Source organism: Ochrobactrum sp. A-1 (assembly GCF_022488005.1).
Taxonomy (GTDB): Bacteria; Pseudomonadota; Alphaproteobacteria; order Rhizobiales; family Rhizobiaceae; genus Brucella.
In genome coordinates this window covers 747,902-803,693 of record NZ_JAKVQC010000007.1, presented here as the reverse complement: position 1 = coordinate 803,693, position 55,792 = coordinate 747,902, and the positions used below count along the sequence as shown (strand labels likewise).

Here is a 55,792-nt window from a genome sequence, read left to right as displayed (position 1 = left end):
GGTCTCGTCACCGAGATCGCTCCGGCCAAGAAGCTGGTCGAAACTGCAAAGAAGCTCATCAAGGGCGGCCTCAAGCCGGTTCAGCCTTGGGATGAAAAGGGCTTCAAGCTGCCGGGCGGCGCGATCTATTCGGCTGCTGGTGCGAACCTTTGGCCTGCTGCAACGGCAATCCTGCGTCGCGAAACGTCCGGCAATTATCCGGCGGCACTCGCTATCCTGAAGTCGGTTTATGAAGGCCTTCTGGTTCCTTTCGATACCGGCCTCAAGATTGAGCAGCGCTACTTTACCGAAATTCTCCAGACGACCGAAGCGGGCATGATGATCCGCTCGCTGTTCGTGTCGTTGCAGGAATTGAACAAGGGCGCGCGTCGTCCGGTCGATGAAAAGCCGACCAAGCTCAAGAAGATCGGCGTTATCGGCGCGGGCTTCATGGGTGCAGGCATTGCTTATGTGACGGCGAAGGCTGGCATTCCGGTGGTGCTGATCGACCGCGATCAGGAATCTGCCGACAAGGGTAAGGCACACGCCGCTGACCTTATCGCCAAGGAAATGCAGAAGGGCCGCGCCACGGAAGCGGACAAGGAAAAGCTCCTGTCGCTTATCACGGCAACGCCGGATTACGCGCTTCTCGAAGGTGCCGATCTGGTGATCGAGGCCGTGTTCGAGGACCGCGAAGTCAAGCGCGTGGCGACTGAAAAGGCCGAGGAAGTGCTGAAGACTTCTGCGGTTTTCGCGTCGAACACCTCGACCCTGCCGATTACCGGTCTTGCGAAAGTCTCCAAGCGTCCGAAAAACTTCATCGGCATTCACTTCTTCTCGCCGGTCGACAAGATGATGCTGGTGGAAGTGATCCTCGGCAAGAAGACCTCGGACAAGGCATTGGCCGTAGCCCTCGATTACGTGCGTGCAATCAAGAAGACGCCGATTGTCGTCAACGACACGCGTGGCTTCTACGTCAATCGCTGCGTGCTGCGCTATATGTCGGAAGCCTACAACATGCTTGTTGAAGGTGTCCCGGCTGCGATGATCGAGAATGCCGCCCGCATGGCCGGCATGCCGGTTGGACCGCTTGCGCTCAATGATGAAACGGCTATCGATCTTTCACAGAAAATCCTCAAGGCAACGCTTGTGGACCTCGGTGAAAAAGCCGTTGATCCGCGCCATGTGGAACTGGTGGATCGTCTTGTCAACGAGTTTGACCGCAAGGGCCGCAAGAACGGCAAGGGCTTCTACGATTATCCGGCAAAGCCCGCCAAGAAGCATTTGTGGCCGGGCCTCAAGGATCTCTATCCGCAGCAGAATCCTGACAAGATCGATGTGAAGGAGCTGAAGGAACGCTTCCTCGTCACCATCGCTCTGGAAGCTGCCCGCGTGATGGAAGAAGGCATCGTCACCGATCCGCGTGAAGCGGATGTCGGCTCCATCCTTGCCTTCGGTTTTGCGCCTTATACAGGGGGTACGCTGTCCTATATCGATGGCATGGGCGCGAAGAAATTCGTCAAGCTCGCCAAGGACTTGCAGAAGAAATACGGCCAGCAGTTCAAGGCGCCGAAGCTACTTCTCGAAATGGCCGAGAACGGCGAAAGCTTCTATCAGCGCTTCAACCCGTACAAGACGGAAATGAAGAAGGCAGCGTAAGCTCCCTCCTTCGCAAAATCATCAGGCGCGGCATGTTTCATGCCGCGCTTTTTGTTTGCGTGATCCGCTTTTGCTGAAATGACATAGCCTGAAAATAAGAAAATTTTCCCTGTTAATTCAGCCGTCTTGCGTAATTATAGCTTTTTCGGTAGGTTGAAGCCGAAGATGGGACGGAAATTAGGTTTAAAATCCTTTGAAGCATATCTTTCCTGATGGGGACTGTTCAGGAAGATATGTTGGAACCTACGTGGCGGATCATGACTATGTTTTCTCACGAGAGCGTGTGGGCGGCCATCGATGCCCTGGCTGAACGTCATTCCCTGAGTGCGTCCGGGCTGGCGCGTCGGGCAGGGCTGGACCCAACGACCTTTAACAAATCCAAGCGCTATGCTTCCGACGGGCGCGCGCGCTGGCCTTCGACGGAATCGCTCGCCAAGGTGATGGAGGCAACCGGCTCGACCTTCGATGAGTTCACGCGGCTCATTCAGGGCGAAAACCGCACGCCGCAATTCGGCGAATATACGCAGGACATGCAGTCCATTCCATTGCTCGGCATGGCCGAAGCCGGTGCGGGCGGCTATTTCGACGATGCCGGTTTCCCGGCGGGGCAAGGCTGGGACATTGTGGAATTTCCCGCCGGATCGGGGGAAGGTGTGTATGCGCTGGAGGTTTCGGGTGACTCGATGTTGCCCCTTTATCGTGATGGCGATACGCTGATCGTTGCACCCAATAACGCCATTCGCCGGGGCGATCGCGTGGTGGTGCGAACGAAAGACGGAGAAGTGATGGCCAAGATCCTGCATCGCCAGACGCCGCGAACCATTGAGCTTCACTCGCTCAATCCCGAACATCCGAACCGCATCTTCGAGTCGAAGGATATCGAATGGGTCGCCCGCATTTTGTGGGCGAGCCAGTAATGGCGCAATCGCAGGACAGAAGCCATGCGCGCGCCGTTTTCGGCGGTCTGGCTGGCATAACAGGCGCAGTTCTGGTCGCAGCCTTCGTGGCGCCGTTCTATGGCGCGCTGGATCGACCTGTCGTCGTCATCCATTCCGGTGACACGCAGACCGGCTCCGGTACGGGCAACGGCATCGTTGTCGAACAGTTTGACTATAATGAACCGGGAACACCGCCTGAAACGGGCAATGTACCGGAGGGGACCTCACCGCAGCCGGGCGAGGGCGCACCCGCTGAAGGGCAGTCGCCTGCATCGCCGGAAAACGGCACGGCTAACGATCAATCCAATGAAAGTGACATGCAACGCGAGGCACCGCGTCCCCCGCTGAGCGATCTTGGTCTTGCATCCACGCCCAAGCCGCCGGAGCCGCCTGCACCGGCCACACCTGTCGATGCGGGCGAACAGATGCAGCTTTTGCAGCGTCCTGTCGCGGTGGCCGCCGGACGGCTGGAAAGTCAAGGCCGCATGATCGAACTGCAGGGCATCGAAATCGTGCCGGTGGAACAGACATGCCAGACAGCTTCCGGCGAAAGCTGGCCATGCGGCATGCAAGCGCGCACTGCCTTCCGGCAATGGCTGCGCTCCCGTGCCGTCATGTGCCGCCTGCCTGAAAACGACAGCGGTGCGGCAGTCGCAACCGAATGTACGCTGGGCAATGAAGATGCAGCCGCATGGCTCGTCGCCAATGGCTGGGCGAAGGCTGTTCCGGGCGGTGCCTATGACGAAGCGGGCCGCAAGGCCGTGGAGGCTCGCCTCGGTATCTTCGGCGACAAGCCTGATACGTCGCTGCCCAATCCGGAGCCGGATAGCGGCAATATGATGGATAATCCTTCGCCGCTGGCCCCTGAAACGGAGCCGCAGCCGTCTTCGCCGTCCCCACAGACGCAGGGTGAGTTTCCGCCTGCGCCGCCCGCACAATAGAGCGGCCGAATTGAGAGCATTTCCAGCAAAAGTGCGTAGCGCCTACGCGGGGAAATCAATCCACTGGACTGATTTCTGATCCCGCTTCGATGCGTCGGACAATGCGTCGAAACAAATAGTTAGAGCGGTTCCGGCAACTCCGTTTGAACTGGGACTGCTCTAAATCAAACCATCATCCCGTTCTGGGCGGCAACCAAGCCTTATCCTGAGCCGGTGCGAAGCAGCGTGTCAAAGGGTCGGGCCGAAGGGTCGGGCTTGTGCTTTCTGAACTCTCGTCCTTCGACAGGCTCAGGATGAGGGTGTCGGTACAAAACAATAAGGGCGGCTCGAAGCCGCCCTTATTGTTTGAATTCATTGGTCTGGGTTAGAGCAGGTCTTGATGTCTACGCCAGTTCGCCAGCCAGAGCCTTTTTGATCAGCGCGCGGGTTTCGTCGACGCCGTAAAGTGCGACGAAAGAGCCGAAGCGCGGTCCGCGTTCCTGGCCGATCAGCACTTCATAGAGCATCTGGAAGAAGGAAACCGAAACACCGGGACCGCCTTCCGGGCTCTTCTTGGTGTGGTCCTGATAACGCTCGATGGCGCGGGCAACATCGAGAATGGCATTCTGGATGTCGTTGCCATCGCTGCCGGCAGGCAGCGTTACAAGCTTGGCATCCAGCGCTTCGAGCGCTGCGCGCTCTACATCGTCAGGCGCGCGGAACTGCTTGGTCGGCTTCACGAAATCGTTGAAGTAACGGATCGCATAGCCGACGAGCGCGTCGAGTTCCGGGTTGTTTTCCGGCGTGACGCCCGGCACATGGCGTGAGATGAAGCCCCACAGCACAGCCGGATTTTCGGCATTCGATGCACTGACCAGATTGAGCATCAGCGCGAAGGTGACCGGCAGGTTCACCTTCGGCGGATTGCCGTAATGAATGTGCCAGACCGGATTGTTCAGCCGGTCCTTCCATTCCTGACGCTCATAGGCCGAGAGATAGGTGAAATATTCGTCCACCGCCTTCGGAATGACATCGAAATAGAGACGCTTGGCGGTCTTCGGCTTCTGGAAGTTGTAGAGCGCAAGGCTTTCGGTCGGCGCATAGGCCAGCCATTCATCGATGGAAATGCCGTTGCCCTTGGATTTGGAAATCTTCTGGCCAAGCTGGTCGAGGAACAGTTCGTAGACGAAATGTTCCGGCGCGCGACCGCCGAGGATTTCGCAAATGCGGTCATAAACGCCCGCATTGGTCTGGTGGTCCTTGCCGAACATTTCGAAATCGACGCCGAGCGCTGCCCAGCGCATGCCGAAATCCGGCTTCCACTGCAGCTTCACCTTGCCGCCTGTGACGGACAGGGTGGTTTCAACGCCGTCTTCATCGTCGAACGTGATGGTGCCAGCCTTGGCATCCACGCTCTTCATCGGCACGTAAAGCACGCGGCCGGACTTCGGCGAGATCGGCAGGAACGGGCTGTAGGTAGCCTGACGCTCTTCGCCGAGTGTCGGCAGCATGACCTTCATGATGTCATCATAGCGCTCGACGGCCTTGAGAAGCACGGCGTCGAACTTGCCGGACTTGTAATACTCGGTCGCGCTGGCGAATTCGTAATCGAAGCCGAAAGTGTCGAGGAAGCGGCACAGCATGGCGTTGTTGTGATCCGCAAAGCTCTTGTAGTCGCCGCCGAACGGGTTCGGAACGGTCGACAGCGGCATTTGCAGATAGGGCTCAAGAGCTGCCTTGTCCGGCACATTGTCCGGAATCTTGCGCATGCCGTCGAGATCGTCCGAAAAGCAGATCAGGCGCGTCTTGACCTTGTCTTCGGTCAGGATGCGGAAGGCATGGCGCACCATCGAGGTGCGCGCCACTTCGCCGAACGTGCCGATATGCGGCAGGCCGGAAGGACCATAGCCGGTCTCGAAGATCACTGTCTCCGGCAGGCCGGTCTTTGCATAGCGCTTGAGGATTTTCTTCGCTTCTTCAAAAGGCCATGCTTTCGCTTCCGCAGCCGCCACGGTCAGTTCCGGGGTCAGCGTGATTTCGGGAAGGCGGTGCGAGGTCATGGTTCAATCCTGTGAAGGGGGCTACTCGTTAAAACTTACGCGCAAGTGAGGCGCATACTGCTCTATGGCGCGGCAACCACTGTCCGTCAACGGTTGCGACCGAATTTCCTTGCGCAACGGGATGCGGCTTCCTAACTTTCAAACCAATTTGGGCCGTTGGAGTTGATTCCGGCCATTGTTGTGCAGGAGTACGCGATGAAAAAGATCACCCCGCAGGATGCACTCGTCTATATCATGATTACGACGTCTGCAGCCGATACCACCATGACAGATGCCGAACTGGAATCCATCGGAAATGTGGTGACGCGCCTGCCGGTTTTCCGTGGTTTCGATACCGGGCGTCTGCCGCAGCTTGCCAATGATTGCTATGCGCTGCTGGCCTATGAAGATGGTCTGGAGAAGATTCTCGACCTCGCTCACGAAGCCTTGCCGGAACGCCTCTACGATACGGCCTATGCGCTGGCTGTCGAGGTGGCCGCCGCCGATCTGCATGTGGAGCAGGAGGAGCTGGAGTTCCTCCAGATGTTGCGTGACCGCTGGACGCTCGATGAGCTGACCGTTGCCGCCATCGAACGCAGCGCCCGCGTGCGGTTCCGCAAGCTTGATCCTGTCGTTTAGAGCGCGTTTCGATCTGATTGGATCAGCTCGGCGCTCTAACTTCTTCTATTTCAAGCATAATCTTATCGATCCTCGTTTCATTCCGGTCGGATTATGCTCTAGGGTCAAAACCCAATCAGACTGTTGATCATATTGGTTCTCCGTGGTTCACTGCCTTCTACAGCAGGAGTTTTGGACCATGGCAGGAGAATTCTGGCTTGATGAGCAGCAGTGGGCAGTGATTGCGCCACTGCTTCCGACCAACCAGCCTGGTGCTCATCGCACCGACGATCGCCGGGTCATCAGTGGAATCATCCACGTCCTGCGATCGGGTTGCCGATGGCAGGATTGTCCAGCCTGCTACGGACCTCCAACCACCGTCTACAATCGCTTCCATCGCTGGTCAGCCAAAGGAATATGGCGGCGGCTGTTTGAAGCTTTGGTGCAATCGACTGATCGGGACATCCATATGATCGACAGCACCACCGCAAAAGCACACCGCTCTGCCGCTGGCGGAAAAGGGGGGCCGATGCCGAAGCAATCGGTCGCTCGCGAGGCGGCAGATTGACAAAAATCCATGCTGTTGTCGATGGTTGTGGCCGTCCAGTCGCGTTGCGAATAACGCCAGGGCAACGCGGCGACGCCCCTGTTGCCATTCCACTGCTCGAGCCTTTGCCTTGGACACGCCTCTGTGCAGCAGACACTGCTTACGACAGCGACGCTTTGCGAGACTTCCTTGCAATGCGAGGCACGCAACCGGTCATTCCCAACAATCCAACCCGAAAGCGGATCAGGCCGTTCGGCCCCATCGCCTATCGACGGCGAAATATCATCGAACGCACCTTCTGCCGCCTCAAGGATTGGAGGCGCGTCGCGACACGATATGACAAGCTCATGATTAACTTCGCCGCGACCTGCTACATCGCCGCCATCGTCACATGGTGGATCAATTGAGTCTGGAGCCTAGCTGTCTGGTTGTGAGACCTCATTGGCATAATAAAGCACATCATCTACTTTGGCCATGAGTTCGTCGTCAATTGCGGGTTTGTAAACAGGGTTGGCGAGGCGAGCGTTCTTCTCAATATGTTGCTTTACTTTGTCGACGGGCGACATTCCCGAAAGAACCCGCTGTCTTCGTCGATTGTAGGCATGGTTGAAGCCGATGAGCAGTGTTTCGAGATCTGCATGGCCGGCGACATTGATACCGAGAACTTCGCTCGCGACACGACCGTTAAAGCGTTCCACCATGCCGTTAGTCTGGGGCGTATATGGCTTTGTCGTACGGCGGATGACTTTGAGTTTTGCGCAGGCTTCTTCGAAGGCATCGGCGGTGAAGCATGATCCGCGATCAGTGAGCACATGCGTGATGCGGAAGGGAAACGCCTTTCGTGTCTGGCTCAGGAAGGCAACTGCATTGGCTGCATTTTCAGCATCGTAAACGGCCAGATGTACGAAGCGCGAACAGCGATCGATTGCAACATAAAGATAACGCTTGCGTATCTCTCCATCTGCGGTCCGCAGCTTCGGTAAATGTTTGACGTCAATATGGACGTAGCCCAGATCATATTCGCGAAAGCGGCCCTGTCCTTTGGTCGGAAGGGTTGATGGTTTTGCGGGACGCCTGTTCAGACCTTCAGCCTTCAGGACACGATAGATGTTGTCGCGGTTGAGATGCGGCAGAAAGTGGCGAAGGACGAAAGTCAGATCATCCAGTGGAAAGCCCGTTGCGCGTCGCACCGCGCAGATGATGGCACGCTCTTCCTCCGTGACGCGCCATGGCAAACGCTTTGGACGGCTCGAGCGATCCTGGACAGCATGCTCTCCCCGTTTGCGCCATTTGCGCACTGTTTCATCGCTGATGCCATAGCGTCTGGCGATGACACTTGTCGGCTCCGTTGATCGGGCGATCTCTGCTCGTACTGCAGGGGTCGTTCGCGCTTGAGGATGGATTTGCATCATCACAGGGCCTCATTAATCATGGTTTCGAAACGCCAGGCATTTTCAGCAATAGCCCATCCTACCTCATCCCAATGATGTTCCGCAACCAAACAGCTAGAGCGCGTTGTTTCAGAGCGAGAAATGCAAAACGGGCGGAAAATCCGCCCGTTTCCTTTATGGGGTTCAGGAAAATCAGCACACGACCGGGAGCCGTCGCGCCTTGCGCCGTTCCAGAGCGGCACGCATGATGCGGGCAGCTTCTGCAAATGTCGGCGTTTCCTTCCAGTGTTCGGCATGAATGATGCCGGTCGGGACGATATCCTTCAGCGCTTCCAGCGTGTGGCGCGGCACCATATCGGTGCAGTTCCACAGGCGACGAAAGACGACGCTGATCCGTGTAACCTTGCCGTTGACCTGAACGGACGGTTCGGTCGTTTCCAGAGCCCAATCTTCATAGGCATCGACCGCATCCTGGAATGCATGATGCAGATAGATCGGTGCGTGACCGTCATGAAGCGGGGGCAGCAAACTAGACATTTCTGTTTCCTCTCTTCCAATGTGGTTTAGCCTTAGAGCGCATCCCGAAAAGTGTGAAACGGTTCTCGGAACAAGATGCGCGAGTAACTAGGGGGCATTTGTTGCCTGGGAAATGAATTGGGGCGAACAAATGCATTTAAACAAGAGCCATGAATTGCTCTTCAGTGGTCTATGTGTGCCGTGTCGAAATGGAAGCTCACGGAATACGACAACACATAATTAACCATGATCTACGGAAGAAGGCCTGTTTGGCAAGAGGCGATTTTCTTTAAATAAGCTTTTATCGGAAAAATAATTCAAACGCATAGGTTGAAATACTGCAATAATAAGCTAGCAAATCATTGAAATATTATTTTTACTTGACGGTTAAAGATCCCGAAAAACGATGTTTTTTTCGATATTTATTGTTCGGGTGACAGGTTTTGATCCTGTCAAATTCGGATGACTGGTATAAAAAAGTCAGAGAATGAAAATGTGATTGCGGGGCAATGGATATGGCTCAACTGGTTCTGTCGCGTAGGGCTTTTCTGGCGGGATCGACCGCTTTGGCCGCTATCGCCATCTGGCCGCAACGGTCGAATGCGGCTGGTGAGGCGCAGAAAGGCGGGCGGCTGGTCGTGGCCGCAGATTCAGAACCACGCAATCTGAACCCGGCCATCGTTGCGTCCAACGGTGTTTTCTTCGTCGCGAGCAAGGTGGTCGAGCCTCTGGCGGAAGCGTCTTTCGAAGGCGAAAATGGTCTCACGCCACGGCTTGCCACGAGCTGGGAAGGTTCGACCGACGGGCTGACGGCAACGTTCCACCTGCGCGAAGGCGTCAAATGGCATGACGGCAAGCCGTTTACATCGGCGGATGTGGCATTTTCGGCCATGGAAGTCTGGAAGCCGCTGCAAAACCTGGGACGTGTTGTGTTCAAGGCGCTGGAGAAGGTTGAAACGCCGGACGATCTTACCGCCATCTTCCATTTCTCCGAGCCGACGCCCTTCCAGCTTATCCGTAATGCCTTACCGGCATTGACCGCAGTGCTGCCGAAGCACGTCTTTGCGGGCAGTGATATCATGGCCAATCCTGCCAATGAGAAGCTCGTCGGAACCGGTCCGTTCAAATATGCCGAGCACAAGACCGGAGAATATTACCGGCTGACACGGAACGATGATTATTGGGGCGAGGGTGAGCCTTATCTGGATGAGATCGTCTATCGCGTGTTACCGGACCGTGCCGCAGCGGCAGGCGCGCTGGAGGCCGAAGAAATCGATCTTGCCGCTTTTTCCGCCGTGCCGCTCGCCGATCTGGACCGGATTTCGAAGGTTCCGGGCCTGACGGTGATTTCGAAAGGCTATGAAGCGCTGACCTATCAGCTTGTGGTGGAGATCAACCACCGCCGCAAGGAGCTGGCGGACCTGAAGGTTCGGCAGGCGATCGCTCATGCCATCGACCGCGATTTTGTGGTGAAGACGATTTTCCTCGGTTATGCCAAAACCTCGACCGGTCCTGTGCCGCGTTATGACAGCCAGTTTTATACCGATGACGTGCCGTCCTATCCGTTCGACGTCGCGAAGGCGAATGCGCTTCTGGACGAGGCTGGCTACAAGCGGGGCAAGGACGGCACGCGCTTCGCGCTCAAGCTTCTTCCTGCGCCCTATTTCAATGAAACGAAACAGTTCGGCGATTATCTGCGTCAGGCGCTTGCTGCTGTCGGCATCGATGCGCGCATCGTCAATAATGATTCCGCCGCGCACCAGAAGGCAGTTTACACCGATCATGACTTCGATCTGGCGATTGCACCGACGGTTTATCGCGGCGATCCGGCCATATCCACGACAATTCTGGTCGAAAGCGGTATTCCGGCAGGCGTGCCGTTTTCCAATCAGGGCGGCTATGCCAATGCTGAACTGGACGCGCTGATCGCCAAAGCCGCACGCGAAATCGATGAGAAAAAGCGCACGGCGCTCTATCATCGGTTCCAGCAGATGGTGGAGGCAGATTTGCCACTGATTAACGTGGCGGAATGGGGTTTCATCACCGTTGCCCGTGACCGCGTGAAGAATGTTTCCAACAATCCTCGCTGGGCTGTTTCCAACTGGGCGGATACGTGGCTGGAACAGTGACGAACCTTTCCGATTGATTGTATCCTGTCATCGTGAAACAGATTCTGGCCCTTCTCCGCAAACGACTGCTCGGCAGCTTCATCGTGCTGCTGATTGTCATTGTCGGCTGCTTTTTCCTGGTAGAAAGCGCGCCGGGGGATGCCGTTGACGCCTATGCCGTGACATTCGGCGGCGATGCGGCAACGATTGCCGAAATGCGCGCGCGCTGGGGGTTGGATCAATCGGTCTGGCATCGGCTCGGGGCCTATCTGGCAGCGCTTGCGCAGGGTAATCTCGGCTGGTCCGTCAGTTTCAACCGGCCCATTCTCGACGTCATTCTGGAACGCTTGCCCAACACGCTGCTTCTGATGGGGGCGGCGACTGCCTTGTCTTTTGCCGTGGGCTCGCTCCTCGGGATTGTGGCAGGTGCAAAGCCCAGAAGCTTTCGCGACCGGTTTCTCTCCGTTGCATCCCTGGTCCTTTATGCGATCCCCGGTTTCTGGCTGGCGCTTGTGCTGGTCATCCTGTTTTCGATCAGGCTGCGCTGGTTGCCGTCGAGCGGCATTGAAACAATCGCTTCCGGCAAGCATGGGCTGGCGCGGGCTGGCGACATTGCAGTTCATCTGGTGCTGCCGGTTGTTTCGCTGGCGGTGATCTATCTGGCACTTTACTTGCGGGTCATGCGCGCCGCCATGGCCGAGACATGGCGTATGGATTTCGTGCGCGCCTTGCGGGCAAGGGGCATTTCGCATTCGCGCATTGTCCTGCGCCACGTGGCGCGCAACGCCTTGCTGCCGCTCGTCACCGTGCTGGGCCTGCAGGCCGCATCCATGCTCGGCGGCAGCGTGGTGATCGAAAGCGTTTTCGCCGTGCCGGGTCTGGGGCGACTGGCGCAGGAGGCTGTCGCAAGCCGTGACACGCCGCTTCTGCTCGGCGTCATTCTGGTCAGCGCCATCATGGTGATCGTGGTCAATTTCCTTATTGACCTGATCTATCTCTGGCTTGATCCACGTATCGCGACGGGGGGCGGCAGGGCATGAGCCGCTCTAAACGTTATTTCAGAACGGGTGAAGGTATAACAGGTACAATCCTGCTGGCGCTGCTCGTGCTGGCAGCAGTTTCAGCGCCTCTTCTCTTTCCCGCCGATCCTTTAAGCATTGTCTCAACGCCCTTGCTGCAACCCTTTGACAATACAGATTTTATCTTCGGGACCGACCGGCTTGGACGCAATGTTCTGGCTGAACTTTTCTACGGCGCGCGCACATCGCTTGGCGTTGGGCTGGCCGCTGCCTTGGCCTCAATTATCCTCGGCAGTATCATCGGGACGCTGGCCGGTTTTGCGGGCGGTATCGTCGATGAAGTCCTGATGCGGATCACGGAAGCCTTCCAGACCGTGCCGGGCTTTCTGCTGGCGTTAGCGCTGGTCAGCATTGCCGGACCGACACTGCCGGTGCTGATTGCCGCGATTGCGCTTTCGAGCTGGACGCAGGCTGCGCGCCTCACGCGCGGGCAGGTGCTCACAATCCGCGAAAGCGACTATGTGGCTTCCGCCCGTGTCATCGGCATGCATCCAATGGAAATCGCTTTCCGCCAGATACTGCCCAACGCTCTGCCGCCGGTTCTGGCGCTGGTGCCGGTGGTCGTCGCTTCCGCCATATTGATCGAAGCGGCTCTGTCCTTTCTGGGGCTGGGCGATCCGAACCGCGTCACCTGGGGCGGTATGATCGCCGAGGGGCGTACGGTCCTGCGTTCCGCACCCTGGCTTTCGATCCTGCCGGGACTGGCCCTGGCATTGACTGTTGTGGGCGTCTATCTGGCGGGCGAGGGACTGACGAACGCCTTGTCCCGGCGCGAGGTGCAGTCATGACGGTGATCGTCCGGCTGGAACAGCTTTCCGTGCGCTATGGCCGTGAAATTGCGCTGGAGACTATCGACCTCGATGTCCTTCGCGGTGAAACACTGGCGATCATTGGCGAAAGCGGCTCGGGCAAAAGCACGCTGGCGCTGGCGCTGGCCTCGCTCCTGCCGGGCAATGCTCGCATTTCGGGCAATATGGAATGGGCAGACGGTAAGCCGCTACCGGGACGCGACATTGGCTTCGTGTTTCAGGACCCGGCATCGAGCTTCGACCCACTGATGATGGTGGGCGCGCAACTTGTCGAGACCATTCGCGCCCACGCAAAAATTGACCGAGCGGCAGCGAAAGCCAAAGCAGTAAGTCTTTTACAGCGCGTTCACATTCCGCAACCCGAAGCAAGTTTTTCGCGCTATCCGCACCAGTTTTCGGGCGGGCAGAAACAGCGCATCGCGATTGCGCTCGCTATTGCCGCCGGTCCCCGCCTGCTGATTGCCGACGAGCCGACAAGCGCGCTCGACACCATCGTGCAGAAGGAGATTGTCTCACTCTTGCGCGAACTGGTGCATGCAGACGGGATGACGCTGATTTTCATCACTCATGACATCGCACTGGCATCGGGACTGGCTGACCGCATCGCGGTTTTCCGGCGGGGTGTGCTGGTGGAACTTGGCCCCGCTAGAACGATCATTTCTGACCCACAAACAGATTATACGAAGGCGCTGATCGCTGCCGTGCCGGTGCTGGAGGCAGCCCATGAGACGTCCCATGGCTGATCCGCTTCTGAAAGCCGACAATCTCAGCTTGCGCTATGGCGACGCCCTTGCGCTCGATGGTGTCAGCCTCACGATCCGGCAGGGCGAGACATTGGCGCTGGTTGGCCCGTCCGGCAGCGGCAAGTCCACGCTGGCGCGCGCTCTGCTGCGGCTTCATCCGCTTGAAAGCGGCACAATCCGCTTCGAAGGTAAGGACTGGCTGGCGCTCACAGGTGCCAATCTCCGCAAAGAGCGGGCGCGTATGCAGATGGTGTTTCAGGACCCGCTCTCGGCTTTCAATCCGCGTGCGAGCGTCTACGATCTCTTACGCGAGCCGCTGCGCATCCACGGGCTCAAGCGCGATGTTGCGAGCCTTCTGCAAACGGTTGGGCTTGATCCGGCGCTGGTGCGGCGCGGCGTCCACGAGATTTCCGGCGGGCAGCGCCAGCGTGTCGCGATTGCGCGGGCGCTTGCAACTGCTCCGTCGCTGATCGTGCTGGACGAGGCGGTCTCGGCGCTCGATGTCACCGTGCGCGGCGCCATTCTCAACCTGTTGCGGGATATACAGAAAGCCGATCAGACGGCTTATCTTTTCGTCACCCATGATCTAGCGGTCGCGGCACAGATGGCGGACCGTATCGCCGTGATGGAGCGCGGGCAGATTGTTGAATGCCGCCCGACGCGTGAACTGATAACGGCACCGCAAGCGCCCGTCACTAGAGCGCTTATCGAAGCGGTGCCACGTCTCTCAGTTTAGAGCGGTTCCGGTTTAAATGGAATCGTCGGAACCGCTCTATCTATTTGTTTTCACGCATTATCCGACGCAAAACCGCTTCGCACTTTTGCTGGAAATGCTCTAGCTTTTGCCCAGTTCCACCGAACGCTTGCGGGCAGCTTCCACGGCTTCTGCCACAAGCGTCTTGAGGCGGTCACCGCCCATAAGAACTTCGAGCGCGGCAGCGGTGGTGCCGTTCGGGCTTGTCACTTGTTCGCGCAGCTTTGACGGCGTGTCCGTGCTGGCATCGGCCAGAGCGCCTGCACCCATCACGGTCTGCATGGCCAGAAGTGCGGCTGTTTCCTGCGGCAGACCGGCGGTCACACCGGCTTCGGTCAGGGATTCGATGAAGTGAAATACATAAGCCGGACCCGAACCCGAAACGGCGGTTACGACGTCCATAAGCGCTTCATCTTCCACACTGGCGACTTTGCCGGATGTCTCAAGCAGGCGCGCGACGAAGGCTTCGTTTTCATCGGTGACATTGGCGTTCTTGAACGTGACCAGCATGCCCTTGCCGATGGCTGCAGGCGTGTTCGGCATGCAGCGAAGAATGGCTGCATCGTGGCCAAGCTTGCTTTCAAAAAGGGCGACCGGAATACCGGCTGCAACGCTGACGAAAGTGGCAGCGGGTGCGAAGCGCTTATAAGCTGGCAGAACCTGTGCCATGACCTGCGGCTTTACAGCCACGAGAACCATGCGCGGCTTCAGATCGCCGGGGAGGGCTTCGGCATCGGCAAAGGCATGGACGCCAGCACCGGCGGCGCGATCACGAAGCGCTTCGGTCGGTTCCACGACATAAACGTCTTTCGCCTTGAGGATACCGCTATCGAGCCAACCTTTCAGCATGGCGAAGCCCATATTGCCGCAACCGACCAGAATTACCGTGTCATGCATATTGATTGTTCCACCTGTTTGATTCCCGGCGCACAGCGTCATGTACGCCTTTTCTCATTCCCTTGGGATATAGACCCGCGCGATTGCGACCTGCAAGACGGTATGGCGAAAAGCACGATATTTGCCTGCGAAGTACTGCCTGGTTATTGCAGTACGGTTTACCGATTGCTCATAAGGTATCGACCATTATGCTTGCCATCTGAAATTCTGGACAGAGCAACGAAGCAGTTCCTGTTTGCGTTGCTGGAATGGGGAGACAATGGATCCGGCATTGACGACAGGCGTTCCGCCATCAGAAGCTTTCGGACACGTCCGTATTATTATCGGCATGATCCTGGGCCTGTGCGTTTCACGCCTTTTGACAGGATTGGCGCGTTTCATCCAGCATCCCGGCAAGCAGAAAATCTATCCGGTCCATCTGGCATGGGTGGGCTTCATTCTGCTTTCCGTCATCCACTTCTGGTGGTTTGAATTCAGCTTGCGAACCATTCCGCTCTGGACCTTCGAGAAGTATCTGTTCGTTATCTTCTATGCTGGGCTTTATTTCCTGCTCAGCACGCTGCTTTTCCCCGACAGTATGGAAGAATATACCGGCTATCGCGATTATTTCATTTCACGGCGCAAGTGGTTCTTCGGCATTCTGGCGCTGGTCTATGTGGTCGATTTCATTGATACACTGCTGAAAGGAGCCGATCACTACCGGCTCTACGGCATCGAATATCCCATTCAGGTCGCTTGCTTCATCCTGTTCAGTCTGATTGCGGTGTTCTGGGGCAACCGGCGCTATCATGCGGTTTTCGCTGCCGTTGCGCTGATTTACCAGATCACCTTCACACTGCGCCACTTCGCGACGCTGAGCTAACGTTTTTCTGCATTGCGCCGGGTTTCCGCATCCACGATTTCGCGGAACTGGCGCAGTAGCGGGTGGCGTGCCGTCTGCCTGACGCCGTAATCGAGATTGAACGCATAATCGAAATCCGGCGGATTGAGCCCGATATTATGCTGCATCATGGTTTCGAGCTTGTCGAAGCCCTTGGCAAAAATAGCTTCCGTCGATTTGCCTTCGCTGTAATCCGCCCACAGCTCCATGATTTCTGCGCTGAGATCGTCCGGCAGCGGTGCGCATAGCGTCATGAGGTCGGCTTCTTCGCGCTCGGCTCGCCCATCATCGGCGGATTGATGGATGGCAGGCACATCGCCGGAAATCGCCTCGCCCAGATCGTGGATGATGCACATCTTGATGAGTTTCAGCCGGTCGCAATCGCCCAGCTCCCGGTCAAACAGCATCACCAGCAGGCATAGCCGCCAGCTATGTTCGGCTGTGCTTTCCGGTCGGCCCTGTGAGGTATGGCCGGAACGCAAAGTGCTTTTCAGCCGTTCTGCATGTTGGATAAACTGGATTATACCGCCAAGTCGGGCTGGATCGATCGGGTATTCCGTTTCCGCGCTCATGGCTGTCTCCTGATTTATCTGTATGAATCAATACATATAATTGCAATTTTAACGGTTTATTTGCCATGATGAATATTAATCTGGATCAATAGCCACGGGTGAAAAGCGGGACGGAGCGATGGTGGAACGGGACGGAGAGAGGAGACGTGCGGCTGTGCGCCCACTTCTGGCCTATGCGCCGGAATTCCTTGAGCCTGTGCCATCCGTCCGTACGACCGGAAACAATGACGAAGACCGCGAACATCAAAGGCGCCGCGAGGAATTGCTCCGCCGCAAACAGGATTTGCAAGACGCCGAAGAGAGCGAGCGGGTCGATCCGAAGGCGGATATGCAGGGCCGGATGAATGCCGTGCGGGAGGCGTTGCAAGCCAATCTTGACGGTGCCCCGATCAAGGAACCATCCGCGTCGGAATCACCTGCATCAGCCACCGTCCCGGAACCTGAACAGCCGGTACAATTGCCGCGCCGCAGGCGTCGCTGGGGACTTCTGGCCGGTTTCACCATGCTGGGCGGAATTATCGGAACCACATATGCTGTTCTGGAACCGCCCCAATATGGCGCGACGGCATCGTTGCAGGTTTTCCCGTCGGAACGGCGCAGCGAAATTGCCTCGAATGTTGTTCTTGAGCGCGCTGCACAGATGGCGCGCATTGAACGTGCAGCCGATCTGGGCGCGCCTTCATTTCTGGAGGAATTGCGCTTTCGCCTGACCCGATTGCTGCCCGAAGACCAGCAGTCTCCAGCAACGGCTGGACATAAAAAGATGTCGGGGGTGCAATTGCTGCGCCAGCGCCTTGACTTCACACAGGCGCTTGACAGTGGCACGGTCAATGTCGAGGCCACGGCTGACAGGCCGGAAACGGCAGCGCTTTTGGCCAATGCCGTTGCGCAGGCGTTTCGCGATCATCTGCAGGGCAGCAGAGAGTTGAACGGGGTTGAGGGTGATCTTTCGGCGCGTCTGCAAAGTCTGGAGGCCGATGCAGAAGCGGCGCAGCAAGCGGCAGCGGCTTTTCGCGTCAGCCGGGATTTTGGCAATGACGACAACAAGGCCGCACTTCAACGCGAGTTCTCCGACAGCAAGGCCGAGACAGCGCGTATTGCAGCGGAGGCCAACAGCCTGACCGGGGCGACCGCCGAGAGCCTCGCAGGTAAGGGCGTGCCCGAATCCATGCGTTCTGGAGCACTGGGCGCACTGGTTGAGCGGTATCGCGCCGCAGGGCAGGGGGCTGAAGCGAGCCAGATCGAAGCGGAAATCGACAAGGAGATTTCCAGCCAGCGTAGCGTGTTACAGGCCGATCTTAAGAATGCGGTCGAACGCGAGCAAAAGGCAGCGGCTGCCATTGCCGGTTTCGGCTCGACGCCCGCAACAGATGAAGACAAAGCCCGGCTGCAGATGCTGGAACGAGATGCGGCGGCAAAGCAGGCACTCTTTGAAGATATGCAGATGCGTGCGGCAAGGGGCGAGCCTGCCTCGGCTGGGTCTGCTGCGACAGTGCGGATTGTTACGCCAGCCATGGCAGAACCGAACCCGCGCACTCTCTCCCCGCAAGGGGTTGTCGCCCTTGGGTTGCTGGCCGGGTTTTTGCTTGGTCTTCTTTCGATGATGCTGGCCGGTCGCAAGCCCCGGTCGTCGGTCAGGAATGAAGCTGAGCCGGACGAGGTTCTGGAACCCTACGGCGAAACCCGGCTTGCTGCCGTTATCCGCGAAGCCAATGCGCGCTGGGAAGCCGAGAATGAAGGCGCCAACCGCACCACGGAGAATGCCGCCCTCGGTCGTGCCATCGATGACGTGCGTTCATCCCGTATCACGAGACCCTGACTGGTTCTCGCAGGACTTTGCGTTCTGAAACCTCATAAAATCCTGCATTGTCGCGCATTCGCCAATTGTCATCGGGCGTCATGACGCTTATGGGCATGTGTACGAAAAAGATGTCGTGTATCTCCCAGACACTTAAGCCCGATATCACAAAAGAACGGAGCGCTCGCTATGGCTCAATTGATTGATGGCAAGAAGCTCGCCGAGGATGTGGTTTCCACGGTGAAGACCGAAACCGAAAAGCTCGTGGCCGCGACCGGCATTGTGCCCGGCATCGCGGTGGTTATTGTCGGCGAAGACCCGGCAAGTCAGGTTTATGTCGCGTCCAAGAGCAAGAAGGCCAAGGAATGCGGTTTCCACTCGGTGCAGCACGATCTGCCGGAAACGGCGTCGGAGCAGGAGCTTCTCGACCTGATCGAGAGCCTGAACAACGATCCCGCCATTCACGGCATTCTGGTGCAATTGCCGTTGCCGAGGCACATTGACTCAGGCCGGGTGATCCAGACGATTTCGCCCGACAAGGATGTTGACGGCTTTCACTTCATCAATGTCGGCAAGCTTGGCACTGGCGAGGTGGAAACCGCCTTCGTTCCCTGCACGCCAGCGGGCGCGATGATTATGATCGAGCGCGTCCATGGCCGTGATCTTTCGGGCCTTAATGCGGTGGTGATCGGGCGTTCCAACATTGTTGGCAAGCCGATGTTCAATCTTCTGCTCGCCGCCAACGCCACCGTTACGGTTGCGCATAGCCGCACGAAAGACCTGCCTGCGATTGCCCGCACGGCGGATATTCTGGTGGCGGCGGTCGGTCGTCCGCAAATGGTCAAGGGCGATTGGGTCAAGCCCGGCGCAACGGTGATCGATGTCGGTATCAATCGCATTCCGGCTCCCGAACGGGGTGAAGGCAAGACACGATTGGTCGGCGATGTCGATTTTGCGGAAGCCGAAAAGGTCGCCGGAGCGATTACGCCGGTTCCGGGTGGCGTCGGTCCGATGACCATCGCCATGCTGATGGCAAATACGCTGACCGCCGCCTGCCGCACTGCTGGCGTGAAAAAGCCAGTTTTTTGACACAATTCAACTGTGCTTTTTGCGTAAGTTTATTCCGGTTTTGATGGTTTGAGAGGCAAAACAGCTTAAATCGCTGTTTTGCCTCAATTTCATTCCGGCTGTTTTCAGAACACCGAAGCGCCTTCGTCAGCCCGGCCGGCGATCTGGCGGAAGGCGCGGAACAATTCGCGTCCCATGCCATGTTCGTTGCCGGAAAGATCAGGGCGATCTTCACCGCGATCATTCAGCAGCATGAGATTGACGAGAACTTCGAGAGTGCCGTTCACGGCATCCAGACGAATGACATCGCCGTCGCGGATTTTTCCGATGACGCCACCATCAAGTGCTTCCGGCGTGACATGGATGGCGGAGGGAACCTTGCCTGATGCACCGGACAGGCGACCGTCGGTGACAAGGGCCACACGCTGGCCGCGATCCTGCAGAATGCCCAGAACCGTCATCAGCTTGTGCAACTCGGGCATGCCATTGGCTTTCGGACCCTGATAGCGGACCACGGCGATGAAATCGCCGGTCAGCTCGCCAGCCTTGAACGCGGCCTGCATTTCTGCCTGATCGTTGAACACCTTGGCGGGCGCTTCAATGACCTGACGCTCCGGCTTCACGGCGGAAACCTTGATGATCGCATTGCCGATATTGCCGGTCAGAACCTTGAGGCCGCCGGTCGGCTGGAATGGCGCATGGATCTTCGCCAGCACCTTTTCGTCGCCGCTTTTTTCCGGCACCGGCTCACGCACGACCGTGCCATCGGGGCCAAGCTTCGGCTCGATGGCGTAAGGACGCAGACCTTCGCCGAAGACAGTTCGGACATCCTCATGCAGGATGCCGCCATCGAGCAATTCGCGGATCAGGAAACCCATGCCGCCAGCGGCATGGAAATGGTTCACATCGGCAAGGCCGTTCGGATAGACGCGTGCCAGAAGCGGCACCACATCCGAAATCTCGGAAATATCGTGCCATGTCAGCTTGATACCGGCAGCCGCCGCCATGGCGATCAGGTGGATGGTATGGTTGGTCGAGCCGCCGGTCGCATTGAGACCAATGACGCCATTGACGAAGGAACGTTCGTCCAGCATTTCGCCGACCGGCGTATATTCATTGCCGCAGGCGGTGATCGCCAATGCTCGCTTGGCGGCTTCGCGGGTCAAGGCATCACGCAGCGGCGTGCCCGGATTGATAAAGGATGCACCTGGCAGATGCAGGCCCATGATTTCCATCAGCATCTGGTTGGAATTGGCCGTGCCGTAGAAGGTGCAGGTGCCGGGACCATGATAGGACTTCGATTCCGATTCCAGAAGCTCGGCACGTCCGACCTTGCCTTCGGCATAGAGCTGACGGGTCTTGGCTTTTTCGTCGTTCGGCAGGCCGCTGGTCATCGGCCCGGCAGGCACGAACACTGCGGGCAGGTGGCCGAAGGTCAGCGCACCAATGATAAGACCGGGAACGATCTTGTCGCAGACGCCGAGATAGACGGCTGCATCGAACATGTCGTGCGACAGGCCGACGGCGGTTGCCATCGCGATCACCTCGCGGGAGAACAGCGACAGTTCCATGCCCGCGAACCCTTGAGTGACGCCGTCGCACATGGCAGGCACACCGCCTGCAACCTGCGCCACGCCACCCGCTTCGCGCGCAGCCTGCTTGATAAGTTGCGGGAAGGTTTCGAATGGCTGATGCGCCGACAGCATGTCGTTATAGGCGGTGATAATGCCGAGGTTTGGAATCTCGTCGCCGATCAACGCCGCCTTGTCATACGGGCCGCAGGCGGCGAAACCATGCGCGAGATTGGCACAGCCCAGAACGGCGCGCTTTGGCTTGCTGGATGAAGCCTCGCGCACACGGCCAAGATAGGCTTCGCGTGTCGGCTTGGACCGTTCGCGAATGCGCGCGGTGATTTCCTGAATGCGTTTATGGGCCGTCTCGGTGGGCATGGGTATCACCTGTGCCAATCTGGCTTGAATCGAGTTTAACTTGTCCAGTAGAGCTGGATCGGTGTGCGTGCATGGTGGAAGACAGCCCGCACGGGCATTTCATTCTCGTCATCGCCGGAAAGCGCCTTTTCCAGCGTTGCCTGCTTGGCAGCGCCTTCGATATGCAGAACCACCATGTCGGCTTCGGCAATAATGGGAAGGGTCAGGGTCAGGCGTTTTTCGCCAGCGCCCTCGGCATGGATAGGCAGCACAAGCGCCCTTGTTTCCGAGTTGATCGCCTGATCCAGCCGGTCGGCACCAGGAAAGAAGGAGGCAGTATGACCGTCATTGCCCATGCCAAGCACCACCACGTCGAAAGGACGACGCAACGCATCGATGCGGCTGGCGGCAGCAAGCGCCGCCGTTTCGACCGTCGCCGCCGGATTGTAGAGGCCAACGAACTTGGCCACGCCCGCATGATCGCGCAAAAGATGCTCGCGCACCAGCTTTTCGTTGGAACGGTCGCTTTCGACGGGTACGAAACGCTCGTCAACGAGGGTGATCGTGACGAGGTTCCAGTCGATCATCTTGCGTGATAGCACCTCGAACAGTCTCAACGGCGTGGTGCCGCCGGAGACGGCCAGTGTGGCCTGCCCCCGCTCAGCGATTGCGGCTGCCAGCTTGATTGCAATTGCCTCAGAAAGCGATTGCGCCAGTTCCGTTCCGCTGGTGAAGTCGTGACGTTCGATGTTCATTCCATTCCTTTCCAAAGCAGAAACTAGAGCGGTTCCAATCGGATAAAATCGTGAAGCCGCTCTATCTCTTTGTTTTTCGCATTATCCTACGCAAAACCGCTGCGCACTTTTGCTGGAAATGCTTTTAGAGGCTTTCGTGCCATGTGCGCCCGTCACGCTCGATGAGCGCGATGGAGGACGATGGGCCCCATGTTCCTGCTGTGTAGCCCTGCACAGGCTGGCTGTTCAATTCCCATCCCTGAAGGATCGGATCGACCCAGCGCCATGCCGCTTCGACTTCGTCGCGGCGCATGAAGAGGGTCTGGTTGCCGCGAACGACATCCATGATGAGACGTTCATAGGCATCCGGATTGCGTTCGCTGAAAGACTGGGCAAAGCTCATATCCAGCGGCACGTGGCGCAGGCGCATACCGCCAGGACCCGGATCCTTGATCATCAGCCACTGCTTCACGCCTTCATCCGGCTGGAGACGAATGACGAGCTGGTTGGCCATCACCTTGCCAGCGCTTTCACCGAAGATGGAATGCGGGATCGGCTTGAAGGTAACGACGATTTCCGAAACGCGCGTGGCAAGCCGCTTGCCGGTGCGCAGATAGAAAGGAACGCCAGCCCAGCGCCAGTTGGCAATTTCAGCCTTCAGCGCCACAAAGGTTTCGGTATTGCTGGTCTCGCTTTCCAGATCTTCCAGATAGCCGCGCACCGGACCGCCTGCCGAAGCACCGGCGCGATACTGTCCGCGTACCGTCATATCTTCGACGTTAAGGTTGGTAATCGGCTTTAACGAGCGCAGAACCTTGACCTTTTCATCATGGACGGCATCGGCTTCAATCGATGAAGGGGGCTCCATCGCAACGAGGCAGAGAAGCTGGAGGATGTGGTTCTGCACCATGTCGCGTAACGCGCCTGCCTTGTCGTAGTAGCCAGCGCGGCCTTCCAGGCCAACGGCTTCGGCAACGGTGATCTGCACATGGTCGATATGGGCGGAGTTCCACAGCGGCTCATAGAGCGCATTGGCAAAGCGCAGCGCCATCAGGTTCTGCACGGTTTCCTTGCCGAGATAGTGGTCGATGCGGAAGATCTGGTCTTCGCGGAAAACGCTGCCCAGCGTATCGTTGAGCGCCATAGCGGATTCCAGATCGCGACCGATCGGCTTTTCCACGATGATGCGCGTATCACGGGTAATCAGGCTGTGCGCCTTCAGGCGCGTGGCGATATCGCCGAAGAGCGTCGGGCTGACGGCGAGATAGAAGGCGCGAATCTTTTCCGGCTTCTTGCCAATCAAGGTCTTGAGCGCATCCCAGCCCTCTTCCGACTTGGCATCGACAGCCACATAGCTGAGGCGGGCGAGAAATTTTTCGACTTCCTTCTCGTCGACTTCTTCGGCCTTCACATGCTCATGGATGGCATTGCGGGCGAACTGCCGATATTCGTCATCGGTCATGGCGCTGCGCGATGCGCCGATGATGCGCGTCGGGTCGGTGAGCTGGCCCGCGCGCTGGCGCTGATACAGTGCCGGGATGAGCTTGCGTTCGGCAAGATCGCCGGAACCACCGAACACGATGCAGTCGAAAGGCTCTACCGGAATTGTCTGGCTGGTCATCTATCGCTCTCTTCTCTTCTAGTGGTCTGATTCCGACAATTGCATTCCTCTGATACAGGCGCCGAGCAAATGTCGGAATTGCAAAGACCACTAGTGACTTTATGTATCTAGTGGATTTTTCGAATTTGACGTTTGAAACAGCATCTCATTCAGGCGGAGTGCAAACGTCAAATTCAATCCACTTGCGCAAATCAGTCTGCCTACGGGCAGCATGCGATTTTCAAGCTGCCCTTGTCTATTATCTAATCGATTTAAATTCAACAGTCGCAATGCCGCAATCGCACGAAATTGAAGGCGCCCTGCCATAATTGACGGATTAACGGGTTGTGCATACATGACATGTTCATTTTGGTTCAGGTTCTTTACGCCATATTGAAACAAATAATCTGGATACAAGTGATTGCACTTTACGGGAAATGCTCAAAAGGAGAATGACATGAAGAGGCTGCAGGATAAGGTCGCAATCATTACCGGTGCCGGTTCGGGCTTCGGTTCAGGCATGGCGCACCGATTTGCAGCCGAAGGTGCAAAGGTCATTCTCGCTGATGTGAACGTAAAACGTGTCGAGGATGAACTTGCCGATATTGGCAAGAACGCCCTTTCCGTGCAGGCGGATGTTTCTCGCAAGGATGATATGGAGCGCGTGGCGCGCACGGCCTTCGAAGCGTTCGGTCGCATTGACATCATGGTCAACAATGCCGGTTTCACGCATCGCAACATGCCGCTGACGGAAGTGACGGAGGACAGTTTCGACCTGATCTCGTCCGTGAATATGAAAGCGCTTTATTATTCGACGCAGATCGTTGTGCCGATCATGGAGCATCAGGGCGGCGGCGTCATCATCAATACGGCTTCGGCAACCGCGCTGCGTCCGCGCAAGGGCCTCGTCTGGTACAGCGCGTCCAAGGGCTGGATCATCAGCGCGACCAAGGCGATGGCGCTGGAACTGGCAGACAAGAATATCCGCGTGAACTGCATCTGCCCGGCTGAAAGCGACGGTGAGGCATTGAAGCTGTTTCTGGAGGAAGACACCCCGGAGGCGCGTGCAGCGCTGAAACGCACCATTCCTCTCGACCGGTTTTCGACGCCGGAGGATGTGGCAGAGGCTGCGCTTTGGCTAGCCTCGGATGCCGCCTCCATGGTGACGGGGACGGCATTGAATATCGACGGTGGCTATTCAATCTAGCTGTCGGATTCGGCAAGGAAGTCGTCAAGAATGGCTTCCAGCCGACTGTGTCGTTCAGTGGCCATCAGCTTTCCGGTTTCCGTCTTGAAACCGGAGGCGAGGCCAAACAGTTTCGTGCGGAAATGATCGAGCGCAAAGCGCTTGTCATCTAGCGGGCGGTTTTCGGCGTGCGGGTCGCGCCAGTCGTAAAGCGCGCTGCCCATGCGGCCTGCAATGTAGAAACACCGGGCAGCACCAATGACGCCGATGGCATCTAGCCGGTCGGCATCCTGCAGAATCTTCGCTTCTGTCGTGACGGGCTCGATATTGGCCGAAAAACTGTGTGCCTCGATGGCATGGGCGACGAGGCCGATGCGAGCGTCATTCCAGCCGAGGTTCTGCAGCAAGGTTATTGCCTTTTCCGCCGCCAGTCGCGAAGCGCGGTTTCTGTCAGGCGAATTCTTCTCCACGCTCACGCAGTCATGCAGCAGGGCCGCGGCGCAGAGAACTTCGGCATCGCCGCCTTCCTGGCGCTGGATCGCAGCAGCATTTTTCCAGACGCGGGCAAGGTGGGACAGGTCGTGCGACCCATCCTCGCCATGTTCGAGCGCATGGGGCAGAAGGCTTTCGGCAAGCGTTGCGAAAGGCGCGAAGATATGTGCTGTCATCCTGGTTCTGCCGTGGGTTTTGGGATTCGGGGGATAACGGAAACTACGGGTTCTTGCGCAGGACGGTCCAGTTATAAAATGCGCCGAGAGCCATGATCAGGCATGTGCCGAGGAATACGGACCGCATGCCGAAGTGACCGCCGACGAAACCGCCAGCGACGGGACCTGCAACTTGGCCCACATATTGGGCCGAGACGGAATAGCCGAGAATGCCGCCCGCCACGCGGTCGGGCACGTTGTGCCGGATGACGCTGGTGATGCAGGGCAGCAATCCGCCCAGCGCCAGCCCCATCAGAAAACGCAGGCCGATCAACTGCCAGGCTTCCGTCACGAAAGCCTGCGGGATCAGAAGCAGCGCGGAAACCGAAAGTGCCCCGATGATGACGCGTGTATGGCCGATGCGGTCGGCGAGACGGCCCAGCCGTGAGGACGACATGATGCTGCCGAGCGCGGCAGCAGCCATCACCACACCGGAGATGAGTGTCACTTTCGTCTGGTCGTCCATGAGCTGGATCACATAGACGGTGATGATCGGCTCGATCGACATATTGGCGAAAAGCAGCAGCATGCCCGTCACCAGCATGGCGATGACCGGTTTCCTGTCAGGGATCGCTGCCCAGATGGATTCCGCCTTCTGCTCCTTGGTCGGCTTCGGTGGCTTGCGCTCTTCGCGGATCAGGAATGTGGTGGCCAGAAAGGTGAGGAAAATCACGCCGCCCGCCAGCCAGAAGGTTGCGCGAATGCCGATCAGTGGCGGCAGTGCGCCGCCGAGCAAGGGGCCAGCCAGATTGCCTGCCATGATGCCAGCCGAGAGCGCGCCCAGCGCCCAGCCGGTCTTTTCCTTTGGCGTCTGAGTGGCGACGAGGATCATCGAGCCGGACGAATAGCCGCCCGCAATGCCCACGAACAGGCGCAGTGCCACCAGTTGCCAGACGCTCGTCACCATGCCGATCAGCGACATGGCGATGGCCATGCCGAGGCTCGCGCGGATCAGCATCAGCTTGCGCCCGTATCGGTCGCCAAGCCTGCCCCACAGCGGTGCGACGAAGGCTGCGGCCAGAAAGGTCGCGCCGTAGGCGACGCCCGACCATTGCACGATTGCCGCATGATCGGTGACGCCGAGCTGTTCTACATAAAGCGGCAGGAAGGGGAGAAGAAGCGACATGGCAATGAGCGTGGTGAACGAACCGATGAGGCAGATCAGCAGGTTCTGCTTCCAGTATCGTTCGTGGTTTTCCTCAGTGGCCACATTTTCCTGGCGGGCTGTGGCGACGGTTTCGTCGCTTGCAGCGGCTTGGGCGGTGCTCATGTCATGTCTCGCGATTGCAATGTATACCATTTTGGGATACCAAAATGGTATACATGAATGCGCCTGTTGATCAGGCTTGTCAATTGCAGTGCGGATGGAAAACCAAAACTCGAAGAGCCTTCACTCTTGGAGTTTTGGCCAAGCCCGTGCGGTGATTGAGCATTTTCAAGGCGTGATGCGTTAGCATCTCAGCGCCTTGGTATAAGAGGAGAATGGTCGCCAATGTCACAGATGAGGCAGGTTGAAACGCAACTTCGCGACATGATCCTCGGTCTGGAACTGGGGCCGGGCGAACGTTTGACCGAGCGCTGGATCGAGGCGCAGTTTGAAGCCTCACGCACGCCGATCCGGGCAGCACTTTTGCGGCTGGAGGCGGAAGGACTGATCTGTCGCGAAGGGCGCGGCTGGACGGTTTCGCCGATAAATCTCAGCGAAATCGAACAGATCGGTGTCTATCGTGAAGCGCTGGAAATTGCCGCGCTGAAGCTCACCTGTGCGCTTGAAGATCGCAGCGGCGTGGAGCTGATTTTGGCGATGCTGGATAGCTGCGATGCCGGCACGTCACGCGAGGAATGGCACCGGATCGGCATGGATTTTCATATCGAGCTGGCGCGCCTGTCCGGCAACGAGTTTCTCAGCCGCGGCGTGCGCGATGCCATGCAGCGCCTCTCACGGGCGCGCTGGCTGGAGGTGCGCGACGAGACGGCGCTGGCTCGCGCATGGGCCGAACACCGCGCCATTCTCGACGCGGTGCGCGATGGAAATGCCGACAGGGCGGCGGCGTTGATGAGCGCGCATCTGGACGGCAGCCGAAGCCGCCTCGTCAGCAATCTGCACGAGGACCGCCGCGGCCTCAAGGCGCGAGGCTTTGCCGTCATCAGCGCGTGACACGGTCACCGCCATTCGGGCAGCCTATGGCCGTCGCGTGAATAATATTGCGTGCGCCCGTCACTGATACCGATATCGCGCAGGAGATATTCCGGCGAATGTTCGGTGATGACGGCATAAGTGCGTTTGCGCGAAAACAGGCGGGAGAATAGCGCGCTCCAGCCACTGTTCGTCGCATGGCTCATGGCGGGTGCTGTGACGGTTGTGCAGGCAGAATCGAGGTTTTTCATGACCTTACCTATCGAATGAAGCGGCTGTGGGAGGCAGCTGCTCGTTAAACTGTGCCTATAGGTATGCGCCTGAAAACCTTTGTTTTCCAATTGAACCTCGATTAGTATGCATAAGGAGGACTTATGCATCATGACGACAGCGCTTCCCCCTTTATCGGCCATTCGGGTTTTTGAATCCGCCGCCCGCCATGCAAGTTTTACCCGCGCTGCGGAGGAACTGGGCATGACACAGGCTGCGGTCAGTTATCAGATCAAGATCTTGGAGGAGCGCGTCGGCGCGCCCCTGTTTCTGCGTATGCCGCGACAGGTGGAACTGACTGAACTTGGCAAGCAGCTTGCGCCCGCGATCACGGAAGCGTTCGAGACAATGCGCAATGCCTTTGCCAGCCTGCGGGAAGATGCGGAGGGCACGCTTTCGATCAGCGTGCTCGCCACTTTTGCCGCCAACTGGCTGGCACATAGGCTTGGCTCGTTCCAGATGCGGCATCCGTCGCTCGCGGTCAGGCTCGATACGTCCGACAGCGTCATTGATTTCGCAACGTCCAACGTGGACATTGCGATCAGGAGCGGTTTCGGCAAATGGCAGGGGCTGGAAGCGCATCAGCTCATCAAGGCGAGTTTCACACCCATGCTGAGCCCGGCTCTGGCCGCAACCATCGGCGGAGTGAAGGAACCTGCCGATCTGCTGCGGCTCAAGATCATCGACGCGAGTGACCCGTGGTGGAAAATCTGGTTCAAGGCGGTGGGGATTGAAAACCCGCAATTGCAGGGCAATACGCAGAGCCGCCTCGGAGCGCAGCATATTGAAGGGCGAGCGACGGTCGCTGGGCAGGGCGTGGGCATTCTCACGCCTGCTTTCCACCAGATCGAAATCGCCACCGGCCAGCTTATCCAGCCTTTCGACATTCTTGGCGATGATGGACGCGCTTATTGGCTCGTGTACCCCAAATCCCGTCGCAATACGCCTAAGGTGCGCGCATTCAGGGAATGGATATTGAGCGAGCTCGACTGCGGATAGACGGTAGCCCGGACAGGCTCAATCTTTCGATGCGGCGAGGAAAACCGCGTGCTGGGCGTCATATGCACGCTTGAAGGCAGGGCGGGCTTCGCCGCGCGCGACATAGGCTGCAAGGTTCGGGTAGCCGTTCAACATGCCTGAACTCTTCAACCTGCGTAGCACGGTCACCATCAGAAGATCACCGGCGCTGAACGCGCCCTCCAGCCAGTCATTATTGCCGAGACGAGCGGAAAGTGCGTCCAGTCTTTTGCGGATACGCGCTTCCACCATTGGCATGCGCTGCATATGCCAGCTTTCCTGCCGTTCCACGAAGCCGGCCGTTTCCCGCTCGACGATCACCGGTTCGATGGTGTTATGCGCGGCGAACATCCATGTGATGGCGCGTGCGCGACCATTGGCGTCATCCGGCAGAAGGCCGGGGTTCTGTTCCGCGATATGAAGCACGATCGCGCCGGATTCGAACAGCGCCAGATCACCCTCTTCATAGGTGGGGATCTGCCCGAAGGGTTGAAGATCGAGATGTGGGCTGGCTTTCATCGCCTCAAACGAGACGAGGCGCACATCATAGTCCCGCCCGGTCTCTTCAAGCGCCCATCGAACAGGCATCTCACGCGCCATTCCCCGGCCGCGATCAGGTGATTTTTCAAATGCTGTGATGACGGGACGTACCGGACTGTTGTTGTTGGTGGACGCATTTTTCATAATAGCTCCTCCTCATGTCGCGTTCATTATCCCGGATGTAAACCGATGCCTCCCGGTTCCGGTTGCAGTCTTCTGCTGCCTCATTCCGTCCGGAATAGCCGGGTTAAAAACCTTCTATAAAATAATACCGACTAGTTGGTATGCTGTCAACGTAGGTGGACCGTAAGGAAGGTAGAGGAGAGGAAGAGGGGGGAAGGGGTAGGGAGACTGGTTGTCGAGATCGGGCTCAGGAGAACAAGAAAGGAGCGGGGACGCTGAGAAAGGAGAGACGGATTGGGAAACGGAGGAAGAAGTGAGCGGAGCGAAGGAGGGGACAGGAGAGGGGCGCACAGATTGGTCTGACTTGGATTCATGCCCCATTCGGGGGCGGCCAGATCGTACCGATCTCATGCCGACACTGAATCAGATGTTGACGACTTATGGAAGATGTATAGCCTTGCCGCATGAAAGGCGCGCCTGAGATGTTTCTCCCGGATACGCTGCGTTCTGCTGCTTGCCGCAGCGGCGGTGAATGGGGCTGGCAACCTGAAACGATACCTCTGGTGATCGATGAAGCCGAGAAATTGGGCCTTCTCAACGTTGGTGGGCAACTGCAATTCCTCATGCCGGAAGGTACCTGCGAATGTTATTGGGTAGAGGTAAATGCATTGATGGGCGAGCCATACGGCTTAACTTGGGCCGAGCGCGTCGCACTCTCCGCAACAGCCGCACGCCAGCAGATGGTTGATATCAGCCATCGCTACGACTTTATCGAAGAAGGGCGCAAAGCATTCGCCGACACTTTTGCGGCTTACGAAGCTACCGGTGGCAACGTCCGTGACCGCATGCGCTTTATTTGGTACTTACGAACGGACCGCTCATAATCGCCCCGCTGGCTTTCATGGGAGGTGCGTTTCACGCGCTTTGGTCGGGTTCGGCAAGCGATAACTATGGAACCGACAGAACCAGCGGATGACGCACGAAAGCCGAAATATCGGGCATTCAAAATTTTTTTCTGCCGAATGTCACATACGGCATTGCTGCCTCGTCATGTCTATCGAACCCCTTGAACCGAAAGGAACGATACCATGACCCCTCTGCTCAACCCGTTCAATGTTGCCCCTGCCACGATGAAGTCCTGGATGAACGCTTCGATGACCATCGCATCCAGTCTGGAAGCGAGCCTGATCGAGCTTGTCAAAATCCGTTCCTCGCAGATCAATGCCTGCGCCAATTGCATCAATATGCATACGCTTGAAGCACGCTCTCTTGGCGAGACCGAACAACGCATCTATTTGTTGTCGGCATGGCGGGAAGCACCGTGCTACTCTGAGCGCGAACGTGCGGCTCTGGGATGGGTCGACGCGCTGACCCGCCTGTCGCAAGGCCATGATCTGGAATACGCCCGCACTGCCATGCAAGCACAGTTCACCGAGGAGGAGCAAGTGAACCTTACGCTGATGATCAACATCATCAATGGATGGAACCGCATGGCGGTTGGCTTTGGTCTCTGGTTCGAACCGGAAGCCAAGAAGCCGGCAGTAAAGGCAGCCGTCTGATGGTCGACATATCCTCGCAAGGCGATGCAGCCGAAAGCTTCGATCCGCTGCGCCCGAAACTGATCCGCGTTGCCTATCGCATGTTGGGCTCGGTTGCCGATGCCGAGGATATGGTGCAAGAGGCGTTCATCCGATGGATGAACGCCGACCGCAGCGAGGTGCGTGAGCCGGAAGCCTTTCTGCGCCGCACCGTAACCCGCCTGTGCCTCGATTTTCTGAAATCCGGGCGCAACCAGCGCGAAACCTATTTCGGGCCGTGGATTCCCGATCCGGTTGTCGAAGAGGAAGCGGATGATGATGTTACCCTTCCGCTCATGCTGGCGCTGGAGCGTCTCTCGCCACTGGAACGCGCCGCCTTTCTGCTGCACGATGTCTTCGGGCTGGATTTCGACGAGATAGCCAAAACAATCCAGCGCGATGCTGCCGCCTGCCGTCAGCTTGCTGCACGCGCCCGCAAGCATGTGCGCGACGAGCGTCCCCGTTTTCAGGTCGACAAGCAGCGCGGGCTGGAACTGGCGCAGGCCTTTTTCACCGCGTCGCGCAGCGGCGATATGAATGCGCTTGGTGCGATGCTGGCAGCCGATGTCAACCTTCAGGCTGATGGCGGCGGCAAGCGCCCGGCTTTCCCGAAGCCTGTTTTCGGCTTCGACGAGGTGATGAAAACCCACGAGAAACTGGCAGGCTATTTCCGTGGCAACCAGTCCACGCTTTTGCGTACGGTCTTCATCAATGGTTTGCCCGGCATCATCACGCGTGAAGCCGATGGCGAAATCCAGACGACAGCTCTCGATATTGAGGACGGCAAGATTGTCGGCATCTATGTGGTGCGCAACCCGGACAAGCTAAAGCACCTGCACTGAGCAATACCGGCTCCCGCTTTCGGGAGACATGCTTATTTGCTTTCAGGCATGTCTTTATCCAAAAACCGGTTCCCACTTTTGGGAGACATGCTTATTTGTTTTCACGCATGTCTTTGTCCCGAAACCGGTCTCCACTTTCGGGAGACATGCTTTACCCGATCAGATAGCGGCAGGCGCCTGCCGCGCCAATGCCGATCAGCACGGTTGGAAGCATGGAAAAGCGCGTCGCTGCGAAGATCGTGATTGCAAGCGCGATCAGGTCGGCAGGCTTGTCGGACACGAAATCGGGCGCGATGACCGAAATCAGAACACAGCCGGGGGCGGCTTCCATCACCGCCGTCGCACGCTTGCTGAGCGTGCGGTTGCGCAGCAGCACATAGCCGCCGATCCGCGTGAGGTAGGTGACGCTTGCCATCAGAACGATGGTCAGAACAGCTAATGGATCGATCATTCTTCACCTGCCAGCAGATAGGCTGCAACAAGACCGGACAAGGCACCGGCGGCGACATACCAGGCGCCGGGAATGGTGAGATAGGTCAGCGCGGCCACCACAAGACTGACCAGCCATGGGCGCGCTGCCGCAAAACCTTTCCACATGCCCGCCAGCAGCACCAGAAACACTGCCGGGAATGCCATGTCGAAACCATAGGGGCGCAGGTCTCCCATCATCGGGCCGAAGGCTGCGCCAAGCGTCGTGAAGGCGACCCAGGCGAGGTAGAAAGGTATGGCCACACCGGCATAGAAGGTGAGGCTCAGCGCCGGATTGACGCCTTTCGACCGGCGACGTTTGGCATCCGCAAGGCCGAGCGCCCAGCTTTCATCGCACATCAGAAACAGGCTCGCAAAAGCCTTGCGCTTGGGCAGATGGCGGATGAACGGCGCCAGAGCCGCGCCCATCAGCAGATGGCGGCTGTTGACCAGAAAGGTGATCGCAACAATCAGGAGGACATGCGGCGGCGAGGTCCAGAGCTGGATGGCCGCGAATTCCGATCCGCCTGCAAAGTTCAGCCCGGTCATCATGGGGACTTCAATGACGCTGAGGCCCTTTTGTGCGGCCTGCGCGCCCAGAACCAGCGCATAGGGAATAATGCCAAGCAGAACAGGCAGACCGGCTGCGGCCCCGCGACGGAATTCCGAGCCGCGCCCGGATCTGCTTTTTCGAGGCACATAGGCCTGTGAAATATCCATAAAATTCCCGTTGGCTGGTCGCTGGTTAACAACCGCCCCTTGCTCAGTCTCTTGCATATTTGCTTGAGAAGTTTCGCGACTATATCCAATTTCGCGAGCAATTTGGTTGCGAATTATGCCCTTATGCATCAATATTTGGCAGGGAATGCCAATAAGATTGGCATAAATGGAATTGAACGCCAATGAAGCTGGATGAGATTGACAAACGGATTCTGCGCGTACTGCAGCGCGACGGTCGCATTGCCAACAATGATCTCGCGCGCGAGGTCGGTCTTTCGCCGTCTCCGTGCCTGCGGCGGGTGAAGCTTCTGGAAGAGGCGGGCGTGATCGACCGTTATGTTGCGGTCCTGAACCCGGCCAAGGTCGGCAAGGGGCTGACTTTCTTCACGCGCATCCGGCTGGACCAGCAGGATGAGGAAACGCTGCAGACCTTCGCCAAGGAGATATTGAAGCTGCCGCAGGTGCTCGAATGCTATTTCATGCTCGGCGATTATGATGCGATGATCCGGGTGGTTGCGGCGGATATCGAGGATTACCGCCGCTTCCAGTCGGAATATCTGAGCCGGATCAAGGGCGTTCAGAACCTGAAGACCGACGTGCCGAGCCAGACGGTCAAGCAGACTTCCGAAATGCCTCTGTAGCCTCCTCTGCGGCCCGGTTCTGCGTTATGACCGGATCGGGCCGCGCCAGTTCCGCATTGACGCGGTCTGCCAGTTCAAAGAAACGCCTGCGCACCTGCGGAGCATAGGGATTGGCATGCTCGATGGCCTGAAACACTTCCGGCGCATCGTGACGGACCATGCCGACCGCCTGCATCAGAAGGTCAAAGCTTTTCGTTGTCATGCGGGTTGGTAGCGGCTCCATCTGCACCAGAACCTTGGCAATCAGATGCGTCAGCCCCTGAACCATTGCCGCCTCGCGGTCATGATCTTCCGGCGTTGTTATGATGACATCGAGCGCAAGTTCCCTTTTCAGGAAGGCCGCAACGCGGTGAAACCGCGTGCCGCGTACGGGACAGACGGCGATTTTCAGACCTGTTATGCCGTCGCGTGCACTCTGCGGACCGAAGAGCGGATGTGTGGCGACGATATCGACATGCGCAGGCAGGCCGCGCCGCATGATATCGGCGGGGCCGACCTTGACCGAGCCGACGTCGAGAACAAGCGCACCGGGGCGCAGATGCGGGGCGATCATTTCCACCACGCGGTCAAGCGTTGCGACCGGCGTTGCAAGGATGACGATATCGCAGAGGGCGACCTCTTCTAGAGAGGTCAGGGTGACGCCATGCATCTGCGCCGTCTGTTCAAGACCTGCGGCAGGATCGTAAGCATATAACTGGAAATACGGGTTCAGGTGACGGGCGATAAGCTGCCCGAATGCACCAAAGCCGATAATGCCAATTTTCATATGCTGATTGTTGTCGCGAGACATGGACTGACCTCTTTAGGGCCGCATGGCCAGAGGCGCTGTCCTTGAAACTCAACCGCTGGCAATGCAGCGGTTGAACTATGACAAAGCAAACCCGCCGCTATATGAGCGGGGCGTAATAAGACCGGGTGCTGATGAGTGCTTTGTTCATGCCGTCTAGCTATTCCTGCTTCGGGCGCATGTCAACAGCTTCCCTTGGCACACGATGAAGTCCTTACGGGAACATCTTCGCTGCTTTGCCTTCGGCAAGCGTTTTGCCGCTGGCGTCGAGCGCCTTCACCGTCCACGAATAGTTGTGGGAACCGCCTGGAGGGCAAGGCCCCTTGTAGCGGAATGCGCCATAGGGAATAGCGGCCTTGCCATTATAGGCGACCTTGCCACCGCCATGCTGAAAGTCCATCGCATTGCGATCTACCATGCGGAACGTCAGCGTTTTCGTTTCCTTTGGAACGCCGGTGATGTTGAACGGCGGCGACTTTGAATCGAAGCATTTCTTCGTCGGTCCCCACTGGAACGACACGCCGAGATCTGCCGACAGCGCAGGCGTCGCCATTGCGGCCATGATAGCAGCCGCAACAATCATTTTCTTTTTCATCATATTTCCTTCCAAGCCCCGACATAGACTCGCTATGCCACGGTTGGAAGGTTAGTATTTTTCCAATTGCACGCAATAGGGGAAATCATCCGGCGCAGAAATGTTGCGCTGTCCTTGTGACGATAAAAGTACGTCTTGACACGAAGCCGGGTTCTGAAAGCCTATTTCATATAGGCGCGCACCACGTCGACCAGTTCGCCTGCACCTTCGTCGCGCTCTTTTTGCGGAAGGGAGCCATCGGCAACATGCATCAGAATATGGTCTTCAATCACCTCCGCCATCAGCCCGTTGACCGCGCCGCGTACGCCCGCAATCACCTGCATGACTTCCGCGCAGCCCTTCTCTTCTTCGAGCATCCGTTCCACACCCTCAAGCTGGCCGCGAATGCGGCGCACGCGGTTGATGAGCTTCTGCTTTTCGCGGATGGTGTGGGTCATGGAAGCTTCGATCCTTCATGGCAATGTTGCTGGCATTCATGCATGTCTCCCAAAACCGGTTCTCTCTTTTGGGAGACATGCTCCATATTCAGGCGGCGCGCGCTTCCACCTCCACTGTCACATGCGACAAATCATGGATTGCCGCAAGCTTCTTCCGGTAATAGGAAGGCGCTCTTGGTTCTTCAGCGATGATTGAAACAATGGCCCCGTGATGACCCGGCCCGAGTTGCCAGACATGCAGATCGGCAATTTCTCCACCCTCACGATTGATGATTTCCGTAATCTCCTCTGGCAGGTCTTCGTCCTCGGGCAGATAATCGAGGAGGGTTGAGCCAGTGTCTTTTATCAATCCCCATGACCAGTTTGCGATCACCAGCGCACCGACGATGCCCATTGCCGGATCGAGCCAGAGCCAGCCGTAAAGACTGCCCAGCAGAAGCGCTGCGATGGCAAGAACCGACGTCAGAGCATCGGCGAGCACATGCATATAGGCTGCGCGCAGGTTCCGGTCGTGGCCTCCCGCATGATCATCACCATGATCATGGTGGTGATGGCCATGGCGGTGAGAATGATCGTCTCTGAGAAGCCAGGCACAGACGAGGTTAACGATAAGCCCGATGACCGCGACCAGAATGGCTTCGTGAAAATTGATGTTTACCGGAGCGGTGAAACGCCAGAAGCTTTCCCAGCCGATCAAGAGGGCGATCAGCGCCAGAACAATTGCACTGGCAAATCCCGCCAGATCGCCGAGCTTCCCCGTGCCGAAGGTAAAGCGCGAATTATGTGCGTGCTTGCGTGCATAGAGATAGGCAAGGGCCGCAATCAGCATTGCCGCTGCATGGGTGGACATATGCCAGCCATCGGCGGTCAGCGCCATGGAGCCATAAAGGTTTCCAGCAACGATTTCGATGACCATCATCGTTGCCGTGATGGCGATCACGATCCAGGTGCGCTTTTCGTTGCGTCGGTGATTTTCGCCCAGGAAGACATGCTCATGTCTGGAATTCAGGTGATGGCCGGAATGGTTCGTATGATGATGCACGCTCATTGAAACAGCCTTTCTATTAGAATAGGGGGGTATACTATTTTTAAAAGGCTGACAAATCACACTTGCATGAGCGGCCTTAACCTCGATCAGCGCTGTCGGGTATATGCGGCGTCTCTGAATGGCAGAAAAACTCACCTTTCGAAGTAGGGCTTACGCCTATTCGAGAAGGCTTATGGCCTGATTGCCGGAATCTTTTCGGGAGCGCGATCGGCTAAGATCAGATTCGTAAACTTGGGGCAAAGCATTGAGGCGCCGCTGATCCGGGCAACACGGAACGACGCTTCAGTTTTTGAAGCTGCGCATCGTGCTTTGCTAGAAATCCACGCTGATTTTCAGGCCGGTGCCGTAACGAGAAGAGCGGAGGGATACATGTCTTCAGGAAAGAATGCGCATTCACCGCGCAGTCGTGCGCGACGGCATTTTCTGGGTCTTACAGCCGCCACTGCCGCCAAGGTCGCGGCACTGGGTGTGTTTGCTTCAATGGTGTCGTCACGTCCGTCGCAGGCCCTTGGCAACAAGTGGTGGCATGGCGGCCACGGCGGTGGTGGTCATGGTGGCGGCGGCTCCAATTGCCTGTTGAAAGGCACGCTGATCGAAACGCCGATGGGGCCGGTGGCAGTGGAGACATTGTCCGTCGGCGATCTTGTGACAACGGCTCGGGGTGAAACGCGCCCGGTCAAATGGGTGGGCTGGCAGAGCCATAGAAAAGGCGGCTCACAATGGAATGAGAATGTGATGCCGATCCGCGTCAAGCGCTTTGCCATCGACAGCAAAACCCCGCAACGCGACCTTTATCTTTCGCCCAACCACGCACTGCTTATCGATGGTGTGCTGATCCGCGCGAAGGATCTGGTCAACGGCCAGAGCATAGCACGGGTGGCGATGGACACGGCTATCGATTACTACAATATCGTTCTCGACAGTCATGATGCCGTGCTGGCGGAAGGGGCTGCCGTGGAAACCTATCTGATGCGCGGCGACAGCTATAGAAGCTTCACGAATTTTGCCGAGTATCAGGAACTATATCCGGATGAAGCCAATATCGTCATGAGCCCGTGTGCGCCGCTCATGGGCTATGAAGGTGCCCGCCAGCACATGCATGCATTGTTATGCCTGAGCGGCATTCTTCCACTACGCGACGTGGTTGAGGAAACCTATCAGCGTTTGGCGGCAAAGGTCGGTGAGAGTGTAGCGTAAAAGAGTGAATAGCACCGGACGGTGGTAAGAAAGGCGGGGCGCTGATTGGCACTCCGCCTTTCCATATGAGTAGGCTCAAGCAATGGCCTATATTCTGTCCATCAGTGCATACCACGACAGGGCAAGGAACAGCAGCGGCGAGCGGAAAGTGCGACCGCCGGGGAAGGCCGGAATGCGCAGTTCCTCGAACAGTTTCAACCGGTCGCGATTGCCTGCGACGGTTTCCGCGTAGAGCTTGCCCATGTAACTGGCGAGCATGACACCGTGACCGGAATAGCCGCCTGCGGAAATGACGCCTGGCATCACTTCGCGCACGAAGGGCTGGCGCGGCATGGTGATGCCGACTGATCCGCCCCATGCATGGGTGATTTCAACCTTGTCCAGTGCCGGATAAATCTCGGCGATCTGGCGGCGAATATGCGTGCTGATGTCGCGTGGATTGTCGGCAGTATAGGCTTCGCGCCCGCCGAACAGCAGTCTGCCATCCTTCGAACGCCGGAAATAACGCACCACAAAGCGGGAATCGTCGATGGATTCACCGCCCGGAATAATGGGGCTGTCGTCGCCGAGCGGCACTGTTGCGCCGATGAAGGAGCGGATCGGCATGACATGCGATGCGCTGACCGGCTCAAGCAAGCCGCCATAGGCATTAACCGCGATGAAGGCGTTTTTCGCGACAATGGTTCCGCGGTTGGTTTCGACTTCGACCCGTCCGCTTGCGGTGCTGATTTTGGTGGCTCTGGTGTCTTCAAACAGCTTTGCGCCTGCTGCATGGGCAGCCTTTGCAGTTCCGACTAGCAGTTTCAGCGGATGGATATGACCGGTGCCTGCGTCATAGACGCCGCCAAAATAGCGCTCTGAACCGAGGAGGCTCGCTGTTTCCGTGCGGTCAAGCAGACGCAGATGCTGATAGTTGAAGCGGCTTGCCATCAGCTCGACATGGCGTTCATACGACTTCAGATAGCGCGGCTTGTGTACGACCGAAATCTGGCCGGGCACATATTCCATGTCGATCCTGTGTTCGTCAGCAAAGGCAAGAAGATAGGCCTTGGCCTCTTCCGCCACGTCGAACAGAGCCTTGGCGCGTTCGAAGCCATATTCGGCTTCAAGGTCCTCGGCCCATGTGCGCTGGCCTGTGCCGAACTGCCCGCCATTGCGCCCCGACGCCCCATCGCCGAACCGCGCTCCGTCGATGAGCGTGACATCCACACCCTGTCTCGCCAGATGATAGGCAGCCGAAAGCCCCGTATATCCGCCGCCAATGACGACGACATCAGCCTGCCGCGAGCCATCCATCTCGGGATATTGCGGTCGGTCGGGAACAGTCGCCTCGTACCAGGAATAGCCGGGTGAGATTGGGGACTGGTAGGGCATTGGCGGCTCCGGGTGGTTAGGGCAGTAAGGCAGTAGGGCAATAAGGCATTATGTTATTGATCGGAGAGTTTCCGGATCAGAAGCCTGAGAAGTTTGCCAATACTTTCGCTTTTCACCAACATTGAATTAATTGTTTCATTCTGCATGAAGCCAAGCCTTTCGGCGATGAGGAGATGCGTTTCCATTTCCTTGAGAGAGCCTTGGGCAATGCGCAGGAATTGCTGGTAGGAGCCGCGATTTTCTCGCCCAAACCCTTCAGCGATATTAGCAGGAACGGAAACGGCTGCGCGGCGAACCTGGCTTGTTAAACCGTAGATTTCTTCCTTGGGCCAGCAATCGGTCACCTTGTAAATTGAGGTGACCATCTCCATTGCTTGCTGCCAAACAAGGAGATCACGATACGAATTGACTGCCATGATCCCCCGGTTAGCTTTTCCCTACTGCCCTACTGCCCTACTGCCCTACTGCCCTACTGCCCTAACTAAACATTGAGCAACAAAAACTCGCGTTCCCACGGGCTGATGACTTCCATGAAGGTTTCAAACTCTGCGCGTTTGATGGCGGCATAGGTCGTGACGAAGGAGCTGCCGAACAGATTGCGCAGCTCCGTGTCTTCCTCAAACAGCTCCACCGCGTCGATCAGGCCGCGGGGCAGCTCGATTTCCTTGGTGTTGACGCTGGTGGTCGCAGGCTGTTCGGCTTCAATCTTGTTCACAAGGCCGATCAGTCCGCAGGCAAGCGAAGCCGCCAGCGCGAGATAGGGGTTGGCGTCGGAGGAGGGGATGCGGTTTTCCACGCGGCGCCCGTTGGGATCGGAACGTGGCACGCGGAAGGCAGTGGTGCGGTTGTCGTAGCCCCATTTGACGTTGACGGGTGCGGAAGCATCCGGCGTCAGGCGGCGATAGGAGTTCACATAGGGGGCGAACATGACAAGCGCGTTGGGCACATGACGCTGCATGCCGCCGATAAAATGGCGGAAAGCCTCGCTTTCACTACCATCCTCATTGGTGAAGATGTTGCGTCCGGTCTTCTTGTCCACGATGGACTGGTGAATATGCATTGCCGATCCGGGCTGGCCCTGAATGGGCTTGGCCATGAAGGTGGCATACATATCGTGCTTGAGCGCCGCCTCGCGGATCGTGCGCTTGAACATGAATACCTGGTCGGCCAGTTCCACCGGGTCGCCATGGCGCAGGTTGATCTCAAGCTGGCCAGCGCCTTCTTCGTGGATCAGCGTGTCGATCTCCAGCCCCTGGCCTTCGGAGAAATGGTAGATGTCGTCGATCAGTTCGTCGAATTCGTTGACGCCCGCAATCGAATAGCCCTGTCCGCCGCCAATGGCGCGGCCCGACCGGCCGACCGGCGGGGTCAGCGGATAATCCGGGTCCGGGTTCTTGCGCACCAGATAGAATTCGATTTCCGGCGCAACAACCGGCTTCAACCCGCGCTTGCTGTAGGCGGCGACGACGTTGCGCAGCACGTTGCGCGGTGTGAACTCGACGGCACGCCCGTCCTGATAGACGAGATCGCAGATAACCTGTGCCGTCGGGTCGGTTTCCCATGGAACAGCCGACAGCGTGGAAAGATCAGGCAACAGTCTCAGGTCGCCGTCATCTTCAGGATAGTGGAAGCCGTAACCGTCTTCCGGATAATCACCCGAAATCGTCGTCATGAAGACGGCAGAAGGCAAAGCCAGTGAGGTATTGGAGGTGAATTTCTTCGACGGCATCATCTTGCCGCGGGCAACCCCCGCTTGATCGGGGGTGATGCATTCGATGTCTTCGATATCACGCCAGGCAAGCCATTCGGTCGCCTGCTTCCAGTTCTTCACACCGCGAAGAGATTTGACATAGGCAGGCGTACGGCGACGCGGGGCGCGCGTAACCTTCTTTTCCGTCGTATCAGCAGACATCAATCACCAGAAAATGATTTCGATAGTGGCATGATAGCTGTGACCGTCCTCAATGACAAATGGGTCCGGCAAGCTTTTGTGTGCGCGATCGCAGAAAGCGCACACAAAAGAAATTTGATGCATCAGAGGCCGAAATGGCCCTTGAGTGCAGGCACGTTCGCCACCAGCTGGTCGACCAGTTTCGGGTCATGATCGCGCACATAGTTGATTACCTGTCCGCCTGCTTCGGTGATCTGGTCGCTGGAGAGGCCGCTGGAACGAAGCGTGGCAGCGGCTTTCAGAAGCGCGCTCATCTTTTCGCCCGCCACATTATCCATCAGGCCCGACAGCGCGCCCATGATGCCGCCAGTGCCCGTTGCGAGCACGTCGTGAGCGGCGGCGAGCTGCTGCGCGTCCGGCAGGAGCGCGAAAATCTTGTTGCCGATTTCAGGCGCGCTGTGCTGCAGCACAGAAAACACCGAACCGGCCAGCTTTTCTGCAAGCTGCGGATCGATGTTGATCTTGGTTGCAATACTGTCGATGAGAGACTGAACAGACATGAAAATTCCGTATTCCTTGCCCCCGCAAGGGGCGGTTCAAACCGCAGTTGGCGGGTAAGCCGTTAGGCTTCCACGACAACCATCTACAAGCGACCCGGAGGCTGCTGCGCCGGATCGGGATGCAGGGACCATCAATGGTGCACCGGCGTCAATGCATGAGGCGTGGCTTTGTTGGGGTTCGGTGAATTTTCAGTCAAGATTCAGTTTGCGGAATATTGAAGTGGCTTTTCAGCGCCGGGACGAAAGCAAAGAGCTTTCGCGCAAGTTCTCGATCCCTTTGCCTTATATGGCGGATGACCGTCAGGAACGCCTGATTGGTCTGATCCATGCTCATGCCTGTCGATTTCAACGCCGTCAGACCACAGACCAGTGCGCCTATTCTTTCGCCCGCGAAGTTTCCTGCGACATTGGAAACTGTTCCGAGGATGCCATCCGCATGGTGATTTTCGGGGTTGAGCACGTCATTGGCGCGTGCCAGTGCAGGCGCACCGGGAATCAGGTTGAATATTTGCGGCGCGACAATGGGAGCCTCGTGTTGGATGATGGAGAGCAATATACCAAATGTTTGCTCGGCGGTTCCAGGGTCTATATTGGAGTTTGAGGCAATATTGTCTATCAAGGATTGGATTGACATTTCTCACCCATGAAAATTGATGAAATAATATTTGTCAGAACAATTTTATGAGAATTAATACTGTTATTTAGAATAATATAATTTTGTATTCTCTTATACGGTAAGAAAATACAGGGTGCTTCTGGTCGTGTGTTGCAAGAAGGCGTATAGGCTGCATTTGCTCATCTTCGTCGGACCCACTTGAAATGATCGTTCGCCCCCGTCCCCCTTTGTGGAAGCTCTTCTTTATTCTCAAGGGCTCCATCATCCTGCGTATCCTGCCGCAGATTTTTGCGGTTTTCCTTCTGTCGGTGCTGGTCGTCTGGGCGCATCGCGCTTTTCCCGGCTGGGTGCCAGCCGTCAACAACGGGACGGCCCTGGCGCTGCTCGGTATTGCGCTTTCGATCTTCCTCGGTTTTCGCAATAACGCCTGTTATGACCGCTGGTGGGAAGCGCGCAAAATCTGGGGCAAGCTCGTCTATACGACGCGCAATCTGGCGCGTCAGACGCTGTTGCTGGAAAATGTGCCGGGACTGGAAGGCAGGCGGGAAAAGCTGCTCCGTTATGCGATTGCGTTTTCGCAGGCAATGGTTAGTCATCTTCGGCCAGAGGGAACCGGCGGCTCAAACAAATACGACAAATGGCTGTCGGAAGAAGAGCGGAAGGGGTTGGCTCGAAGCCGCAACAAGCCCGATTTCATCTTGCGCAGGCTTGGTGTCGTGCTTGCGGATATGCGTGTGAAAGACGCTCTGCATCCGGTCGATTTCCAGACGCTGGACAGTTCAGTGTCCGCATTGGCAGAGGTTCAGGCGGCGTGCGAGCGGTTGCGGTTCACGCCTGTTCCCTTCGGCTATACGCTGCTTCTGCATCGCACAGCCTATCTGTTCTGTTTCTTCATACCGTTCGGCTTTGCGGATATGCTCGGTTGGGGAACGCCATTTGCGACGACGCTGGTGGCCTATACTTTCTTTGGTCTGGACGCGCTGGGCGATGAGCTGGAGGAGCCGTTCGGAACATTGCCCAACGATCTGCCCATCGGTGCCATCGCCGAAACAATCGAAATCAATCTGCGGGAAGCACTGGGTGAGGAAAACCTGCCTGCCCTTCCACAGCCCGTCGATTATCTTCTGATGTAAAAAAAAGCAACGGTGTTAGGCGTCAAGCACCGTTGCGTTGGCGTCTCGCATTCTAGCATTTAGGATGATGATCATTTTACGCATGACGGCGACAAGTGCGACCTTTCCGGGCTTTCCTTGCTGCTTGAGACGCGTGAAGAATGCCTTCATGTCGGGATCGAAACGAATGGCAGGCAGCGCTGCGACGTAAAGCGCGTCGCGCAGATGTCTTCTACCACCTGCAATCATGCGCTTGCCGCGCATCAGACCACTATCGCGATTAAGCGGCGCAACGCCAACCAGCTTGGCAATTTGTCCTTTGTCAGTATGCCCCAGTTCCGGCAGGTCGGCCAGGATGAAGCATGCCGTTCGTAGGCCGATCCCCTTGAGCGACATCAAAACCTCGGCCTTCCGGCCCAACTCTGCATCCGCTTTCAGGCAAGCCGTCATTTCATCCACGATAGCCTGACGCTGATCGAGCAGGAAACGCAGGCTTTCCTCGATCCAGACTTTCGTTCGCCCGGTCAACTTCTCCCGGCGATTTTTCTCCTGCACGATCATGTGCGACAATTGTCTGTAACGACTGACAAAATCCGCCAGAGCCCGCTCCTGAGAAGAGCGTTGTGGCAGAATTCTTGTTTCCATGCGCCTTGCATAATCGGCAAGAATGAAGGCGTCGATCCTGTCGGTCTTGGAGAGTTGGCCACAGGCACGTGCAAACTGCCTGATCTGCTTCGCATTGACCTTGGCGACAGGCAATCGCGCGGCCTGCAAGGCGGCAACGACAAGGCGCTCGTAACCGCCGGTCGGTTCGAGAACCAGACGTTCAATATCGTCCACAGTTGCGAGAAAGGCGAGAAAACTGGCAATGCCTGCTGCCGTATTTTGATAGGTCACTGTCTGGCCATCCGGCAGAACGCAGGCATCCAAAGACGATTTTGATATGTCGATGCCGACAAAACGGCTAGTATAAGACATGAGGCTGGTCTCCCTTATACACGAGCGCGAAGCTCCCTCAACGGTGCGACAAGACCTCAAAAGCTGCAAAGGGTTCTGCTTTTTTACGAACGAAAGTTCACGCCCCGATGGGCTCAACCGCTTTGCAGCAGCCATTGCGGTGTTGCATTCACCACAATGACATAGAGGCCGGAACGAAGTTTAACGTTCCGGCCTCAAATGTATAAGCCCCGACTGGCAGGGCCAGCCGGGGAGGTCAGTTGAGGAAATCCGACCATAAAGCGAGTGGCAGATCAACCCCGTTTCATCGAATTTTACGGGCAACTGCCAGTTCGGACATTGTGTCGCTGCCAAAAGAGAAGTGTGTGAGCATGGCGGCGACGGCGATAGTCGGGAGCATCATCATTTGTCGTGGGTGACGATAACCGGGATCAAGAGATCGCCCCAGTTGCCGTCGCCGCCATGATGCCGGGCCGAGCGGACCAGTTCCACGGAAACGCCTGCCTCGACCGCCTTCATGACGGTGTAGTTGAGGCGATGCAGATCGTTGGCGAGCATACGGATAACGGTCTGCTGATTCGTGGTCATGCTTGAAGATTGTTCTTCTGCTCTTTCCTTGACGCGTGCTGGCGAATTCATGGAACTGTTCCTCCTGTTTGTCGCCGGGCTGTTATTCAGCAGCCGGTCTGAACTGTGCTGTTTCAGTCGATTCCTTCATGGCGGTGGTCGAAGACTGGCCGCCGGTGATTGCGAGTGACACGGCATCGAAATAGCCGGTGCCGACTTCGCGCTGATGCTTGGTCGCGGTGTAGCCGTTGGCTTCGGCTGCAAATTCCGCCTGTTGCAGTTCGGAATAGGCTGCCATCTGCCGGTCCTTGTAACCGCGTGCCAGTTCGAACATGCCGAAGTTGAGCTGGTGGAAACCGGCCAGCGTGATGAACTGGAACTTGTAGCCCATCGCGCCCAGCTCACGCTGGAACTTGGCAATCGTGGCGTCGTCGAGGTTCTTCTTCCAGTTGAACGACGGCGAGCAGTTATAGGCGAGCTTTTTGCCCGGATGCGCCTTGTGCACGGCTTCCGCAAAGCGGCGAGCCTGTTCGAGATCGGGCTTGGATGTTTCCATCCAGATCAGATCGCAATAGGGCGCATAGGCAATCGCACGGGCGATACATGGCTCGATGCCGTTCTTCACCTGATAGAAGCCTTCCGCCGTGCGGCCTGCATCGTAGTCGACGAACGGCTTGTCGCGCTCATCGATGTCCGAGGTCAGAAGCTTGGCGGCTTCCGCATCCGTGCGGGCGATGACCAGTGTTGCCGTTCCCATGACGTCTGCTGCGAGGCGCGCCGCATTGAGGTTGCGGATATGCGCTGCCGTCGGGATCAGAACCTTGCCGCCAAGATGGCCGCACTTCTTTTCCGAAGCGAGCTGATCTTCATAATGCACGCCAGCCGCACCTGCCTCGATGAAGGCCTTCATGATTTCAAAAGCGTTCAGCGGTCCACCGAAGCCTGCTTCCGCATCGGCAACGATTGGGGCAAACCAGGTGTCGACCGAAAGCCCCTTGCCTTCGGCGGTTTCGATCTGGTCGGCGCGCTGCAAGGTCTTGTTGATGCGCTTGGCCAGCTCCGGAGCCGCATTGGCCGGATAAAGCGACTGATCCGGATACATGGCCGATGCTGTGTTGGCGTCCGCTGCAACCTGCCAGCCGGAGAGGTAGATCGCCTTCAGTCCGGCGCGAACCATCTGCATGGCCTGATTGCCGGAAAGCGCGCCGAGCGCATTGACGAAATCTTCCTCATGGATCAGCTTCCAGAGGCGGTTCGAGCCCATTTCAGCCAGCGAATACTTGATCTCCACCGAACCGCGCAGCCTTTTTACATCTTCGGCCGTATGCGCACGCTGGATGCCGTCGAAGCGACCCTTTGGTGCCGAAGGAATAAGGCTGTAAAAATCTGTCATTTCGGTGTCTCCTCGTGTTGTAGTCGGTATTTGTAGAGCATCTGATGGTCGCTCTTTCTGTGACCAGATTTACATTCGCGATTATTGAAGTGCCAGAGAAACCGGAGAAATGGGCATATAATTGAGGTAATGCTGTCGGAGTTTTGACTGGGCGGCGATGTAAATTTGTAAATATTGTCAAAATCGAATTTTGCGTCTATTTTGTCATGAATTGTAAAATTGCCGTTATGGGTCGGGAGAACCAGATGAGCGAACGCAAGATATTTGCCGGGCCACGCATCAGGCGCATCCGCAACGAACGGGGCCTGACCCAGACGGCCATGGCCGAAGCGCTTGGCATTTCGCCGTCTTACCTGAACCTGATAGAGCGCAATCAACGACCGCTGACGGTGCAGCTTCTGCTGAAGCTTGCCAGCGTTTACAAGCTCGACCTTGACAGTCTTCAGGCTGAAAGCGGCTCCACGATCACGGGTCTGAAGGAAGTGTTCTCCGATCCGCTTCTGACCGGCGAACTGCCCGGCGATCAGGAACTGGTCGAAATCGGCGAGGCTGCGCCCAATGCTGCCGTCGGCATCATGAAGCTTTACCGTGCCTATCGCGAGCAGCAGCAGCGCCTGTCCGATCTGTCGCAATTGCTGTCGCATGAGGGAAGCGGGGCGGAGCTTTCGGCGACGCGCCTGCCGCTGGATGAAGTGCGCGATGTGATGGCGCGGCGGCCCAACCATTATCCGCGCATCGAGGAAGAGGCAGAAAGTTTTTTCGCACTGTTGAAGCCGGATGGCGATTTGTCGAGCGCGTTGAAGGATTGGCTGCGTCGCGAGCATGGCATCTCGGTGCGCACACTGCCGGTCGCCACCATGCCGAACTGGCGCAGGCGCTATGACCGGCATTCGCAGCGACTGTTTATTTCAGAGCGTCTGTCCCCCTTCGATCAGTTGCAGGAAATCGCCATGGAGGCGGCGCTGATCCGAATGCAGGTGGTGATTGGTGTTGAGACGGAAGGGTTGAAACTTTCGTCCAGTGAAGCCAAGCGCATCGCGCGGTTCGAACTGGCGCGCTATGCGGCGCAGGCATTGATGATGCCCTATCGCCAGTTTCGCGATGCAGCGGTCCGGGCTCGTTATGATGTGGATGTACTCCGCACGCGCTTCGGCGTTTCATTCCAGCAGGCTGCAAACCGGCTGACCACATTGCAGCGACAGGGGGCAAGTGCGCTGCCCTTCTTCGTGATGGAAATCGACCATGCGGGCAATCGACTGCGCGTTGCGGGTGCCGAAGGTTTTCCGACCCGCTTCGGCGGTCAATGCCCCAAGCTGCCGGTCTATGCGGCTTTCGCCCAGGCGGGCCAGGTGCTGGTGGAACCGGCGGAACTGCCGGATGGCTCGGCTTTCCTGACTATCGCCCGCACGCTGGAGGGGCCGCAGGGCGCATTCAGCGAGCGTCCGCGCAGGACGGCGCTGCTGCTCGGTTGTGCGCTGGAAGCGGGTGCCGACACGGTCTATGGCGCTTCACTTTCAAAGGCTGGCAATACCGAGATCGGCCCGGCCTGTCGTCTGTGCGAAAGACAGGGCTGTATCACCCGCGCCGAGCCGCCGCTGACACGCCCGCTCGGTCTGGACGAAATGGTGGCGGGACTTTCTGCCTTCGACTTCCAATAATGAGCTGACATTCGTCGGGCACAACCGAAATCTCATCGCCCCTTGGGGAGCCTTTGAGATGCAATTTTTATGTTCGTCCTGTCACGACCCTGTTGACGAATGCTGTGCAATCTAAAAAAGTGCAATAAAGAAACAGTATATCCACCTTGAACCTGCACCGGAATTTAATGTGCAGATTGGAGCAAATGATGGGGATCAAATCCTTCCTTCTGGTAACGACCGTCGTGACAGGCTTTGTAGCGGCTGCCACATTTTCCGCGAGTGCGCAGGAGCGGGTGGTCAATATCTATAACTGGTCGGATTATATCGACGACTCCATTCTCAAGGATTTCACCAAGGAAACCGGGATCAAGGTCGTCTACGACGTTTACGACTCCAACGAAATTCTGGAAACCAAGCTTCTGGCCGGCGGTAGCGGCTACGATCTGGTCGTGCCATCGGGGGAGTTCCTTGGTCGTCAGATTCCGGCAGGCGTGTTCCTGAAACTCGACAAGGACAAGCTGCCGAACCTCAAGAACATGTGGGACGAAATTTCGAACCGCGCGGCAACCTACGATCCGGGCAACGAATATTCCGTCAACTATATGTGGGGCACGACCGGCATCGGCTACAACAAGGCCAAGATCAAGGAAGCGCTCGGCACCGACACAATCGACTCGTGGGCTGTGCTGTTCGACCCGGAACAGTCGGCGAAGCTTAAAGGTTGCGGCATCTATCTGCTCGATTCAGCCAGTGAAATGCTGCGTCCGGCCCTGAACTATCTGGGTCTGGATCCGAATTCGCCGTCGCCGGACGATCTGCAGAAGGCGCAGGATCTTTATCTCAAGATCCGCCCGAATATCCGCAAGTTCCACTCGTCAGAATACATCAATGCGCTGGCCAATGGCGATATCTGCATGGCGATCGGCTATTCAGGCGATATCTTCCAGGCACGTGATCGCGCCGAAAAGGCAAAGCAGGGTGTCGAGATCGGCTATTCGATCCCGAAGGAAGGCGCGCTGATCTGGTTCGACCAGATGGCGATCCCGGCAGACGCCAAGCATGTGCCGGAAGCGCTTGAATTCATGAACTACATGATGCGCCCGGAAGTGGCTGCCAAGGCTTCGAACTACGTGTTCTATGCCAATGGCAACAAGGCTTCGCAGGAGTTCATCGACAAGGAAATTCTTGACGATCCGGAAATCTATCCGACCGAAGACGTCATGAAGAAGCTGTTCGTACCGACGCCTTATGACACCAAGACCCAGCGCGTGGTCACCCGCGCCTGGACGAAGATCGTCACCGGCCAGTAAGAGCCAAAATACTATGGGACCGATATGTCCCAACCGACATCGTGAAGAGCGGCCCACTGTGCAGACGGAGGGCCGCTCTGCGTCTTGTAACAAGTGGGTTTTGCCCGCGGGATCAGGTTCCGGTTAAAGCATTTCCAGCAAAAGTGCGGAGCGGTTTTGCGTCGGATAATGCGTAAGGCAAAGAAATAGAGCGGTTCCATGGTTCCGTTTAACTGGAACGGCTCTAGTTTATAGGGGAACGGAATGGAATCTTTTGGCAGCTTTCGCCGCAAATTTGCGCCCTGGAACGATCCGGCGGCCAAGCCCTTCATTTCTTTTGAGAATGTGACGAAAATATTCGGCGATTTTACTGCCGTCGATGACCTCTCGCTCAATGTTTTCAACCGCGAGTTTTTCGCGCTGCTGGGTGCTTCCGGCTGTGGCAAGACCACGCTGATGCGGATGCTGGCCGGTTTCGAGGAGCCGACATCGGGTCGCATCACGCTCGACGGTCAGGATATGCGCGGCATCCCGCCCTATAAGCGCCCCGTCAACATGATGTTCCAGTCCTATGCGCTGTTTCCGCATATGACGGTCGAGAACAATATCGCTTTCGGCCTCAAGCAGGACGGCATGGCGAAATCGGAAATAGACGCGCGCGTCGCTGAAATGCTCAAGCTCGTGAAGCTGGAGCAATATGGCAAGCGCAAGCCACATCAGCTGTCCGGCGGCCAGCGCCAGCGCGTGGCGCTTGCCCGCTCCGTTGCCAAGCGCCCGAAGGTGCTGCTGCTGGATGAGCCGCTCGGCGCGCTCGACAAGAAGCTGCGCGAGGAAACCCAGTTCGAACTGATGGATTTGCAGGTCAAGCTTGGCATGACCTTCATGGTCGTCACCCACGATCAGGAAGAAGCCATGACCATGTCCGACCGCATAGCGGTGATGGACAAGGGCCGTATCAAACAGGTGGCGACGCCGGCGGAAGTCTATGAGGCGCCGCGCTCCAAATTCGTGGCCGACTTTATCGGCAATGTGAACATCATCGAAGGCGAGGTGGTGAAAGCCGCCAATGGCGAGGCCGAGATCGCTACCGAAAAATTCGGTTTCCACATTCAGACCGAGACCCGCGAAGAACTCAATCCGGGCCAGAAGGTCTGGTATGCGGTGCGTCCTGAAAAGACCCGGATCACACGCGAAAAGCCGGACGATGCATCGGTCAATGCGGTGGAAGGCGAGCTTTGGGATATTGCCTATTTCGGCGATATGACGGTGTTCCACGTGCGGCTCGAAAATGGGCGCACGATCAAGGCTGCAAGCCTCAATGCCGTGCGCAAGACTGAAAATCCGCTGACCTATGACGAGCGCGTCTGGGTTTCCTTCGATACTGATGCCGGTCTGGTGCTGACCGCCTGAGGAGGCCATCATGCAGAAGCTTGTCGCTTCCATTGCCAGCCGTCTCGTCATCGCAGTGCCTTATCTCTGGCTGCTGGTATTCTTTCTTGTCCCGTTTTTCATCGTCTTCAAGATTTCCCTGTCGGAAGTCGCGATGGCGATCCCGGCCTATACACCGACCTTCGATCTGGCGCAGGGGTTTGCTGCGACCTGGGAGAGGATAAAGCAGCTCTCCTTCGACAACTATTTGTGGCTGCTGGACGATCCCCTCTATTACAAGGCCTATCTGTCGAGTGTCCGCATTGCGGCTATCTCCACATTCCTGACCTTGCTGGTGGCCTATCCGATGGCCTATGGCATGGCGCGTGCGCCAACGACGATCCGCCCGACATTGCTGATGCTGGTGATATTGCCGTTCTGGACGTCGTTTCTGATCCGCGTCTATGCGTGGATCGGCATCCTGAAGCCGGAAGGCCTGCTCAATCAGTTTCTGATGTGGCTCAACATCATCGATACGCCGCTTAATATTCTCAACACGGATACGGCTATCTTTATCGGTATCGTTTATTCCTATCTGCCATTCATGGTGCTGCCGATCTATTCCTCGCTGGAAAAGATGGATTATTCACTCATCGAAGCGGCACAGGATCTCGGCTGTACACCGTTCGCCGCGTTCTGGAAGATCACCTTCCCATTGTCACTGGCGGGTGTGCTTGCGGGCTGCTTCCTCGTGTTCATTCCGGCTGTGGGTGAGTTCGTCATTCCTGACCTTCTCGGCGGTTCGCAGACACTGATGATCGGCAAGACGATCTGGAGCGAATTCTTCTCCAATCGCGACTGGCCGGTCTCGTCGGCGGTGGCTGTGGTGCTCCTGATCCTGCTGATTGTTCCGATCGTGATCTTCCAGCAGGTGCAGGCGCGGGCACAGGAAAAGGGGAAATAGGATGCAAAACAACTGGTCCCGCTTCAATATCGCATCGGTGGCTCTGGGCTTTGCGTTCCTTTATCTGCCCATCGTCCTGCTCGTCATATACTCGTTCAATGAATCCCGGCTGGTCACGGTCTGGGCGGGGTTCTCGACCAAGTGGTATGTCGAGCTGTTTCGCAATCAGGCTCTGATGGATGCGGCGTGGGTAACGATCCGCGTCGGCCTCCTGTCTGCAACGATAGCGACTGTTCTGGGCACGCTGGCAGCACTTGCGCTGACACGTTATACGCGCTTTCGCGGACGTATCCTGTTTTCAGGCATGGTCTATGCGCCGCTGGTCATGCCCGATGTCATTACCGGCCTGTCGCTGCTGCTGTTGTTCGTGGCAATGAACTTCGACCGTGGCTTCTGGACGGTGACGCTCGCACACATCACCTTTTCGATGTGTTTCGTGGCAGTCGTGGTGCAGTCACGTCTGGTGAGCTTTGACCGCTCGCTGGAAGAAGCGGCAATGGATCTGGGCGCGCCGCCGGTCACAACCTTCATGAAGGTAACGTTGCCGGTGATCCTGCCTGCGGTGGTATCGGGCTGGATGCTTGCATTCACCCTGTCGCTCGATGATCTGGTGATCGCAAGCTTTACCTCCGGTCCGGGCGCAACCACGCTGCCGATGAAGATCTACAGTCAGGTGCGCCTTGGCGTGACGCCGGAAATCAACGCGGTTTGTACGATCCTCATTGCGCTGGTGACGATAGGCGTCATTATTGCTTCGGTCGTCAACAAGCGCCGCGAAGTGCAGCGCCGCCGCGACGAACAGGCGGCGTTCCGGATGGGGTAAGACGGGAGCATTTGCCTGCTGGCCTTATCTGGTCAGTAGGCAAACCGTGCCGCGAGAAGCTTGCCCTGCGCCATGGTTGGCAATTCGATATAGCGATGCATCAACGTAGCAAGACCGATACTCAAGACAATATAGGCGGGTAGCAGCGCGATCAGGGCGACATGCCCGTAAAACACGTGCACGAGCGCAAAAAGCACTGTCGCATGGATCAGATAGAGACTGTAGGAAATACGCCCGAGAAATTGGGGCAGGGGCAGCAGCAGGAAGCGGCGCAAGGTGCCGCTTGAAGTCGCAAGCACGATGATCCAGACCAGCCCAGCCATCGTGGCCCAGTCTGTTAGATCTCCAAGCCAGTTCTTCAACATAGGCGGCCCGGCGCCGTAAGTAACCAGCAAGAGAGCCATGATATTGATCGCGACAAGCATCCGGCTGGATAGCCGCTTGTAGAAACTCTGTATGGCTGGCAGGTTCTGCGCCATGAGACTGCCCAGCAGGAAGAAGCTGGCAAAATGTACGGTTATCCACCAGCCGCCAGTATAGGGATCAGAGCGGAAACCGTTCGCGAGAATGGAAAGCCCAAAGGCGACTACAATTGCAGCAGACGGCCGCAATGTCACGGTGAGGGCGAAGAGTAGCGGAAATATGATCGATATCCGCATTTCGTAAACGAGAGACCAGAAAGCTGTATTCACTTCACCATTGGGATAGGAGCCGATGAACAGCACATGTTGCGCAATCATTTTCGGCGTCACCGGCGTAGTCCATGTGAGATTGAACCAGTTGCTGAGCGGCTGGATAGATCCGTTCAGAAGCAGGGCACCGGTAAGAGCAAGCGAGAGCGCGACGAGATAAGGCAAGTATATCCGGCAGGTGCGCCGTATGAGATAGGCTGGATAGGATGGCTGGCGACGCATGAATGGCAACGTCAGAACGAAGCCGCTCAGCAAGAAGAACAGCAGGACTGCTTCATGTGCGGCAAAAAAGAAGCGCAGCGGAGATCGCAGCAGAATGAAAAAGTAAGGCCCCATGGCCTCATAGGGCCAAATATTCACGAAATGCCGCAGCAATACGACACTCGCCGCGAGGCCGCGCAGTGCATCGAGTTCGGGATAACGCTCGGGCTGGGTATGAGTCGGCATGATCCCGTTTTCCCGCTCCTGTGAAAGGTAGCGATTTTCGGGAAAGATCTATATTCGGTCAATTTGGGCCTTTGGCTGGCCCGCATAGTCGAAAGAGGTAAAGGGGAGACTACTGCCCCGTTCCCATCGAAGACGGTGAAATAAATGGCCGATCCCACGAGCCGCCGACGAAGAAATTTAGCGGCGGCTTGGCTGGCGGGGTTTCCGCAGGCGGCTGATTGTTCTCGCCATCGGCAGTGCTTTCCTGCTGTTGCGGTTGGCTGTTGGGGAAAACAACTTCGCCGCTCAGCGCCAGGCTGCGATCCACGAAAGGTACAATTCCTGCCAGTGTCAGCGTACCGTCGGACGTGTCGAGCCGGGCATTCTCCAGCGTCGCGACACCGTCGGACAGATTGGCTTTCACATCCAGGCGGTTGAAGGCGAGGGCAACATTTTCCTTCCGCTCAAGAGCGAAAAAGCGCTGGCTTTGGGCCTTGGTGAGAAAATCCTGTACGGCAAAACCCTGCATCTGGCCGTTGTTGAGCTGAATGGAAACATTGCCCTGCGCATTGGTCAGAAGGCCGGACCAGCGATTGGCCGGACCTTTCATGAAAAGCGAGACATTGCCTTTGCCGCTCACGAAAGGCTTGTCGAAGCCAAGTGCGGTGAAGAACTGCGAACTGTCGATATCCGAGGCGTTGAAGCGCAGCTCGCCGCTGGCGCTCTTCAAGTCGCGCACGATCTGCACATTGGCCTGCATGATGCCGTTGAAGGCTTTGGCATCGCCGATATCAAAGATGGCACGGCCGCCGCGTATCTGAACTGCGGCTGCCACCCCCGTCATATTGACCGGGCCTGCTGTGGCGTTTTGTGCGGAAAGGCGAAGATCGACTTCCGCGCGGTCGATGAAACTCGTGTCGACCGCATCGCGGTCAGGATTGTTGCGCTCGTTCGGCGAACGTGCACCGCTGTCAGGCAGCGGAATGAAGGCCGAAAACAGGCGGCGAAGGTCGAGTTTATCGAAAGCCAGCGTGCCAGTCACCGCAGGCTGTTCCTGCTCCAGGCCGATCTCGATCACACCTTTGGCCGGGCTGTCGCTGGCGGTCATTTCCACATCCGCAAATTTCAGCCGCTTCGGTGTCGCTGTGATAGTGGAATCCAGTGAGAACGCGCCAATTTCGGCGCTGCCAGCAATCGGAGGAAGGCTGAGCCAGCGCACTGCGCCACTGAGTGACGGGGTCTTGGCGGTGAGATCCCCTTCGAAAAAGCGATCCTTGGAAATATTCGCCTTGCCCTGAAAGGTGAGGCTTAGCGGATTGGCAGTCAGGCTCGCGGTCACATCCGATGTGCCGCCAGCCAGAAGCGGCAGGGCTTGTGCGGCAGTCAGGCTGAACTGGGAGGTCTCGTCACGCCATTTGGCGCTACCCTTCAGTGTCGCAGCGCTCGATGTGCGTGGCCATTCCAGCGTTGCACTGACATTGGTTATCTGCTCGTCATTGGTGATTTCCGGTTCGCTACCCGGACGGTTGAACGCAATTGTTCCGTCGCGCACCACGACGCGACCGAAGGGCTGAGAAGCCTGTTGTGCAGCCTGCGCATTGTCGCCAGAACCGCTTTTTTGCAGGGCGCGTTGCGCGCGGATTGCAGTGCCGAGACGTCCGTTGGAATTGGCGATGGCGTCCAGAAGCTGCGAGAAATTCGAAACCGGACCATCGAGGTTTACATGCGGTCGGACGATCTGCGTTTCGGAAAAGGAGATATGCCCCATGATGGCATCGAGTGGTGAAAGCTCGACATCAATGCGATCCGCACTCATGAGTGGTTTCTGGCCTTGATCGGTAAGTTTGCTGAGCGTCACACCATTCAGGGACGCGCGCAGAACAGGAAACACTTTCAAGCGAGGAGCTTGCCTGAGTTCGACGCTATAGCCGGTCCAGGCGCTGATTTCCTGCGCAACGCGAATGCGGATGGCATCGGTCGAGACGATGAAAGGCACCACGGCCAGCAAGGTTGCTGCAGCCGCGGCGCAGAGAATGACGAGCGCAATTATGAGGCGCGTAAATCGGGGCCAGCGCATCAACCATCCAATCAATGAGTTTTACTAAAGCGCCAATCTGATTGAATCAGCTTGGCGCTCTAACTGTTTTTCGCACATCTTATCCGAAAACCGTTTCACGCTTCTCGGGATGCGCTCCAAGCTGTAAACCAGCAATCGGCCAAAGCAAAGACGCTGGATGTATGACTTATCATC

The 55,792-nt window shown here is 57.3% G+C and carries 55 protein-coding genes (1 of these 55 only partly in view); 27 read left to right on the top strand and 28 right to left on the bottom strand.

The window, feature by feature from the left end:
- From MKS82_RS21680 to MKS82_RS21670, 3 genes are all read left to right on the top strand, one after another.
- A protein-coding gene (locus MKS82_RS21680; RefSeq protein ID WP_109989379.1) for an FAD-dependent oxidoreductase crosses the window boundary here: on the top strand, positions 1–1,638 show its 3' portion. 579 nt of this gene lie to the left of the window's left edge; only the last 1,638 of its 2,217 coding nucleotides appear in the window; its start codon lies beyond the left edge, outside the window; it ends in the stop codon at positions 1,636–1,638.
- A 263-nt stretch (positions 1,639–1,901) separates the two neighbouring features.
- Positions 1,902–2,555: a S24 family peptidase gene (locus tag MKS82_RS21675; protein WP_109989380.1), complete on the top strand. Its 654-nt coding sequence runs from the start codon at positions 1,902–1,904 to the stop codon at positions 2,553–2,555.
- Positions 2,555–3,517 carry a thermonuclease family protein gene (locus tag MKS82_RS21670; RefSeq protein ID WP_109989381.1) on the top strand — a complete coding sequence of 321 codons (963 nt, stop codon included), beginning with the start codon at positions 2,555–2,557 and terminating at the stop codon, positions 3,515–3,517. Before MKS82_RS21675 ends, MKS82_RS21670 begins: the two co-directional genes overlap by 1 nt.
- Positions 3,518–3,900: 383 nt before the next feature.
- Here the strand turns inward: MKS82_RS21670 and MKS82_RS21665 are convergent, their stop codons facing one another.
- Positions 3,901–5,556, bottom strand: coding sequence for a lysine--tRNA ligase (locus tag MKS82_RS21665; RefSeq protein WP_109989382.1), 1,656 nt, complete (start codon positions 5,554–5,556; stop codon positions 3,901–3,903).
- A gap of 195 nt (positions 5,557–5,751) precedes the next feature.
- On the opposite strand from MKS82_RS21665, the gene MKS82_RS21660 reads away from it, so the two are divergent.
- Together MKS82_RS21660 and MKS82_RS21655 are read left to right on the top strand one after the other, a co-directional pair.
- Positions 5,752–6,174, top strand: coding sequence for a tellurite resistance TerB family protein (locus tag MKS82_RS21660; RefSeq protein WP_061346917.1), 423 nt, complete (start codon positions 5,752–5,754; stop codon positions 6,172–6,174).
- A 178-nt stretch (positions 6,175–6,352) separates the two neighbouring features.
- Positions 6,353–7,107 (top strand): IS5 family transposase gene (locus tag MKS82_RS21655; RefSeq protein WP_109989383.1). Its coding sequence is split into 2 segments (ribosomal slippage): positions 6,353–6,683 and positions 6,683–7,107, totalling 756 coding nucleotides; the frame shifts between segments, so codons are not numbered across the junction.
- A 9-nt stretch (positions 7,108–7,116) separates the two neighbouring features.
- On the opposite strand, the gene MKS82_RS21650 is transcribed toward MKS82_RS21655, so the two are convergent.
- Positions 7,117–8,112 (bottom strand): IS481 family transposase, encoded by a 996-nt coding sequence (locus tag MKS82_RS21650; RefSeq protein ID WP_240579215.1) that lies wholly within the window; start codon positions 8,110–8,112, stop codon positions 7,117–7,119.
- Positions 8,113–8,283: 171 nt separating this feature from the next.
- Entirely contained in the window at positions 8,284–8,628 is a 345-nt protein-coding gene (locus tag MKS82_RS21645; RefSeq protein ID WP_109989564.1) for a hypothetical protein, read from the bottom strand.
- A gap of 494 nt (positions 8,629–9,122) precedes the next feature.
- Between MKS82_RS21645 and MKS82_RS21640 the strand changes: the two genes are divergently transcribed.
- The 5 genes from MKS82_RS21640 to MKS82_RS21620 are packed head-to-tail and all read left to right on the top strand — an operon-like array spanning position 9,123 to position 14,082.
- Positions 9,123–10,736, top strand: a complete 1,614-nt coding sequence (locus tag MKS82_RS21640; RefSeq protein WP_109989570.1) for an ABC transporter substrate-binding protein — start codon at positions 9,123–9,125, stop codon at positions 10,734–10,736.
- 17 nt (positions 10,737–10,753) lie between these two features.
- The gene (locus MKS82_RS21635; RefSeq protein WP_109989563.1) at positions 10,754–11,755 is read left to right on the top strand and encodes an ABC transporter permease; all 1,002 of its coding nucleotides are present in this window, start codon (positions 10,754–10,756) and stop codon (positions 11,753–11,755) included.
- Positions 11,752–12,582 carry an ABC transporter permease gene (locus MKS82_RS21630; protein WP_109989562.1) on the top strand — a complete coding sequence of 277 codons (831 nt, stop codon included), beginning with the start codon at positions 11,752–11,754 and terminating at the stop codon, positions 12,580–12,582. Before MKS82_RS21635 ends, MKS82_RS21630 begins: the two co-directional genes overlap by 4 nt.
- Positions 12,579–13,346, top strand: coding sequence for an ATP-binding cassette domain-containing protein (locus MKS82_RS21625; protein WP_109989561.1), 768 nt, complete (start codon positions 12,579–12,581; stop codon positions 13,344–13,346). The genes MKS82_RS21630 and MKS82_RS21625 overlap by 4 nt, the downstream gene beginning before the upstream one ends.
- On the top strand, positions 13,339–14,082 hold the full coding sequence (locus MKS82_RS21620) for an ABC transporter ATP-binding protein (protein ID WP_109989560.1): 744 nt from the start codon (positions 13,339–13,341) through the stop codon (positions 14,080–14,082). Before MKS82_RS21625 ends, MKS82_RS21620 begins: the two co-directional genes overlap by 8 nt.
- A 99-nt stretch (positions 14,083–14,181) precedes the next feature.
- On the opposite strand, the gene proC is transcribed toward MKS82_RS21620, so the two are convergent.
- Entirely contained in the window at positions 14,182–14,997 is an 816-nt protein-coding gene (proC, locus tag MKS82_RS21615) for a pyrroline-5-carboxylate reductase (RefSeq protein WP_109989569.1), read from the bottom strand.
- Between the two features lie 259 nt (positions 14,998–15,256).
- Here proC and MKS82_RS21610 point away from each other — a divergent pair, with 259 nt between their 5' ends.
- Positions 15,257–15,859 carry a hypothetical protein gene (locus tag MKS82_RS21610; protein ID WP_109989559.1) on the top strand — a complete coding sequence of 201 codons (603 nt, stop codon included), beginning with the start codon at positions 15,257–15,259 and terminating at the stop codon, positions 15,857–15,859.
- Here MKS82_RS21610 and MKS82_RS21605 read toward each other — a convergent pair.
- Positions 15,856–16,449 carry an HD domain-containing protein gene (locus MKS82_RS21605; RefSeq protein ID WP_109989558.1) on the bottom strand — a complete coding sequence of 198 codons (594 nt, stop codon included), beginning with the start codon at positions 16,447–16,449 and terminating at the stop codon, positions 15,856–15,858. The two genes, MKS82_RS21610 and MKS82_RS21605, sit on opposite strands and share 4 nt — an antisense overlap.
- Positions 16,450–16,567: 118 nt before the next feature.
- Here MKS82_RS21605 and MKS82_RS21600 point away from each other — a divergent pair, with 118 nt between their 5' ends.
- Together MKS82_RS21600 and folD are read left to right on the top strand one after the other, a co-directional pair.
- On the top strand, positions 16,568–18,268 hold the full coding sequence (locus MKS82_RS21600) for a lipopolysaccharide biosynthesis protein (RefSeq protein ID WP_109989557.1): 1,701 nt from the start codon (positions 16,568–16,570) through the stop codon (positions 18,266–18,268).
- Positions 18,269–18,436: 168 nt separating this feature from the next.
- Positions 18,437–19,336: a bifunctional methylenetetrahydrofolate dehydrogenase/methenyltetrahydrofolate cyclohydrolase FolD gene (gene folD / locus MKS82_RS21595; RefSeq protein ID WP_109989556.1), complete on the top strand. Its 900-nt coding sequence runs from the start codon at positions 18,437–18,439 to the stop codon at positions 19,334–19,336.
- 104 nt (positions 19,337–19,440) lie between these two features.
- Here folD and edd read toward each other — a convergent pair whose 3' ends face one another.
- From edd to zwf, 3 genes are all read right to left on the bottom strand, one after another.
- Complete coding sequence (gene edd, locus MKS82_RS21590) at positions 19,441–21,264, bottom strand: phosphogluconate dehydratase (protein WP_109989555.1); 1,824 nt, start codon at positions 21,262–21,264, stop codon at positions 19,441–19,443.
- Positions 21,265–21,299: 35 nt separating this feature from the next.
- Complete coding sequence (gene pgl, locus MKS82_RS21585; RefSeq protein WP_109989554.1) at positions 21,300–21,998, bottom strand: 6-phosphogluconolactonase; 699 nt, start codon at positions 21,996–21,998, stop codon at positions 21,300–21,302.
- Between the two features lie 124 nt (positions 21,999–22,122).
- On the bottom strand, positions 22,123–23,598 hold the full coding sequence (zwf, locus tag MKS82_RS21580; RefSeq protein WP_109989553.1) for a glucose-6-phosphate dehydrogenase: 1,476 nt from the start codon (positions 23,596–23,598) through the stop codon (positions 22,123–22,125).
- Between the two features lie 436 nt (positions 23,599–24,034).
- Here zwf and MKS82_RS21575 point away from each other — a divergent pair, with 436 nt between their 5' ends.
- The gene (locus MKS82_RS21575) at positions 24,035–24,784 is read left to right on the top strand and encodes an SDR family oxidoreductase (protein WP_109989552.1); all 750 of its coding nucleotides are present in this window, start codon (positions 24,035–24,037) and stop codon (positions 24,782–24,784) included.
- On the opposite strand, the gene MKS82_RS21570 is transcribed toward MKS82_RS21575, so the two are convergent.
- Both MKS82_RS21570 and MKS82_RS21565 read right to left on the bottom strand, forming a co-directional pair.
- Positions 24,781–25,431, bottom strand: a complete 651-nt coding sequence (locus MKS82_RS21570) for an HD domain-containing protein (protein WP_109989551.1) — start codon at positions 25,429–25,431, stop codon at positions 24,781–24,783. The two genes, MKS82_RS21575 and MKS82_RS21570, sit on opposite strands and share 4 nt — an antisense overlap.
- A 43-nt stretch (positions 25,432–25,474) precedes the next feature.
- Positions 25,475–26,740, bottom strand: coding sequence for a multidrug efflux MFS transporter (locus MKS82_RS21565; protein WP_109989550.1), 1,266 nt, complete (start codon positions 26,738–26,740; stop codon positions 25,475–25,477).
- 222 nt (positions 26,741–26,962) lie between these two features.
- On the opposite strand from MKS82_RS21565, the gene MKS82_RS21560 reads away from it, so the two are divergent.
- Positions 26,963–27,628 carry a GntR family transcriptional regulator gene (locus MKS82_RS21560; protein WP_109989549.1) on the top strand — a complete coding sequence of 222 codons (666 nt, stop codon included), beginning with the start codon at positions 26,963–26,965 and terminating at the stop codon, positions 27,626–27,628.
- Between the two features lie 5 nt (positions 27,629–27,633).
- Here the strand turns inward: MKS82_RS21560 and MKS82_RS21555 are convergent, their stop codons facing one another.
- On the bottom strand, positions 27,634–27,858 hold the full coding sequence (locus tag MKS82_RS21555) for a hypothetical protein (RefSeq protein WP_109989548.1): 225 nt from the start codon (positions 27,856–27,858) through the stop codon (positions 27,634–27,636).
- 130 nt (positions 27,859–27,988) lie between these two features.
- Here MKS82_RS21555 and gcvA point away from each other — a divergent pair, with 130 nt between their 5' ends.
- Positions 27,989–28,876, top strand: a complete 888-nt coding sequence (gene gcvA / locus MKS82_RS21550; protein ID WP_109989547.1) for a transcriptional regulator GcvA — start codon at positions 27,989–27,991, stop codon at positions 28,874–28,876.
- Between the two features lie 18 nt (positions 28,877–28,894).
- Here gcvA and MKS82_RS21545 read toward each other — a convergent pair whose 3' ends face one another.
- Positions 28,895–29,578, bottom strand: a complete 684-nt coding sequence (locus MKS82_RS21545) for a glutathione S-transferase family protein (RefSeq protein WP_109989546.1) — start codon at positions 29,576–29,578, stop codon at positions 28,895–28,897.
- Positions 29,579–30,021: 443 nt separating this feature from the next.
- Here MKS82_RS21545 and MKS82_RS21540 point away from each other — a divergent pair, with 443 nt between their 5' ends.
- The 3 genes from MKS82_RS21540 (at position 30,022) to MKS82_RS21530 (ending at position 31,976) form a co-directional block, all read left to right on the top strand.
- Entirely contained in the window at positions 30,022–30,441 is a 420-nt protein-coding gene (locus MKS82_RS21540; protein WP_181394336.1) for a hypothetical protein, read from the top strand.
- 204 nt (positions 30,442–30,645) lie between these two features.
- Positions 30,646–31,116, top strand: coding sequence for a carboxymuconolactone decarboxylase family protein (locus MKS82_RS21535; RefSeq protein ID WP_109989545.1), 471 nt, complete (start codon positions 30,646–30,648; stop codon positions 31,114–31,116).
- A complete protein-coding gene (locus MKS82_RS21530) occupies positions 31,116–31,976 on the top strand; it encodes a sigma-70 family RNA polymerase sigma factor (protein ID WP_109989544.1) in 861 nt (286 codons plus the stop codon). The genes MKS82_RS21535 and MKS82_RS21530 overlap by 1 nt, the downstream gene beginning before the upstream one ends.
- A gap of 151 nt (positions 31,977–32,127) precedes the next feature.
- Here the strand turns inward: MKS82_RS21530 and MKS82_RS21525 are convergent, their stop codons facing one another.
- Together MKS82_RS21525 and MKS82_RS21520 are read right to left on the bottom strand one after the other, a co-directional pair.
- Positions 32,128–32,427, bottom strand: coding sequence for an AzlD family protein (locus MKS82_RS21525; RefSeq protein WP_010659133.1), 300 nt, complete (start codon positions 32,425–32,427; stop codon positions 32,128–32,130).
- Positions 32,424–33,164, bottom strand: coding sequence for an AzlC family ABC transporter permease (locus MKS82_RS21520; protein WP_109989567.1), 741 nt, complete (start codon positions 33,162–33,164; stop codon positions 32,424–32,426). Before MKS82_RS21520 ends, MKS82_RS21525 begins: the two co-directional genes overlap by 4 nt.
- A gap of 182 nt (positions 33,165–33,346) precedes the next feature.
- On the opposite strand from MKS82_RS21520, the gene MKS82_RS21515 reads away from it, so the two are divergent.
- Complete coding sequence (locus MKS82_RS21515) at positions 33,347–33,805, top strand: Lrp/AsnC family transcriptional regulator (RefSeq protein WP_006473061.1); 459 nt, start codon at positions 33,347–33,349, stop codon at positions 33,803–33,805.
- On the opposite strand, the gene MKS82_RS21510 is transcribed toward MKS82_RS21515, so the two are convergent.
- The 4 genes from MKS82_RS21510 to dmeF all read right to left on the bottom strand — a co-directional run bounded on the left by MKS82_RS21510 (position 33,777) and on the right by dmeF (position 36,672).
- The gene (locus MKS82_RS21510; protein WP_109989543.1) at positions 33,777–34,595 is read right to left on the bottom strand and encodes a prephenate dehydrogenase; all 819 of its coding nucleotides are present in this window, start codon (positions 34,593–34,595) and stop codon (positions 33,777–33,779) included. The genes MKS82_RS21515 and MKS82_RS21510 overlap by 29 nt on opposite strands.
- Positions 34,596–34,806: 211 nt before the next feature.
- Positions 34,807–35,190, bottom strand: a complete 384-nt coding sequence (locus MKS82_RS21505) for a YbhB/YbcL family Raf kinase inhibitor-like protein (protein WP_240579214.1) — start codon at positions 35,188–35,190, stop codon at positions 34,807–34,809.
- A 158-nt stretch (positions 35,191–35,348) separates the two neighbouring features.
- Positions 35,349–35,624: a metal/formaldehyde-sensitive transcriptional repressor gene (locus MKS82_RS21500; protein WP_105544021.1), complete on the bottom strand. Its 276-nt coding sequence runs from the start codon at positions 35,622–35,624 to the stop codon at positions 35,349–35,351.
- An 88-nt stretch (positions 35,625–35,712) separates the two neighbouring features.
- Positions 35,713–36,672, bottom strand: a complete 960-nt coding sequence (dmeF, locus tag MKS82_RS21495; protein ID WP_109989542.1) for a CDF family Co(II)/Ni(II) efflux transporter DmeF — start codon at positions 36,670–36,672, stop codon at positions 35,713–35,715.
- A gap of 369 nt (positions 36,673–37,041) precedes the next feature.
- On the opposite strand from dmeF, the gene MKS82_RS21490 reads away from it, so the two are divergent.
- A complete protein-coding gene (locus MKS82_RS21490; RefSeq protein WP_109989541.1) occupies positions 37,042–37,869 on the top strand; it encodes a Hint domain-containing protein in 828 nt (275 codons plus the stop codon).
- 87 nt (positions 37,870–37,956) lie between these two features.
- Here MKS82_RS21490 and MKS82_RS21485 read toward each other — a convergent pair whose 3' ends face one another.
- The 5 genes from MKS82_RS21485 to MKS82_RS21465 all read right to left on the bottom strand — a co-directional run bounded on the left by MKS82_RS21485 (position 37,957) and on the right by MKS82_RS21465 (position 42,328).
- Positions 37,957–39,243 carry an NAD(P)/FAD-dependent oxidoreductase gene (locus MKS82_RS21485; protein WP_109989540.1) on the bottom strand — a complete coding sequence of 429 codons (1,287 nt, stop codon included), beginning with the start codon at positions 39,241–39,243 and terminating at the stop codon, positions 37,957–37,959.
- A 53-nt stretch (positions 39,244–39,296) separates the two neighbouring features.
- The gene (locus MKS82_RS21480; protein WP_109989539.1) at positions 39,297–39,659 is read right to left on the bottom strand and encodes a four helix bundle protein; all 363 of its coding nucleotides are present in this window, start codon (positions 39,657–39,659) and stop codon (positions 39,297–39,299) included.
- A 65-nt stretch (positions 39,660–39,724) separates the two neighbouring features.
- A complete protein-coding gene (locus MKS82_RS21475; protein ID WP_061346947.1) occupies positions 39,725–41,155 on the bottom strand; it encodes a glutamine synthetase family protein in 1,431 nt (476 codons plus the stop codon).
- Positions 41,156–41,277: 122 nt separating this feature from the next.
- Positions 41,278–41,694, bottom strand: a complete 417-nt coding sequence (locus MKS82_RS21470) for a hypothetical protein (protein WP_109989538.1) — start codon at positions 41,692–41,694, stop codon at positions 41,278–41,280.
- 193 nt (positions 41,695–41,887) lie between these two features.
- Positions 41,888–42,328, bottom strand: a complete 441-nt coding sequence (locus MKS82_RS21465; protein WP_109989537.1) for a hypothetical protein — start codon at positions 42,326–42,328, stop codon at positions 41,888–41,890.
- Positions 42,329–42,513: 185 nt separating this feature from the next.
- Between MKS82_RS21465 and MKS82_RS21460 the strand changes: the two genes are divergently transcribed.
- Positions 42,514–43,443: a bestrophin family protein gene (locus MKS82_RS21460; RefSeq protein ID WP_109989565.1), complete on the top strand. Its 930-nt coding sequence runs from the start codon at positions 42,514–42,516 to the stop codon at positions 43,441–43,443.
- A gap of 15 nt (positions 43,444–43,458) precedes the next feature.
- On the opposite strand, the gene MKS82_RS21455 is transcribed toward MKS82_RS21460, so the two are convergent.
- The 3 genes from MKS82_RS21455 to aceA form a co-directional block, all read right to left on the bottom strand.
- On the bottom strand, positions 43,459–44,400 hold the full coding sequence (locus MKS82_RS21455) for an IS110 family transposase (protein WP_024897869.1): 942 nt from the start codon (positions 44,398–44,400) through the stop codon (positions 43,459–43,461).
- Between the two features lie 381 nt (positions 44,401–44,781).
- A complete protein-coding gene (locus MKS82_RS21450; protein WP_109986288.1) occupies positions 44,782–45,018 on the bottom strand; it encodes an SMc00767 family acetate metabolism repressor in 237 nt (78 codons plus the stop codon).
- A 31-nt stretch (positions 45,019–45,049) separates the two neighbouring features.
- Positions 45,050–46,339, bottom strand: coding sequence for an isocitrate lyase (gene aceA / locus MKS82_RS21445; RefSeq protein ID WP_109986289.1), 1,290 nt, complete (start codon positions 46,337–46,339; stop codon positions 45,050–45,052).
- A 245-nt stretch (positions 46,340–46,584) separates the two neighbouring features.
- Here aceA and MKS82_RS21440 point away from each other — a divergent pair, with 245 nt between their 5' ends.
- The 5 genes from MKS82_RS21440 (at position 46,585) to MKS82_RS21420 (ending at position 52,423) form a co-directional block, all read left to right on the top strand.
- On the top strand, positions 46,585–47,997 hold the full coding sequence (locus tag MKS82_RS21440) for a helix-turn-helix domain-containing protein (RefSeq protein ID WP_109986290.1): 1,413 nt from the start codon (positions 46,585–46,587) through the stop codon (positions 47,995–47,997).
- A gap of 188 nt (positions 47,998–48,185) precedes the next feature.
- Complete coding sequence (locus MKS82_RS21435) at positions 48,186–49,289, top strand: polyamine ABC transporter substrate-binding protein (protein WP_109986625.1); 1,104 nt, start codon at positions 48,186–48,188, stop codon at positions 49,287–49,289.
- Positions 49,290–49,532: 243 nt separating this feature from the next.
- Positions 49,533–50,678 carry an ABC transporter ATP-binding protein gene (locus MKS82_RS21430; protein ID WP_010659113.1) on the top strand — a complete coding sequence of 382 codons (1,146 nt, stop codon included), beginning with the start codon at positions 49,533–49,535 and terminating at the stop codon, positions 50,676–50,678.
- 10 nt (positions 50,679–50,688) lie between these two features.
- The gene (locus MKS82_RS21425) at positions 50,689–51,600 is read left to right on the top strand and encodes an ABC transporter permease subunit (RefSeq protein WP_109986291.1); all 912 of its coding nucleotides are present in this window, start codon (positions 50,689–50,691) and stop codon (positions 51,598–51,600) included.
- 1 nt (position 51,601) lies between these two features.
- Entirely contained in the window at positions 51,602–52,423 is an 822-nt protein-coding gene (locus tag MKS82_RS21420) for an ABC transporter permease (RefSeq protein WP_010659111.1), read from the top strand.
- 32 nt (positions 52,424–52,455) lie between these two features.
- Here the strand turns inward: MKS82_RS21420 and MKS82_RS21415 are convergent, their stop codons facing one another.
- Both MKS82_RS21415 and MKS82_RS21410 read right to left on the bottom strand, forming a co-directional pair.
- Positions 52,456–53,562, bottom strand: coding sequence for an acyltransferase family protein (locus MKS82_RS21415; protein WP_109986292.1), 1,107 nt, complete (start codon positions 53,560–53,562; stop codon positions 52,456–52,458).
- A 109-nt stretch (positions 53,563–53,671) separates the two neighbouring features.
- Entirely contained in the window at positions 53,672–55,618 is a 1,947-nt protein-coding gene (locus MKS82_RS21410; RefSeq protein ID WP_109986293.1) for an AsmA family protein, read from the bottom strand.
- Between the last annotated feature and the right edge of the window lie 174 nt (positions 55,619–55,792).

Excerpts from the sequence above, each read along its gene's own strand:
- MKS82_RS21675 (WP_109989380.1), top strand. The coding sequence starts at position 1,902 with ATGTTTTCTCACGAGAGCGTGTGGGCGGCCATCGATGCCCTGGCTGAA.
- MKS82_RS21670 (WP_109989381.1), top strand. The coding sequence starts at position 2,555 with ATGGCGCAATCGCAGGACAGAAGCCATGCGCGCGCCGTTTTCGGCGGT.
- MKS82_RS21665 (WP_109989382.1), bottom strand. The coding sequence starts at position 5,556 with ATGACCTCGCACCGCCTTCCCGAAATCACGCTGACCCCGGAACTGACC.
- MKS82_RS21660 (WP_061346917.1), top strand. The coding sequence starts at position 5,752 with ATGAAAAAGATCACCCCGCAGGATGCACTCGTCTATATCATGATTACG.
- MKS82_RS21650 (WP_240579215.1), bottom strand. The coding sequence starts at position 8,112 with ATGATGCAAATCCATCCTCAAGCGCGAACGACCCCTGCAGTACGAGCA.
- MKS82_RS21645 (WP_109989564.1), bottom strand. The coding sequence starts at position 8,628 with ATGTCTAGTTTGCTGCCCCCGCTTCATGACGGTCACGCACCGATCTAT.
- MKS82_RS21640 (WP_109989570.1), top strand. The coding sequence starts at position 9,123 with ATGGCTCAACTGGTTCTGTCGCGTAGGGCTTTTCTGGCGGGATCGACC.
- MKS82_RS21630 (WP_109989562.1), top strand. The coding sequence starts at position 11,752 with ATGAGCCGCTCTAAACGTTATTTCAGAACGGGTGAAGGTATAACAGGT.
- MKS82_RS21625 (WP_109989561.1), top strand. The coding sequence starts at position 12,579 with ATGACGGTGATCGTCCGGCTGGAACAGCTTTCCGTGCGCTATGGCCGT.
- MKS82_RS21620 (WP_109989560.1), top strand. The coding sequence starts at position 13,339 with ATGGCTGATCCGCTTCTGAAAGCCGACAATCTCAGCTTGCGCTATGGC.
- proC (WP_109989569.1), bottom strand. The coding sequence starts at position 14,997 with ATGCATGACACGGTAATTCTGGTCGGTTGCGGCAATATGGGCTTCGCC.
- MKS82_RS21610 (WP_109989559.1), top strand. The coding sequence starts at position 15,257 with ATGGATCCGGCATTGACGACAGGCGTTCCGCCATCAGAAGCTTTCGGA.
- MKS82_RS21605 (WP_109989558.1), bottom strand. The coding sequence starts at position 16,449 with ATGAGCGCGGAAACGGAATACCCGATCGATCCAGCCCGACTTGGCGGT.
- MKS82_RS21600 (WP_109989557.1), top strand. The coding sequence starts at position 16,568 with ATGGTGGAACGGGACGGAGAGAGGAGACGTGCGGCTGTGCGCCCACTT.
- folD (WP_109989556.1), top strand. The coding sequence starts at position 18,437 with ATGGCTCAATTGATTGATGGCAAGAAGCTCGCCGAGGATGTGGTTTCC.
- edd (WP_109989555.1), bottom strand. The coding sequence starts at position 21,264 with ATGCCCACCGAGACGGCCCATAAACGCATTCAGGAAATCACCGCGCGC.
- pgl (WP_109989554.1), bottom strand. The coding sequence starts at position 21,998 with ATGAACATCGAACGTCACGACTTCACCAGCGGAACGGAACTGGCGCAA.
- zwf (WP_109989553.1), bottom strand. The coding sequence starts at position 23,598 with ATGACCAGCCAGACAATTCCGGTAGAGCCTTTCGACTGCATCGTGTTC.
- MKS82_RS21575 (WP_109989552.1), top strand. The coding sequence starts at position 24,035 with ATGAAGAGGCTGCAGGATAAGGTCGCAATCATTACCGGTGCCGGTTCG.
- MKS82_RS21570 (WP_109989551.1), bottom strand. The coding sequence starts at position 25,431 with ATGACAGCACATATCTTCGCGCCTTTCGCAACGCTTGCCGAAAGCCTT.
- MKS82_RS21565 (WP_109989550.1), bottom strand. The coding sequence starts at position 26,740 with ATGAGCACCGCCCAAGCCGCTGCAAGCGACGAAACCGTCGCCACAGCC.
- MKS82_RS21560 (WP_109989549.1), top strand. The coding sequence starts at position 26,963 with ATGTCACAGATGAGGCAGGTTGAAACGCAACTTCGCGACATGATCCTC.
- MKS82_RS21555 (WP_109989548.1), bottom strand. The coding sequence starts at position 27,858 with ATGAAAAACCTCGATTCTGCCTGCACAACCGTCACAGCACCCGCCATG.
- gcvA (WP_109989547.1), top strand. The coding sequence starts at position 27,989 with ATGACGACAGCGCTTCCCCCTTTATCGGCCATTCGGGTTTTTGAATCC.
- MKS82_RS21545 (WP_109989546.1), bottom strand. The coding sequence starts at position 29,578 with ATGAAAAATGCGTCCACCAACAACAACAGTCCGGTACGTCCCGTCATC.
- MKS82_RS21540 (WP_181394336.1), top strand. The coding sequence starts at position 30,022 with ATGAAAGGCGCGCCTGAGATGTTTCTCCCGGATACGCTGCGTTCTGCT.
- MKS82_RS21535 (WP_109989545.1), top strand. The coding sequence starts at position 30,646 with ATGACCCCTCTGCTCAACCCGTTCAATGTTGCCCCTGCCACGATGAAG.
- MKS82_RS21530 (WP_109989544.1), top strand. The coding sequence starts at position 31,116 with ATGGTCGACATATCCTCGCAAGGCGATGCAGCCGAAAGCTTCGATCCG.
- MKS82_RS21525 (WP_010659133.1), bottom strand. The coding sequence starts at position 32,427 with ATGATCGATCCATTAGCTGTTCTGACCATCGTTCTGATGGCAAGCGTC.
- MKS82_RS21520 (WP_109989567.1), bottom strand. The coding sequence starts at position 33,164 with ATGGATATTTCACAGGCCTATGTGCCTCGAAAAAGCAGATCCGGGCGC.
- MKS82_RS21515 (WP_006473061.1), top strand. The coding sequence starts at position 33,347 with ATGAAGCTGGATGAGATTGACAAACGGATTCTGCGCGTACTGCAGCGC.
- MKS82_RS21510 (WP_109989543.1), bottom strand. The coding sequence starts at position 34,595 with ATGTCTCGCGACAACAATCAGCATATGAAAATTGGCATTATCGGCTTT.
- MKS82_RS21505 (WP_240579214.1), bottom strand. The coding sequence starts at position 35,190 with ATGATGAAAAAGAAAATGATTGTTGCGGCTGCTATCATGGCCGCAATG.
- MKS82_RS21500 (WP_105544021.1), bottom strand. The coding sequence starts at position 35,624 with ATGACCCACACCATCCGCGAAAAGCAGAAGCTCATCAACCGCGTGCGC.
- dmeF (WP_109989542.1), bottom strand. The coding sequence starts at position 36,672 with ATGAGCGTGCATCATCATACGAACCATTCCGGCCATCACCTGAATTCC.
- MKS82_RS21490 (WP_109989541.1), top strand. The coding sequence starts at position 37,042 with ATGTCTTCAGGAAAGAATGCGCATTCACCGCGCAGTCGTGCGCGACGG.
- MKS82_RS21485 (WP_109989540.1), bottom strand. The coding sequence starts at position 39,243 with ATGCCCTACCAGTCCCCAATCTCACCCGGCTATTCCTGGTACGAGGCG.
- MKS82_RS21480 (WP_109989539.1), bottom strand. The coding sequence starts at position 39,659 with ATGGCAGTCAATTCGTATCGTGATCTCCTTGTTTGGCAGCAAGCAATG.
- MKS82_RS21475 (WP_061346947.1), bottom strand. The coding sequence starts at position 41,155 with ATGTCTGCTGATACGACGGAAAAGAAGGTTACGCGCGCCCCGCGTCGC.
- MKS82_RS21470 (WP_109989538.1), bottom strand. The coding sequence starts at position 41,694 with ATGTCTGTTCAGTCTCTCATCGACAGTATTGCAACCAAGATCAACATC.
- MKS82_RS21465 (WP_109989537.1), bottom strand. The coding sequence starts at position 42,328 with ATGTCAATCCAATCCTTGATAGACAATATTGCCTCAAACTCCAATATA.
- MKS82_RS21460 (WP_109989565.1), top strand. The coding sequence starts at position 42,514 with ATGATCGTTCGCCCCCGTCCCCCTTTGTGGAAGCTCTTCTTTATTCTC.
- MKS82_RS21455 (WP_024897869.1), bottom strand. The coding sequence starts at position 44,400 with ATGTCTTATACTAGCCGTTTTGTCGGCATCGACATATCAAAATCGTCT.
- MKS82_RS21450 (WP_109986288.1), bottom strand. The coding sequence starts at position 45,018 with ATGAATTCGCCAGCACGCGTCAAGGAAAGAGCAGAAGAACAATCTTCA.
- aceA (WP_109986289.1), bottom strand. The coding sequence starts at position 46,339 with ATGACAGATTTTTACAGCCTTATTCCTTCGGCACCAAAGGGTCGCTTC.
- MKS82_RS21440 (WP_109986290.1), top strand. The coding sequence starts at position 46,585 with ATGAGCGAACGCAAGATATTTGCCGGGCCACGCATCAGGCGCATCCGC.
- MKS82_RS21435 (WP_109986625.1), top strand. The coding sequence starts at position 48,186 with ATGGGGATCAAATCCTTCCTTCTGGTAACGACCGTCGTGACAGGCTTT.
- MKS82_RS21430 (WP_010659113.1), top strand. The coding sequence starts at position 49,533 with ATGGAATCTTTTGGCAGCTTTCGCCGCAAATTTGCGCCCTGGAACGAT.
- MKS82_RS21425 (WP_109986291.1), top strand. The coding sequence starts at position 50,689 with ATGCAGAAGCTTGTCGCTTCCATTGCCAGCCGTCTCGTCATCGCAGTG.
- MKS82_RS21420 (WP_010659111.1), top strand. The coding sequence starts at position 51,602 with ATGCAAAACAACTGGTCCCGCTTCAATATCGCATCGGTGGCTCTGGGC.
- MKS82_RS21415 (WP_109986292.1), bottom strand. The coding sequence starts at position 53,562 with ATGCCGACTCATACCCAGCCCGAGCGTTATCCCGAACTCGATGCACTG.
- MKS82_RS21410 (WP_109986293.1), bottom strand. The coding sequence starts at position 55,618 with ATGCGCTGGCCCCGATTTACGCGCCTCATAATTGCGCTCGTCATTCTC.